Source organism: Paraburkholderia sp. SSBN10T (assembly GCF_056619545.1).
The window spans coordinates 1-57671 of the sequence record NZ_JBWQQI010000021.1 but is presented as its reverse complement, the minus strand read 5'-3'; the positions used below and the strand labels follow the sequence as shown (position 1 = coordinate 57671).

General features: G+C 63.5%; 50 protein-coding genes and 1 pseudogene. 23 read left to right on the top strand and 28 right to left on the bottom strand.

The genetic code is table 11. The features are described from left to right. Window positions 1–172 precede the first annotated feature (172 nt). The 7 genes from purD to rng all read left to right on the top strand — a co-directional run bounded on the left by purD (window position 173) and on the right by rng (window position 6427). Window positions 173–1450 carry a phosphoribosylamine--glycine ligase gene (gene purD, locus AC1ECK_RS27600; RefSeq protein WP_480324847.1) on the top strand — a complete coding sequence of 426 codons (1278 nt, stop codon included), beginning with the start codon at window positions 173–175 and terminating at the stop codon, window positions 1448–1450. A gap of 60 nt (window positions 1451–1510) precedes the next feature. Then, the gene (hemF, locus tag AC1ECK_RS27595) at window positions 1511–2434 is read left to right on the top strand and encodes an oxygen-dependent coproporphyrinogen oxidase (protein ID WP_480324845.1); all 924 of its coding nucleotides are present in this window, start codon (window positions 1511–1513) and stop codon (window positions 2432–2434) included. Between the two features lie 78 nt (window positions 2435–2512). Beyond that, complete coding sequence (locus tag AC1ECK_RS27590) at window positions 2513–3220, top strand: nicotinate-nucleotide adenylyltransferase (RefSeq protein WP_480324982.1); 708 nt, start codon at window positions 2513–2515, stop codon at window positions 3218–3220. A gap of 4 nt (window positions 3221–3224) precedes the next feature. Continuing rightward, window positions 3225–3677: a ribosome silencing factor gene (gene rsfS, locus AC1ECK_RS27585; protein ID WP_480324843.1), complete on the top strand. Its 453-nt coding sequence runs from the start codon at window positions 3225–3227 to the stop codon at window positions 3675–3677. A 57-nt stretch (window positions 3678–3734) separates the two neighbouring features. Continuing rightward, window positions 3735–4205, top strand: coding sequence for a 23S rRNA (pseudouridine(1915)-N(3))-methyltransferase RlmH (rlmH, locus tag AC1ECK_RS27580; RefSeq protein ID WP_480324841.1), 471 nt, complete (start codon window positions 3735–3737; stop codon window positions 4203–4205). A 113-nt stretch (window positions 4206–4318) separates the two neighbouring features. Further along, a complete protein-coding gene (locus AC1ECK_RS27575; protein WP_480324839.1) occupies window positions 4319–4948 on the top strand; it encodes a Maf family protein in 630 nt (209 codons plus the stop codon). A 9-nt stretch (window positions 4949–4957) separates the two neighbouring features. Further along, a complete protein-coding gene (rng, locus tag AC1ECK_RS27570; protein ID WP_480324837.1) occupies window positions 4958–6427 on the top strand; it encodes a ribonuclease G in 1470 nt (489 codons plus the stop codon). A 63-nt stretch (window positions 6428–6490) separates the two neighbouring features. On the opposite strand, the gene AC1ECK_RS27565 is transcribed toward rng, so the two are convergent. From AC1ECK_RS27565 to AC1ECK_RS27550, 4 genes are all read right to left on the bottom strand, one after another. Next, the gene (locus tag AC1ECK_RS27565) at window positions 6491–8284 is read right to left on the bottom strand and encodes a chloride channel protein (protein WP_480324835.1); all 1794 of its coding nucleotides are present in this window, start codon (window positions 8282–8284) and stop codon (window positions 6491–6493) included. Beyond that, window positions 8281–8703, bottom strand: coding sequence for a MarR family winged helix-turn-helix transcriptional regulator (locus AC1ECK_RS27560; protein ID WP_480324833.1), 423 nt, complete (start codon window positions 8701–8703; stop codon window positions 8281–8283). Before AC1ECK_RS27560 ends, AC1ECK_RS27565 begins: the two co-directional genes overlap by 4 nt. 86 nt (window positions 8704–8789) lie before the next feature. Next, window positions 8790–9956: an HPP family protein gene (locus AC1ECK_RS27555; protein WP_480324831.1), complete on the bottom strand. Its 1167-nt coding sequence runs from the start codon at window positions 9954–9956 to the stop codon at window positions 8790–8792. A 234-nt stretch (window positions 9957–10190) separates the two neighbouring features. Then, window positions 10191–11213, bottom strand: a complete 1023-nt coding sequence (locus tag AC1ECK_RS27550; RefSeq protein ID WP_480324829.1) for an aldo/keto reductase — start codon at window positions 11211–11213, stop codon at window positions 10191–10193. Window positions 11214–11325: 112 nt separating this feature from the next. Here AC1ECK_RS27550 and AC1ECK_RS27545 point away from each other — a divergent pair, with 112 nt between their 5' ends. From AC1ECK_RS27545 to AC1ECK_RS27525, 5 genes are all read left to right on the top strand, one after another. Next, window positions 11326–12243 (top strand): LysR substrate-binding domain-containing protein, encoded by a 918-nt coding sequence (locus tag AC1ECK_RS27545; protein WP_480324827.1) that lies wholly within the window; start codon window positions 11326–11328, stop codon window positions 12241–12243. A gap of 335 nt (window positions 12244–12578) precedes the next feature. Continuing rightward, window positions 12579–13319 (top strand): response regulator, encoded by a 741-nt coding sequence (locus AC1ECK_RS27540; RefSeq protein ID WP_480324825.1) that lies wholly within the window; start codon window positions 12579–12581, stop codon window positions 13317–13319. A 179-nt stretch (window positions 13320–13498) separates the two neighbouring features. Continuing rightward, a complete protein-coding gene (locus AC1ECK_RS27535; RefSeq protein WP_480324823.1) occupies window positions 13499–14011 on the top strand; it encodes an arsenate reductase ArsC in 513 nt (170 codons plus the stop codon). Between the two features lie 577 nt (window positions 14012–14588). Then, window positions 14589–15470: an AraC family transcriptional regulator gene (locus AC1ECK_RS27530; RefSeq protein ID WP_480324821.1), complete on the top strand. Its 882-nt coding sequence runs from the start codon at window positions 14589–14591 to the stop codon at window positions 15468–15470. A gap of 2 nt (window positions 15471–15472) precedes the next feature. Further along, window positions 15473–16591 carry an alpha/beta hydrolase family protein gene (locus AC1ECK_RS27525; protein ID WP_480324819.1) on the top strand — a complete coding sequence of 373 codons (1119 nt, stop codon included), beginning with the start codon at window positions 15473–15475 and terminating at the stop codon, window positions 16589–16591. A gap of 12 nt (window positions 16592–16603) precedes the next feature. Here the strand turns inward: AC1ECK_RS27525 and aspS are convergent, their stop codons facing one another. The 7 genes from aspS to AC1ECK_RS27490 form a co-directional block, all read right to left on the bottom strand. Next, a complete protein-coding gene (aspS, locus tag AC1ECK_RS27520; protein ID WP_480324817.1) occupies window positions 16604–17875 on the bottom strand; it encodes an aspartate--tRNA(Asn) ligase in 1272 nt (423 codons plus the stop codon). 318 nt (window positions 17876–18193) lie between these two features. Then, window positions 18194–18964, bottom strand: a complete 771-nt coding sequence (locus AC1ECK_RS27515; RefSeq protein ID WP_480324815.1) for an ATP-binding cassette domain-containing protein — start codon at window positions 18962–18964, stop codon at window positions 18194–18196. Beyond that, window positions 18964–19962 (bottom strand): ABC transporter permease, encoded by a 999-nt coding sequence (locus tag AC1ECK_RS27510; RefSeq protein WP_480324813.1) that lies wholly within the window; start codon window positions 19960–19962, stop codon window positions 18964–18966. The genes AC1ECK_RS27515 and AC1ECK_RS27510 overlap by 1 nt, the downstream gene beginning before the upstream one ends. After that, the gene (locus AC1ECK_RS27505; protein ID WP_480324811.1) at window positions 19962–21056 is read right to left on the bottom strand and encodes a substrate-binding domain-containing protein; all 1095 of its coding nucleotides are present in this window, start codon (window positions 21054–21056) and stop codon (window positions 19962–19964) included. Before AC1ECK_RS27505 ends, AC1ECK_RS27510 begins: the two co-directional genes overlap by 1 nt. 520 nt (window positions 21057–21576) lie before the next feature. Next, complete coding sequence (locus AC1ECK_RS27500) at window positions 21577–22305, bottom strand: FadR/GntR family transcriptional regulator (RefSeq protein WP_480324809.1); 729 nt, start codon at window positions 22303–22305, stop codon at window positions 21577–21579. A gap of 108 nt (window positions 22306–22413) precedes the next feature. Further along, window positions 22414–22800 carry a DUF488 domain-containing protein gene (locus AC1ECK_RS27495; RefSeq protein ID WP_480324807.1) on the bottom strand — a complete coding sequence of 129 codons (387 nt, stop codon included), beginning with the start codon at window positions 22798–22800 and terminating at the stop codon, window positions 22414–22416. A gap of 96 nt (window positions 22801–22896) precedes the next feature. Then, a complete protein-coding gene (locus tag AC1ECK_RS27490; protein WP_480324805.1) occupies window positions 22897–23439 on the bottom strand; it encodes a GNAT family N-acetyltransferase in 543 nt (180 codons plus the stop codon). Window positions 23440–23547: 108 nt separating this feature from the next. Here AC1ECK_RS27490 and AC1ECK_RS27485 point away from each other — a divergent pair, with 108 nt between their 5' ends. After that, window positions 23548–24090 carry a dihydrofolate reductase gene (locus tag AC1ECK_RS27485; protein WP_480324803.1) on the top strand — a complete coding sequence of 181 codons (543 nt, stop codon included), beginning with the start codon at window positions 23548–23550 and terminating at the stop codon, window positions 24088–24090. Window positions 24091–24101: 11 nt separating this feature from the next. On the opposite strand, the gene AC1ECK_RS27480 is transcribed toward AC1ECK_RS27485, so the two are convergent. Then, entirely contained in the window at window positions 24102–25469 is a 1368-nt protein-coding gene (locus tag AC1ECK_RS27480; RefSeq protein WP_480324801.1) for an MFS transporter, read from the bottom strand. A gap of 384 nt (window positions 25470–25853) precedes the next feature. On the opposite strand from AC1ECK_RS27480, the gene AC1ECK_RS27475 reads away from it, so the two are divergent. Then, a complete protein-coding gene (locus AC1ECK_RS27475) occupies window positions 25854–27515 on the top strand; it encodes a tannase/feruloyl esterase family alpha/beta hydrolase (protein ID WP_480324799.1) in 1662 nt (553 codons plus the stop codon). A 149-nt stretch (window positions 27516–27664) separates the two neighbouring features. Then, window positions 27665–28009 (top strand): hypothetical protein, encoded by a 345-nt coding sequence (locus AC1ECK_RS27470; RefSeq protein WP_480324797.1) that lies wholly within the window; start codon window positions 27665–27667, stop codon window positions 28007–28009. A gap of 128 nt (window positions 28010–28137) precedes the next feature. Here AC1ECK_RS27470 and bamA read toward each other — a convergent pair whose 3' ends face one another. The 3 genes and pseudogenes from bamA to AC1ECK_RS27455 all read right to left on the bottom strand — a co-directional run. Continuing rightward, a complete protein-coding gene (gene bamA, locus AC1ECK_RS27465; RefSeq protein ID WP_480324795.1) occupies window positions 28138–30453 on the bottom strand; it encodes an outer membrane protein assembly factor BamA in 2316 nt (771 codons plus the stop codon). A 707-nt stretch (window positions 30454–31160) separates the two neighbouring features. Then, complete coding sequence (locus tag AC1ECK_RS27460; protein WP_480324794.1) at window positions 31161–31316, bottom strand: hypothetical protein; 156 nt, start codon at window positions 31314–31316, stop codon at window positions 31161–31163. 137 nt (window positions 31317–31453) lie between these two features. Further along, a pseudogene (locus AC1ECK_RS27455) lies at window positions 31454–31672 on the bottom strand (LysR family transcriptional regulator); the annotation flags it as partial. 159 nt (window positions 31673–31831) lie between these two features. Here AC1ECK_RS27455 and AC1ECK_RS27450 point away from each other — a divergent pair. From AC1ECK_RS27450 to AC1ECK_RS27440, 3 genes are all read left to right on the top strand, one after another. Then, window positions 31832–32767 carry a hydroxymethylglutaryl-CoA lyase gene (locus tag AC1ECK_RS27450; protein ID WP_480324792.1) on the top strand — a complete coding sequence of 312 codons (936 nt, stop codon included), beginning with the start codon at window positions 31832–31834 and terminating at the stop codon, window positions 32765–32767. 20 nt (window positions 32768–32787) lie between these two features. Further along, on the top strand, window positions 32788–33939 hold the full coding sequence (locus AC1ECK_RS27445) for a CaiB/BaiF CoA transferase family protein (RefSeq protein ID WP_480324790.1): 1152 nt from the start codon (window positions 32788–32790) through the stop codon (window positions 33937–33939). Window positions 33940–34100: 161 nt separating this feature from the next. Continuing rightward, window positions 34101–34568 (top strand): VOC family protein, encoded by a 468-nt coding sequence (locus tag AC1ECK_RS27440; RefSeq protein ID WP_480324788.1) that lies wholly within the window; start codon window positions 34101–34103, stop codon window positions 34566–34568. Window positions 34569–34767: 199 nt separating this feature from the next. Here AC1ECK_RS27440 and trpS read toward each other — a convergent pair whose 3' ends face one another. From trpS to AC1ECK_RS27405, 7 genes are all read right to left on the bottom strand, one after another. After that, window positions 34768–35802 (bottom strand): tryptophan--tRNA ligase, encoded by a 1035-nt coding sequence (gene trpS / locus AC1ECK_RS27435; RefSeq protein WP_480324786.1) that lies wholly within the window; start codon window positions 35800–35802, stop codon window positions 34768–34770. A gap of 277 nt (window positions 35803–36079) precedes the next feature. Continuing rightward, window positions 36080–36481: a type II toxin-antitoxin system MqsA family antitoxin gene (locus tag AC1ECK_RS27430; protein ID WP_480324980.1), complete on the bottom strand. Its 402-nt coding sequence runs from the start codon at window positions 36479–36481 to the stop codon at window positions 36080–36082. 2 nt (window positions 36482–36483) lie between these two features. Continuing rightward, a complete protein-coding gene (locus tag AC1ECK_RS27425) occupies window positions 36484–36780 on the bottom strand; it encodes a type II toxin-antitoxin system MqsR family toxin (RefSeq protein ID WP_480324784.1) in 297 nt (98 codons plus the stop codon). A 354-nt stretch (window positions 36781–37134) separates the two neighbouring features. Then, entirely contained in the window at window positions 37135–37359 is a 225-nt protein-coding gene (locus tag AC1ECK_RS27420; RefSeq protein ID WP_480324782.1) for a hypothetical protein, read from the bottom strand. Window positions 37360–37791: 432 nt separating this feature from the next. Then, entirely contained in the window at window positions 37792–39204 is a 1413-nt protein-coding gene (locus tag AC1ECK_RS27415) for an HdeD family acid-resistance protein (protein ID WP_480324978.1), read from the bottom strand. A 175-nt stretch (window positions 39205–39379) separates the two neighbouring features. Next, on the bottom strand, window positions 39380–40507 hold the full coding sequence (locus AC1ECK_RS27410; protein ID WP_480324780.1) for an OpgC domain-containing protein: 1128 nt from the start codon (window positions 40505–40507) through the stop codon (window positions 39380–39382). A gap of 622 nt (window positions 40508–41129) precedes the next feature. Continuing rightward, entirely contained in the window at window positions 41130–42053 is a 924-nt protein-coding gene (locus AC1ECK_RS27405) for a recombination-associated protein RdgC (RefSeq protein WP_480324778.1), read from the bottom strand. 493 nt (window positions 42054–42546) lie between these two features. Between AC1ECK_RS27405 and AC1ECK_RS27400 the strand changes: the two genes are divergently transcribed. Together AC1ECK_RS27400 and AC1ECK_RS27395 are read left to right on the top strand one after the other, a co-directional pair. Next, entirely contained in the window at window positions 42547–42729 is a 183-nt protein-coding gene (locus tag AC1ECK_RS27400; protein WP_480324776.1) for a hypothetical protein, read from the top strand. A gap of 100 nt (window positions 42730–42829) precedes the next feature. Further along, window positions 42830–43135 (top strand): hypothetical protein, encoded by a 306-nt coding sequence (locus AC1ECK_RS27395; protein ID WP_480324774.1) that lies wholly within the window; start codon window positions 42830–42832, stop codon window positions 43133–43135. 50 nt (window positions 43136–43185) lie between these two features. On the opposite strand, the gene AC1ECK_RS27390 is transcribed toward AC1ECK_RS27395, so the two are convergent. The 5 genes from AC1ECK_RS27390 to msbA form a co-directional block, all read right to left on the bottom strand. Beyond that, window positions 43186–44469, bottom strand: a complete 1284-nt coding sequence (locus AC1ECK_RS27390) for a glycosyltransferase (protein ID WP_480324772.1) — start codon at window positions 44467–44469, stop codon at window positions 43186–43188. A gap of 66 nt (window positions 44470–44535) precedes the next feature. Next, window positions 44536–45825 carry an O-antigen ligase family protein gene (locus tag AC1ECK_RS27385; protein ID WP_480324770.1) on the bottom strand — a complete coding sequence of 430 codons (1290 nt, stop codon included), beginning with the start codon at window positions 45823–45825 and terminating at the stop codon, window positions 44536–44538. Beyond that, entirely contained in the window at window positions 45825–46952 is a 1128-nt protein-coding gene (locus tag AC1ECK_RS27380) for a glycosyltransferase family 9 protein (protein WP_480324768.1), read from the bottom strand. Before AC1ECK_RS27380 ends, AC1ECK_RS27385 begins: the two co-directional genes overlap by 1 nt. A 359-nt stretch (window positions 46953–47311) precedes the next feature. Beyond that, window positions 47312–48394 (bottom strand): glycosyltransferase family 4 protein, encoded by a 1083-nt coding sequence (locus tag AC1ECK_RS27375; RefSeq protein WP_480324766.1) that lies wholly within the window; start codon window positions 48392–48394, stop codon window positions 47312–47314. A 147-nt stretch (window positions 48395–48541) separates the two neighbouring features. After that, window positions 48542–50338: a lipid A export permease/ATP-binding protein MsbA gene (gene msbA / locus AC1ECK_RS27370; RefSeq protein ID WP_480324764.1), complete on the bottom strand. Its 1797-nt coding sequence runs from the start codon at window positions 50336–50338 to the stop codon at window positions 48542–48544. 220 nt (window positions 50339–50558) lie between these two features. On the opposite strand from msbA, the gene AC1ECK_RS27365 reads away from it, so the two are divergent. Beyond that, the gene (locus tag AC1ECK_RS27365) at window positions 50559–51317 is read left to right on the top strand and encodes a glycosyltransferase family 2 protein (protein ID WP_480324762.1); all 759 of its coding nucleotides are present in this window, start codon (window positions 50559–50561) and stop codon (window positions 51315–51317) included. Between the two features lie 46 nt (window positions 51318–51363). On the opposite strand, the gene dnaE is transcribed toward AC1ECK_RS27365, so the two are convergent. Further along, entirely contained in the window at window positions 51364–54933 is a 3570-nt protein-coding gene (dnaE, locus tag AC1ECK_RS27360) for a DNA polymerase III subunit alpha (protein ID WP_480324976.1), read from the bottom strand. 277 nt (window positions 54934–55210) lie between these two features. On the opposite strand from dnaE, the gene AC1ECK_RS27355 reads away from it, so the two are divergent. Both AC1ECK_RS27355 and gluQRS read left to right on the top strand, forming a co-directional pair. Further along, window positions 55211–56074 (top strand): sulfurtransferase, encoded by an 864-nt coding sequence (locus AC1ECK_RS27355; RefSeq protein WP_480324760.1) that lies wholly within the window; start codon window positions 55211–55213, stop codon window positions 56072–56074. Between the two features lie 136 nt (window positions 56075–56210). After that, window positions 56211–57242 carry a tRNA glutamyl-Q(34) synthetase GluQRS gene (gluQRS, locus tag AC1ECK_RS27350; protein ID WP_480324758.1) on the top strand — a complete coding sequence of 344 codons (1032 nt, stop codon included), beginning with the start codon at window positions 56211–56213 and terminating at the stop codon, window positions 57240–57242. The last annotated feature ends 429 nt before the right edge of the window (window positions 57243–57671 follow it).

The following is a 57671-nucleotide window of genomic DNA, read 5'->3' as shown; positions in this document are numbered from 1 at the left end:
AAATGGCTGTCGTCACTGCTTTGCCACTGCTTTTTGCAAACCTGAGGCCCGTCGGCCGTTTTCTGGTGCCGGCGTCGCAGGTTAGCCGTTCGCCTTGTGCGAACCTTGCGGATATTCACGGCTCGCGCTCACGCGCCGGCCGTTCATGGTTTTTAAGTCTTCGGGGAATCACATGAAGTTACTCGTCGTCGGTTCCGGCGGTCGCGAACACGCGCTCGCATGGAAGCTCGCGCAATCGCCGCGGGTCCAGCTCGTCTACGTGGCTCCAGGCAACGGCGGCACCGCCCAGGACGAGCGTCTGCGCAATGTCGACATCACCGAGCCGGCTGCGCTCGCCGATTTCGTCGAGAAAGAACAGATCGCCTTCACGCTGGTCGGGCCGGAAGCGCCGCTCGCCGCCGGCATCGTCAACCTGTTCCGCTCGCGCGGCCTGAAAATTTTCGGGCCCACGAAGGAAGCTGCGCAGCTCGAAAGCTCGAAAGACTTCGCCAAGGCGTTCATGAAGCGTCATGCGATTCCGACCGCCGAATACGAAACCTTCGCCGACGTCGCCGCGGCGCACGCTTATCTCGACGCCAAGGGCGCGCCGATCGTCATCAAGGCCGACGGCCTCGCCGCCGGCAAGGGCGTGGTGGTCGCGCAGACGCTCGCGGAAGCGCATGCCGCCGTGGACATGATGCTGTCGGACAACAAGCTCGGCGACGCCGGCGCGCGCGTCGTGATCGAGGAATTCCTCGCCGGCGAAGAAGCGAGCTTCATCGTGATGGTGGACGGCAAGCACGTGCTGCCGCTCGCCTCGAGCCAGGATCACAAGCGTCTCCTGGACGACGATCAGGGCCCGAACACAGGCGGCATGGGCGCCTATTCGCCCGCGCCGATCGTCACGCCGCAACTGCACGCCCGCGTGATGCGCGAGATCATCCTGCCGACCGTGCAAGGCATGGAGAAGGAAGGCATCCGCTACACCGGTTTCCTGTATGCGGGCCTGATGATCGACGCGCATGGCAACCCCAAAACGCTCGAGTTCAACTGCCGTATGGGCGACCCCGAGACGCAGCCGATCATGGCGCGCCTGAAAGGCGACTACTCGAAGGTGGTGGAACAGGCGATTGCCGGCACGCTCGATACGATCGAACTGGAGTGGGACCGCCGCACCGCGCTCGGCGTCGTGCTGGCCGCGCACAACTATCCGGACAGCCCGCGCAAAGGCGACCGGATCAGCGATATTCCGGCCGAGACTGACGATTCGGTGACGTTCCATGCCGGCACCACGCTGGCCGACGGCAAGCTGACCACGTCGGGCGGCCGTGTGCTGTGCGTGGTCGGGCTGGCGGATTCGGTGCGCAGCGCGCAATCTGTGGCGTACGAGACCATCAACCAGATCTCGTTCGACGGCATGCAGTATCGCCACGACATCGGCTACCGGGCACTGAACCGCAAACATAGCTGAAACCGAGCAACCCCGATGAACCCGCGGCGCGCCCGGCGCGCCGCCCTTGGCACACCATTCATGACCGCTTCGAACTACGACGTACAGGCTGTACGTAGCTGGCTGCAAGGCCTGCAAACGCGCATCGCCGACACGCTCGGCGCGTTCGACGGCACCCCGTTCGCCACCGACGCCTGGCAACGCGCCCCCGGCGAGAAGCTGCGCGGCGGCGGCACCACGCGGATGCTGGAGGGCGGCCAGTTCTTCGAGCGCGCCGGCATCGGCTTTTCCGATGTTGCCGGCGACGCGCTGCCGGGCTCGGCGAGCGCCGCTCGCCCGCAGCTCGCCGGACGCGGCTTCGAGGCGATGGGCGTGTCGCTCGTGCTGCACCCGCACAATCCGTATTGTCCGACGGTGCATATGAACGTGCGCCTCCTGATCGCCACCAAGGCGGGCGAAGCGCCGGTGTTCTGGTTCGGCGGCGGCATGGATCTGACGCCGTACTACGGCTTCGAGGAAGACGCGCAGCATTTCCACCGGGTCTGCCGCGACGCGCTACAACCATATGGCGCCGAACTGTATCCGCGCTTCAAGCGCTGGTGCGACGAGTATTTCTTTCTCAAGCACCGCAACGAGCCGCGCGGCATCGGCGGGATTTTCTTCGACGACTTCTCGGAGCCGGGCTTCGAGCAATCGTTCGCGATGCTGAAAAGCGTCGGCGACGCGTTCCTCACAGCCTACCTGCCGATCATCGAAAAACGCCGCGCCATCCCGTACGGCGAGGCCGAACGCGATTTTCAGGCGTACCGGCGCGGCCGCTACGTCGAGTTCAACCTGGTCTTCGACCGTGGCACACTGTTTGGGCTGCAGAGCGGCGGACGCACGGAGTCGATCCTGATGTCGATGCCGCCTGTGGTGAACTGGCGCTACAACTGGCAGCCGCAGCCGGGCACGCCCGAAGCACGCCTTTACAGCGATTTTCTCGTGCCGCGCGAGTGGGTCTGAAGGCACGCAAGGCTCCGCCGGCCTCGCCGGCAAGCTAACCGAGCCGCCCGCTGGCGCCGTCACACAAAGGATTCTCACCTGAACGCGAACGCTCACCCCGTTGCCCTGCCTCGCCGGATCGGCTTGCTGGGCGGCACTTTCGACCCGATCCACGACGGCCATCTGGCGCTTGCGCGCCGTTTCGCCGAGGTGCTAAACCTGACCGAGCTGGTGCTGCTGCCGGCCGGCCAGCCCTGGCAAAAGCCGGACGTCTCAGCGGCCGCCGACCGCCTCGCGATGACCCGCGCCGCGGCCGGCTCGCTGGAACTGCCGGGCGTGAAGGTGAGCGTCGCCACCGACGAGATCGAACACGACGGCCCCACCTACACGGTCGAGACGCTGCAACGCTGGCGCGAACGCGAGGGTGCGCAGGTCTCGCTCTCGATGCTGATCGGCGCCGACCAGCTCGTGCATCTGGACACGTGGCGCGAATGGCGCCGTTTGTTCGAGTTCGCGCATATCTGCGCGGCAACCCGACCCGGCTTCGAGCTCGCCACGATCGCGCCGGCCGTCGCCGCCGAGATTGCCGTACGCGAGGCCGATGCCGACGTGCTGCAAGCAACACCCTGTGGTCATCTGCTGATCGATACCACGCTGGCCTTCGACGTTTCGGCCACCGATATCCGCGCGCATCTGCGCGAACGTCTGGTCCAGCATGCCGGCGGCCAGCAACAGAACGAGGCCGCGAGCCATGTCCCCGCTGCGGTGTGGGACTATATTCTTCAACATCATCTGTACCACCGGTAACCTTATGGATATTCGTAAACTGCAACGCGCGATCGTCGACGCCCTCGAAGACGTGAAAGCGCAAGACATCAAGGTGTTCAACACCAGCCACCTGACCGGACTGTTCGATCGCGTGATCGTCGCCTCCGGCACCTCGAATCGCCAGACCAAGGCGCTCGCCTCCAGCGTGCGCGAAAAGGTCAAGGAATCGGGCGGCGAAATCATCAGCACGGAAGGTGAAGACGTGGGCGAATGGGTGCTGGTCGATTGCGGCGACGCGGTCGTGCACATCCTGCAACCGGCGCTGCGCCAGTACTACAACCTCGAAGAAATCTGGGGCGACAAGCCGGTGCGGATCAAGCTGACGAGCCCAAGCCCGTTTGGCGGCGCCCGTGCCAGCGAGCCGCTCGACGAGGATGAGGAAGACGAAGAACCGGCCGCCAAGCCCGCCCGCAAGACGCCCGCGCGCCGTCGTTAAGCGCGTGAGCGGTTTACCGTACGCAACGTTGATCGATCGTCCGCGACTGCATCCGTGATGAAGCTGCATATCCTCGCCGTCGGCCACAAGATGCCGGACTGGATCGCCACCGGCTTCGACGAGTACGCCAGGCGCATGCCGCCCGAGCTGCGCATCGAACTGCGCGAGATCAAGCCCGAGCAGCGTTCGTCGGGGCGGCCGGCCGAGAGCGTGATGGCGGCCGAGCGCCTGAAGATCGAAGCCGCATTGCCGAAGAACGCGCGCATCGTCGCGCTCGACGAACGCGGCAAGGACTGGACCACCATGCAGCTTGCCGCCGCCCTGCCCGGCTGGCAGCAGGACGGGCGCGACGTGGCATTCCTGATCGGCGGGGCCGACGGGCTCGACCCCGACCTCAAGGCGCGCGCCGACATGCTGCTGCGCGTCTCCAGCCTGACTCTGCCGCACGCCATGGTGCGCGTGCTGCTTGCCGAACAGCTTTACCGCGCGTGGACCATCACGCAAAATCACCCCTATCACCGCGTGTGAACGCGCGACGACGCTGAAATCCCGAACGCCTGCGGCCGCCCGGCGCCGCAGCGCGCCTTTTGCGCGCGTCATGCGCACGCATCCTTCACGCAACACGCCTTACGAGATCCTTTATGGCTACGCCCGCTGCTGCACTGCATCCGTTCGTCTACCTCGCCTCCCAAAGTCCGCGCCGCCGGGAACTGTTGCAACAGCTCGGCGTACGCTATGAACTGCTGCTGCCGCGCGCCGACGAAGACGCCGAAGCGCTCGAAGCCGAATTGCCCGGCGAGCTCGCGCACGACTATGTGGTACGGGTGTGCGAAGCCAAGGCGCAGGCGGCGCGTGCACGGCTCGTCGCCGGCGGCCATATGGAGGCGCCCATCCTCGTTGCGGACACAACCGTCACGATCGATGACGCGATCCTCGGCAAGCCCACCGACGCCGACGACGCCCTCGCGATGCTCACGCGCCTCGCCGGACGCGAACACGAAGTGCTGACGGCGCTCACGGTGGTCAAGGCCGATGGCGAGTTGCTGCCCACCGCCCTGTCGGTGTCGCGAGTGCGTTTTGCTGCAGTGCAAGCGAGCGCCCTGCAACGCTATGTCGCAAGCGGCGAGCCGCTCGGCAAGGCAGGCGCCTATGGCGTGCAAGGGCGCGCCGCGGAGTTTATCGAGCGTATCGAGGGGTCCTATTCAGGTATCATGGGTTTGCCTCTTTTTGAAACCGCTGCACTCCTGCGTGCAGCGCGCCTCGACTTCTAGAACAACACCATGAATGAAGAAATCCTGATCAATGTCACGCCGCAGGAAACGCGCGTCGCGCTGGTCCAGCAGGGCGCCGTCCAGGAACTTCACGTCGAACGCACCCTGTCGCGTGGGCGCGTCGGCAACGTCTATCTCGGCAAGGTGGTTCGCGTGTTGCCGGGCATGCAGTCGGCCTTTATCGATATCGGCCTCGAGCGCGCCGCGTTCCTGCACGTCGCCGATATCTGGCACCCGCGTCTTGCGGGAGAGCCGCAACACCAGGCAACCCATCAGCCGATCGAAAAGACTGTCTTCGAAGGTCAGACCTTGATGGTCCAGGTCGTCAAAGACCCGATCGGCACCAAGGGCGCGCGGCTGTCCACCCAGGTGAGCATCGCGGGACGCACGCTGGTTTATCTGCCGCAGGAACCGCACATCGGCATTTCGCAGAAGATCGAAAGCGAAGCCGAGCGCGAAGCGATCCGCGCACGCCTGACTGCCGTGCTGCCCGCGGACGAGAAAGGCGGCTACATCGTGCGCACGATCGCCGAGGATGCCACGAGCGAAGAGCTGGCCGGCGACGTGGCCTATCTGCGCAAGACGTGGGCGACCATCGTCTCGCAGGGCCAGCGCATGCCGCCCACCAGCCTGCTCTACCAGGACCTGAATCTGGCGCAACGCGTGCTGCGCGATTTCGTCAATGACGAGACCACGCGCATCCAGGTCGACTCGCGCGAGACCTTCCAGATGCTGTCCGATTTCGCGACGGAGTTTACGCCCGCGGTGTCGTCGAAGCTGCATCACTACACCGGCGAGCGGCCGCTGTTCGATCTGTACAACATCGAGACCGAGATTCAGCGGGCCTTGTCGCGGCGCGTCGATCTGAAGTCGGGCGGATACCTCGTCATCGACCAGACCGAAGCGATGACGACCATCGACGTCAACACCGGCGGCTATGTCGGTGCGCGCAATTTCGACGATACGATCTTCAAGACCAACCTCGAAGCGGCGCACACGATTGCCCGGCAGTTGCGGCTGCGCAATCTGGGCGGCGTGATCATCATCGACTTCATCGATATGGAAAACACCGAGCATCGCGACCAGGTGCTCGGCGAGTTGAAGAAGGCCTTGTCACGCGATCGCACGCGGGTGACCGTGAATGGTTTCTCGCAGCTTGGGCTAGTGGAGATGACGCGCAAGCGCACCCGTGAATCGCTCGCGCACGTGCTGTGCGAACCTTGCCCCGTGTGTCAGGGCAAGGGGCAGGTGAAGACGGCGCGCACCGTGTGCTACGACGTGCTGCGCGAGATTCTGCGCGAGTCGCGCCAGTTCAATCCGCGCGAGTTCCGCGTGGTGGCTTCGCAGCAGGTGATCGATCTGTTCCTCGAAGAGGAGTCGCAGCATCTGGCGATGCTGATCGATTTCATCGGCAAGCCGGTGTCGTTGCAGGTGGAGTCGAATTTGAGCCAGGAGCAGTACGATATCGTGTTGATGTAGGTCTTGTCGCACCACATGGCCTGGACGCGCAGAGGGTCTGCCTGGAGTAGCAGACCACTGCGATCAAGATCGAGAGATAACCGACCGTCTAACGCTCCGGTTTAACGCCACGCGTCGAAACCGCTCTTTCTTGTGCTCTTCTTCGAAGTGCGCAAGAGACGGCTTGACCAGATCGCTTCGCGAGACGATCCCCACCAGCCGCAAAGTCTTTCTGTCAGCCACCACAGGCAAACGTTCAAGACCATGCACCGCGAGCCGCGTGGCAACCAGCCTGCAGGTTTCATCAGGCAAGGCGACAACCAGCGCACTGCCGCTCAACACGTCAGCCAGGCGCGAGCCGGATGCCAGAGCGTTCCCTTCGTCACGAAAGCGTTCGAGCGCGGCGCGATCGACCATGCCGGTCACCACGCCATCCTTGACCGCCGGATAGCCCCGATGCGTTTGCGTGGCGCCAAAGAAGGTCGTCAGCGCCTCACCAACTGACAGGTCGGCGTCGATGGTCTCGACCGAACGGGACATCACTTCTTCGACGTAATGGCGTTCGAGCGGATCGACACCATACTCGCGGTAAATGTGATACCCACGACGGGCGATCTTTTCCGTCATGATGGAGCGACGCATGACCACCGTCGCAAAGCCGTGCGCCACCAGCGTAGCGGCAAGGAGCGGCAACAAAGCGTTGCTATCGTGCGTGAGACCAAATGCAAAGACGATTGCCGTGAGCGGCGCGCCGAGCGTTGCACCCAGCGTTGCCGCCATGCAAACGAGGGGCCACAGCGCCGGCTCGCCGCCTGGCAGCACGTGGCTGAGCACGGTGCCAAGCCCTGCTCCCAACATAAGCAGCGGAGCGAGCACCCCGCCCGACGTACCGGAGCCCAGCGCGACCACCCAGATAACTGCCTTCACAATCAGGATCGCGGCAGCGGCTTGCAACAGGATATGCTGGTGCAGCAAGTCGCCGATCACGTCATAACCTACGCCGAGCGCGCGCGGTTCAATCAATCCGCCAATCCCCACAACCAGGCCGCCAAGCGCGGGCCACCACATCCAGTGAATCGGCAGCTTGCCGAACAGATCTTCCGTCTTGTACAACGCAGCGGACAGGCCGGAAGCCAATGCGCCGCTCAGCAGGCCGGCAATCACGCACGACACGAGCGACAGCGCGTCAGGCGGCGCGGTTTCGAGCGGAAACAGCGGCCCTGTGCCGAAGAAGGCCGCGCGCGCAAAGCCCGCAACCGCACAGGCCAATGCGACCGGCAAGAAGCTGCGCGGCCGCCATTCGAACAGCAGCAACTCAACCGCCAGCAGCACCGCCGCCACGGGCGTACCGAAGACGGCCGTCATGCCCGCAGCCGCGCCGGCTACCAGCAGCGTCTTGCGTTCCGCCGAGGTGAGCTTCACGCACTGCGCGATCAGCGAACCGAGCGCACCGCCGGTCATGATGATCGGGCCTTCGGCGCCAAACGGTCCCCCGCTTCCGATCACAATGCCGGACGACAGCGGCTTGAGAATCGCGACTTTCGGTGACATGCGGCTCTTGCCGAACAGGATGGCTTCGATCGCTTCGGGGATACCGTGGCCGCGAATTTTCTCCGAACCGTAGCGCGCCATGAGACCCACGATCAGGCCACCCGCAACCGGTATCAGGATCACCCAGGCACCGAGTGTGTTCAGTGCCGGCGATCGATCCGCGAAAGAAAACGCACCGAAGAAAAACAGGTTCGTGAACAGATGGATCAGGCTGAGCAGCACGAATGCCGCGAGCGTGCTGAGCGCACCGATTCCTGCCGCAAGCAGGGAGATGCCGGGAAGCCGTGCGTTAGACGAAAAGTCGCGCTTATGCGTGTTGTGATTCATGGTTGGTCAACATCGATCTGGGGAACGTTAAAGGCGCCTTCGAGAGACTTCAGTTCGGCACGGTGCATCTCGGCAAGACGGGAGAGCACCTGCTCGCCCGTTTTCAGCAGATGAACCTCGACCTGGCGGCGGTCGGTGTCACTGATCTTGCGCCGGACGAGATCAAGCGCCTCGCAACGGGACACCAGCGCGACCACACCGTGATGCTGCGACTGGAGCCGTTCGGCGAGTTCGCCGATGGTCGCCCACTCGCGGTCCGGATATCCCTTGATGTGCAGCAGCAACAGATACTGCAAAGGTGTAATGCCTTCACCCTGCGCGGCCTGCTCGGAAAAGCGTTCGAAACGTCGCATCTGATAGCGAAACTCGGACAGTTGCTCGAAGTCCGCCTTGGTCAAGCCGCGCGTGAGTGTTTTCATCAGGATTCCGTCACGATGGGGAAATTCCAACTATATCACTTTGTGATATTTATGCCCGCATTCAGCCGTAGCAACAGAGACAGCGACTACGCTGCGCGCCGCGGCTCCGTATAGGCCTGACGGTACAGGCCCGCAATCAGATCCGCCTCCGTGATCATGCCGGCGAGCCGTTGCTCGGCATCCAGCACTGGAATATGGTGGTGCCCGTCATTTGCGAAGAGAGGCAACAGTTCCACGAAAGATGTCGTCATCGCGACAGTGCGCACGTCGGGGTTCATCAATGCGCCGACGACTGGCGCCGAATCCTTCGCCGGCTTGAACCAGCGATGCAGCAGATGCGGCAGACCGGACGCGTTCCCGAGGCCCTGTTTGTCGACGAGGTCGGCACGCGTCACGATGCCGATCACGCGCCGGCTCGCATCTATGACCGGAAGCGCCTTGATACCGCGCTGTTTCAGCAAACTCCACGCCTGCGAAGCTCGCGTCGTCGCTGACACGGCAACCACAGGGCTCGACATGATGTCTGCGCAGCTCAGTTGGCCGACCGTCCGGGCATAGGCCTGCAACTGGACATCGTGCAGCAGCGATTCGAGATCGTCGAGATCGATGTCCAGCAACTCACTGCGCCGGTTCAATACCGCCTCGAGGTCTGCGCGCGTGAAGCTCTCCTTGGCCGTCACGGAAGATCCTGCCGCACGTTTGCCTGGACTCTGGTGTGCGACGTGCGGATAACGATGCCCGGTGACCGCGTGGTACACGATCGCGGCGGCCAGAAGCGCTGCGGACTGCATAGCAATCGGCTCGACGACAAAACGGTAACCCAGGGCGTGAACGGCCGGACCACCAAGGACTGCGGTCAACGCGACCGCGCCTGACGGAGGGTGAACACAGCGCAGCGCAAACATCAGGCAAATCGCCAGTGCGACGGCCAGCGCGGCGGCGCCGACCGGATCGGCGATCAAGCTGGCACACGCAACGCCAACCGTCGCGGAGACGAGATTGCCGCCAATGATGGACCACGGTTGGGCGAGCGGACTTGCGGGAACCGCGAACAGCAACACCGCCGATGCGCCCATTGGCGCAACGAGCAGCGGAATGCTGGCGGCCGGTCCGAGCAGGAGGTGCATGGTCCCGCCGGTAAACGCGATCCCGAGCAACGCACCGAGACACGACCTCAGGCGTTCCGGCCAGCGGACCGCGATAGGACTGGGGATGAAGCTGGAAAGCCAGCGAACGACCGCGTAGGAGGACAAGATTGGACTGGGAGCGAGGGTGAATGGCAAGACGCGGGACGGGACCACACCTTGCGGTCAACCCCTCCCGAAACGAACTGACAGATCGCCGCGATTATATATCACGTTGTGATGCATGCCATTCTGTTGAAGCGTAACGAGACAAAGCATCAAAAACGATAAGGGCCGCCCGGCAGAACAGACTTCGCTCTGCCGGACGGCCCACGTCCTGCCGGAAATACGGGTTAGCGAAGCTTATCCCGCGTGACCATGACTGCCCTTTTCGCTATCCAGATGCGCCATCTGCGCAGCCGCATAGCGCTCGCCTGCCGCAGCGCCATTCGGCACCGCCTCGGCAATCGCGGCGAGATCTTCGCGACTCAACTGTACATCCGCAGCACCGAGTGCCTCCGCCAACCGCTCACGCTTGCGGGCGCCGACCAGCGGCACGATATCGCTGCCTTGCGCAGCGACCCACGCAATCGCGATCTGCGCGACCGTCACGCCTTTCGCCTGCGCGACCTTGCGCAGCGCCTCGACCAGCGCGAGATTGTGGTCGACATTCGCGCCCTGGAAACGCGGGCTCATTGCGCGGAAATCGCCCTTACCGGCGGACTCCCTGGTCCAGTGCCCGCTGATCAGACCGCGCGAGAGCACCCCGTACGCCGTCACACCAATTCCAAGCTCGCGGCAGACCGGCAGAATCTCATCTTCGATGCCACGCGAAATCAGCGAATATTCGATCTGCAGATCGCTCACCGGATGCACCGCCGCCGCACGCCGGATGGTCGTTGCGCCCATTTCGGACAGCCCGACGTGCCGCACATAGCCGGCCTTGATCATGTCGGCAATCGCGCCCACGGTATCTTCGATCGGCACGTTGGGATCGAGCCGCGCCGGACGGTAGATGTCGATATGATCGACGCCCAGCCGCTGCAGCGAATACGCAAGAAAGTTTTTCACCGCCGCCGGCCGTGCATCGTAGAGCGACCAGCCGCCCGCGGGATCACGCATCGCGCCGAATTTCACGCTGACGATGGCGGCGTCGCGGCGTGACGGCGGCGCGCTTTTCAGGGCCTCGCCAATCAACAGTTCGTTGTGCCCCGAGCCATAGAAATCGCCGGTATCGAGCAGCGTGATACCCGCTTCCAGCGCGGCGTGGATCGTGGCGATGCTCTCGGCCCGGTCGGCCGGACCGTACATTCCCGACATACCCATACAGCCCAGGCCCAGCGCTGAGCTTTGCGGACCGGTCTTACCCAGTTGAAGTTGCTTCATGATCGTCCTCGGTAGGTGCGCCGCATGTGAGGCGCTTGATGCGAAGTATCGGCCCATTTGCTGCGTGCGATAATCCATCTCAATTCGAATAGCCTGTGCGGAATTGCGAACAATGCCGGAACCCGACCTTTCCGATCTGAAAGCCTTCGTCGCTGTCACCCAGGCCCGCGGCTTCCGGCATGCGGCGTCGACGCGCGGGGTTTCAGCGTCCTCGCTCAGCGAGGCGATCCGGCGGCTGGAGCAACAATTGGGCGTGCGTTTGCTCAATCGCACGACCCGCAGCGTCACGCCCACCGAGGCGGGGCAGCGGCTGTTCGAGCGGCTGGCGCCGGCCTTCGGCGAAATCGCCAGCGCGCTCGATGCCGTCAACCTGTTTCGCGAGAGTCCCACGGGCACGCTGCGCCTGAATGTGCCGTCGATCGCGGCACGGGAAATCCTGCCTGCCCTGCTCTCGCGCTTCCTCGCCGCTCATCCGGGCATCACCGTGGACGTCGGCACCAACGACACCTTTATCGATATCCTCGCGGCGGGTTTCGACGCCGGCATCCGCTACGACGAGCGGCTCGAGCGCGACATGATCGCGGTGCCGATCGGCCCGCGCGTGCAACACTTCGTCGCTGCCGCCGCGCCGTCGTACCTGGCGGCGCGCGGCACGCCGCAGCATCCGCGCGAACTGGTTGACCACGCGTGTATCGGCCACCGCTTCGATAGCGGCGTGCTGGCCACCTGGGAGTTCAGACGCGGCGACGAAACGGTGCGGATCGAGCCGAATGGGCCGATGATTGCCTCGGTGATCGAACTCCAACGCGGCGCCGCCATTGATGGACTCGGGATCCTGTATACGTTCGACGAATTTCTAAGGCCGGCTATCGAGAACGGCAAACTGCTGCCGATACTCGACGACTGGTGGCAGTCTTTCAGCGGACCGTTTCTCTACTATCCCAGCCGGTCTCACATGCCGGGGCCACTGCGGGCCCTGGTGGATTTCATTCTGGAGAAGGATGGTTTGGAGTCCCAAGGTACAGCCTGAAAGCGTTTGACACATCGTCGGCACCTGGCTCCTCACATCAGCGTCCCCCGCGTCTTCCACCACGTTTACGAGCCACCATGGCGGCAAATGAAATCCACCTGTACAAAGGGCAAGAGAAAGCCTTTTGTTAGAAAACCAGATCATTTCCGCCCGTCACCGCCACTTCCCGGCACGCGTAAAAAATTTTCGCCCATAGCAACGGATTTCGCTGCGCCAGACCGTTAAAGCATTCAACGGCGGATGCGCCGGTTCCTGCCGGCCTCCCCTCAGCATCGGGATACCGCGCGGCCGGCCATCTGCACGAGCCATCTGCCCTTCGCCCGTATCGGGATGCCATGACCACTCGAATCCTTCTCGTCGACGACGACCTGGAGCTGCGCAGCCTCCTGTGTGAATACCTGGGACGCCAAGGTATCGAGGTCACCGCCTTGCATGACGCAGGCGCGCTAATGCAGCAGCTCGAACGCGAGCGGCCGGATGCGATCGTGCTCGACGTGTTGATGCCCGGCGTCGACGGACTCACTGCCCTTGGGCGGCTACGCGCGTCCGGCGACGATACTCCCGTCATCATGCTGACCGGCCGCAACGATGACGTGGACCGCATCGTCGGCCTGGAAATGGGCGCTGACGACTACATCAGCAAGCCGTTCAACCCGCGCGAGCTGGTTGCGCGCGTCCAGGCCATCTTGCGGCGCCGCCGCGCCTTGCCGGCGCCCGCCGCACCCGAGCAACGCCTGCCGTTCCACTTCGGTCGCTTCACGCTGGACTTCCAGTCCCGCACCCTGAGCGCCGAAAGCCGCTCGATAATCCTGTCCGCCACCGAATTCGCCCTGCTCAAGGTATTCGTCAATCATGCGATGCGCACCCTGACCCGGGAACGTCTGATCGGTCTGCTGTACGGTCCGGAAGGCGAGCATACCGACCGCGGGGTCGACGTGCAGGTCTGGCGTCTGCGGCAAATTCTCGAAGCCAATCCGTCGGCCCCGCGCCTGATCCAGACGGTCCGCGGCCGTGGCTATGTTTTCGTTCCCGACGGCGAACAACATGCGCAGGTGCAGCCATCGGCGTTGGTCTAGAATGTCCGCGCTCGCGGCTGTGGCTCGGAGCGACGGCGCAAACGCCGGGGTGCAACGCGCTGCGCTGCAGTAGAGGTGAAAGCTTGTCGGCCATCCCGGTCATGGGACTGTCACGCAAGTGCAAGACAGAGTCGGCAAAATCCCGCTCACAATGAAAAACGATGCAACGGGGCGAGAGCGTGACCACAAAATATAAAGTGCTGTTTCTCTGTCGTGAGAATTCAGCGCGCAGCATCATTGCCGAAGCGCTGCTGCGCGAGCTGGCAGGCCACCGCTTCGAGGTATTCAGCGCGGGAGCGGAACCGGCCGCGCGGGTTCACGCGCTGGCAATTGCGCAACTGCGCCCCGGCATCTCCGAACTCGGCCTGCTCAACCCCAAGAGCTGGCTCGAGTTTACCGGCGAGTGGGCGCCACGCATGGACCTGATCGTCGCGCTCGACGAGCGCGTCTCCGAGTATCACGCGCCGGCGTTTCCGGGTGCCCCGTTGTTCGTCAACTGGGAGTTTGCCGACCCGCTCGCGCAAGGCATGACCGCGGAGGAACGCACCCGCTCGTTCGAAAAGGTCTTCTGGCAGATCGTGCGCCGCGTGACGCTGTTCATGGAGTTGCCCCGTTATGCGCTGCCTGCGGCCTCGAGCGCGCAGAGCGTGGAGCGCGTGGCCGACGACAGCGGCATCGTGTGTCAGGGTTGAGCGCACCGCTCGCGGCCCGGCGTTTCCTTGAGGGCCCCCAGACCTGCCGCTTACGCGTCAGGCCCCCCGAGGGGGTCAAGCAAACTTGGGGCGGCCCGGCGTTTGCTTGAGGGCCCCCAGACCTGCCGCTTACGCGTCAGGCCCCCCGAGGGGGTCAAGCAAACTTGGGGCGGCCCGGCGTTTGCTTGAGGGCCCCCAGACCTGCCGCTTACGCGTCAGGCCCCCCGAGGGGGTCAAGCAAACTTGGGGCGGCCCGGCGTTTCCTTGAGAGCCAGTCGTTACATAATCCGTAGCCGCTTGCAGAGGGTCCGCAACCGGGCCAATGCACACTCCCGTCGCGCAGCGCACAAACTCCATCGTTTCAACCACTTGCGCGGTTTTCCCGGGAATTGTCCACAGCCTTGCGAACAGATTATGTGGACAACTCGGCACACCGTTCGATGAGATGGCACCGCCCATGCAGTCGCGCTTCGGTTAAACGGCGCACCGGCACCGCTCGCGGCAGCGGCCGGCGCAGTGGAAAATCAGCAAGCTCTGCACCGCCATCCCTGCGCTAACGGACTATGCTACGGCCATCATGAAGCCCAGCACAGAACGTGACTACCATCGCCGGATCGCCCGCGTCATCGAGGCGATCCTCGCCGATCCAGGTGCGCCCCACACGGTGGAAAGCCTCGCCTCGCTCGCGCACCTCTCGCCTTTTCACTTCCACCGTATCTACCGTGCGCTGACCGGCGAGAGCATCGCTGAAACGGTCCAGCGCGTGCGGCTCGCTCAGGCGGCCCATCGTCTGACCGTCGCGGGTGATTCGGTGACCACCGTGGCGGGCAAAGTGGGCTACGAGAGTCCGCAAGCGTTCTCAAGGGCGTTTCGCGGCTTTGCCGGCATCAGTCCGAGCACCTTCCAGATGCGGCAACGACGCCTGAGCGCTCCCGATGCAAGTGGGCCACGCATCGCAGACGCCAACGTAGGCCGCGCGGCTACCGGCGCTGATTTGCCGTGCGTCGAACTGGTCGAGCTTGCTCCGATCGATGTGCTGTGTCTTCGCCACGACGGTCCCACCGCCACCATCAGCCAGACCTTCAAGGCGTTGTGGCAGAGATTGGGCTGCAGCCCGAAGGAGGCGCTGGCTCAAGGCACGATCGGCCTGTGCTCCGGGGATCCGGAAGAGCCCGGCAGCTTTCGTTATCTGGCTGCCGTCGTACGGAGCATCACGATGCCAGCACCCAGTCCGCTTGAAACCGTGCGGATCGAGGGGGGACTGTATGCGTCCCACCGGCTGGTCGGTCCCTACGCGCTGATTGCACCGACGTTCCAGGCGCTGTTCGGCGGCTGGCTGCCGCAAAGCGGCTACGAACCCGACGCCCGGCTGGCGCTCGAGTTCTATCGCAGCCGGCCTGCGCCGGACCGGCAGCACGAATACGTCACCGACCTGATGATTCCCGTTCGCAAGGACTAGACATGCTTCGTCGTTACTTCGCCGCCGTCGCACTGATCGCGGCATGCTGCGCCACCTCAGCTACTGCCGCCGGCAACGACAGCCCCGCGCCGTATCACGTCGGCGCAGCCATGCGGGTCTTTCATCCCACCGTCGCGCGCAACTGGCGCGGCGCGCAGACCGAGGCGCTCATCACGAACCTCTGGTATCCAGTGGATGCCGACATCCCCGAATCGGCCCACACGATCGACGAAGGTGGCCGACCGCTCTTCCAGGGGCATGCACTCGCAAACAACGCCCCCGTTTCCGCCGCTCACGCAAGGTATCCGCTAGTGCTGTTGTCGCACGGCACCGGCGGGACCGCCGCCAGTCTCGACTGGTTAGCCTCCGCGCTCGCCGCGAACGGCTATATCGTGGCCGGCGTCAATCATCCGGGCAACAATGCACTGGAGCCACTGACCCGTGAAGGCTTCATGCTCTGGTGGGAGCGCGCCACCGACCAAAGCGAGGTGCTCGACGGCCTGCTCGCCGATCCGGTGCTGGGCAAGCGCATCGATACCACGCGCATCGGCGCGGCGGGTTTTTCGCTCGGCGGCTACACGGTCCTCGAACTGGCGGGCGCGCGAACCGATCTGCAAGGATTCCTGAGCTTCTGCGCTTCGCCCGCCGCGGATGCGATCTGCCATCCGCCCGAGATGCAACGTCTTCAAGGCGGTGCACCCGTACCGACCAATTTCTCGCCGCAAATGTCCGCATCGATGGCACGCTCGGGCGCCTCGTACCGGGACCCGCGTATCAAGGCCGTCTTCGCCATCGCGCCGGCATTGGGCGAGGCCTTCAACGAGACATCTTTTGCGGGGATCGAGATTCCGGTATCGCTACTGGCCGGCACCAACGACGTCACCGTGCCGGTTGCAACCAACCTTCAACGGATGGCAGGCTTCATGCCCAACGCCAAGGTCACCTTGTTGCCTGGCGCCACGCATTACACGTTTATGGACACCTGTGTGCCGGCCGTGGTCGAGCGCCTCGCAAGAATTTGCCAGGACCCGCCGGGGGTCGAGCGCGACACCATCCATGCACAAGCGATCGAAGCGGTGCTCGACTTCTTCAGCCATACGCTGCCGGCAACCACACAGTAGCCGGAGCAGACCTCAGGGCACGAGGCGCTCCGGGTCGCGCGGCACGAACGCGGCCTCCTTGACATTGGCGAGACCCAGCAGCCGCATGATCACCCGTTCGATGCCGAGACCGAAGCCACCGTGCGGCGGACAACCGTAGCGAAAGTTGTCGAGGTAGTGCGTGATGCTGGCCAGCTCGATGCCCTTCTCGGTCGCCTGCTGACACAGCACGTCGTAACGATGCTCGCGCAGCGCGCCGGTGGTGATTTCAATGCCCCTGAAGATCAGATCGAAGCTCTTCGTCGTGCCCTGCTCCCGGTCCCATGCGTGATAGAACGGACGCCTGGCGATCGGATAGTCGCTCACGAAGATCAGGTCGGAGCTAAGCACTTTATACAGCATGCTTTCACCTTCGTCGGGCAGGTCTTGCGCCGGACCGAGAGGCATGCCGTGAGCAGAGAGAATCGTCTTCGCCTCGGCCAGGCTGAGATGTTCGACGCTCGGCTCAAGCAGCAGATCGACACCGAATAGCGCTTTGACGTCCGCGGCAAACGGCGCGAGCCTGGCGAAGGCATAGCGCAGCATCTGCTCCTCAAAGGACGTGACCTGTGCGGTTTCGAAGGCCCAGGCGAATTCGATGTCCAGACCCGTAAACTCGGTCATATGCCGGCTGCTGCGGCTTTCCTCCGCGCGAAACACCGGTCCGATTTCGAACACGCCTTCGAGCCCCGACGCAATGCCCATCTGCTTATAGAACTGCGGCGACTGCGCGAGAAAAGCCTCGGTTTCGAAATAACTGACGCGAAACACCTGGGCGCCGCTTTCACTGGCGTTACCCATCAGCTTGGGTGTGTGCAGCTCGGTGAAACCTCGCCCTAGCGCGAACTCGCGGCAAGCGAATTCGAGCGCGCTGCGCAAACGCAACATGAGCTGCCACTTGGGCGTCTTCAGGTCCACGACGCGATGGTTAAAGCGCAGGTCGACGCTGCTCGTCCCGGTAACCGGATAAGGCTGCGCCCGCGAAAACACCTCCACCGAGCGGACCTGAAGCTCTACGCCAAAGGTCTTGCTCTGCGCGGCGCTCACGACAACACCGGTGACCGCGAAGGTCGAACCGGTGAGCAATTGTCCCGCCTGAGCATGCTGTGCCACCGACGCCTTGTCGACGACCAGTTGCAGCGTGCCGGTGGCGTCGTGGGCGAGCAGGAACTGCAGGTTCTTCTGGTCCCTCAGTACATCGAGCGTCAGATAAAGCGTCACCACTTCACCGATACGGTGCTTCACGTCTTCGACTAACGTCCTCATGGTTCTCTGCCTTGATGAAAAGCGTGCGGAAATAAAAAAAGGCACTCAGTTCGTGAGTGCCTTTGGCTTGACGGTGCTTATTTTTCAACAGACAAATAATCTCCTGTCACCCAAAGGCGACAAATTATTATTCCGGTCGAGACGGCTAAAACGGCACATGGTCTGGAGAAAAATAGTCAACGGAGCGGATCGAATATCGGTTTGCCGGAATACGGACGCGGCTAAGGCCGACAAGCTGACGCGATCTAAGGTAACAAACTTTGAGGGAAAGCGCAAAACGTGCTGCAGGACGGCTTGTGCGTACAACTGTACAACCGCTCAATCCGCCATCGTGCGCATGGCCCGGTATTCGCGCCGCACGATATCCATCAATTCCGCGACCGACGTGCTAGCCGCCTCCTTCTCGTAGGTCACGCGCCCGCGCTGCATCAGCATGACGCGATCGGCGATATCGAGCGTCTGCGCATAGTTGTGCATGATCATCACGATCGACAAGCCGCCCTTCTCCTTCAGGCGCAGCACCAGATCGATAATCAGTCCGGCTTCGCGCGCACCCATCGCGGCGAGCGGCTCGTCGAGCAGCAGGATCTTCGCATTGGAATTCACCGCCCGTGCAACGGCAATGGCCTGCCGCTGCCCGCCCGAAAGCTGCTCGACCGGTAGGTCCACCGAAGGCACGCGCACACCGATCTCTTCGAGACATTCCGCCGCGCGTTGACGCATCGCCCGGTTGTTCAGCAAGCGAAACGGCCCCGACCGGACGATCTCGCGATTGAGGAACATGTTGTGATAGATGCTCAGCGAATTCGCCAGCGCGAGGTCCTGATAGACGCATTCGATGCCGAGCGAGCGCGCGTGATCCACCGAGCGCAGCAGCGTCTCTTCACCGCCGACGAATAGCGTGCCGCTCGTCTGCTGCTGAAAACCGGTGAGAATCTTGATCAGCGTCGACTTGCCCGCACCGTTATCGCCGAGCACGCCAAGAATCTCGCCGTGCTTGAGCGTGAGCGTCACGCCGTCGAGCGCCGTGACGGCGCCAAAACGTTTGACGATGTTTTCGCCACGCAGCGCTTCCGGCGTCCCGGCCATCACAACTCTCCCTTGCGTGCGAGACGGACCACGTGGATGTTGAAGATCATCGCCGCCAGAATCGCCGCGCCGAGAATCATGTTGAAGGTGAACGCATTGATGCCGATCAGCGTGAAGCCGTCGTTCAGAATGCCGAGCACCGCTGCGCCGATCAACCCGCCGATGATCGTGCCCGAACCACCGGCCAACGGTGTGCCGCCGATCACCGCCGCCGCCACGGCGAGAAACATGATCTGGTTGCCGCCCGCCTGCGGGTCGATCGAGGTAATGCGAAAGCCTTCGAGAATGCCCGTAAAACCGGCCAGCACCGCGGCCAGAACAAAGTTGCCGAGCTTCAGCCGCTTCACGTGGATACCTGCCTCGCTTGCCCCGAGCTGATTCGCTCCCGAGGCGATCGTATGCAGGCCCCAGCGGGTATGCCGCAACAGCACGTGCATCACCGCGACGATCGCAACCGTCCAGATGATCTCGCTATAGCCCCAACCACCCATGAGCGCCGAGAAATCGGCATCGCCGGGTGGGGACACAGGCGTGCCGCGCGAGATCGTCAAGGTGAAACCGTTGACGAAAAACAGCGTGCCGAGCGTCGTCACAAACGACGGGATGCGCAGGTAGACGGTGACCGCGCCATTGACGAGCCCCACCACTGAGGCCGCCGCCACGCCGGCCAGCAGAGCGATCCAGGTGGGTGCGCCGGCCTCGTGCGCGAAATGCATGATGAACGGGGCAAACGCAAACACCATCCCCGCCGAGAGGTCGATCTCTCCGCCGATCATCAGCATGATTTCCCCGCAGGCGATGATCGCCACCGGCGCGATGAACTGCGACAGGTTTTCGAGGCTCGCGCTCGTCAGCAGGAAATCGTGATTGACGGTTTCGAAGTAGGCACACAGAATCAGCGCCACCGCCAGAATCCGGATCTCGCTCGAGCGGCCGAGCACGCGAGGCCAGTGCCTCGCGCGCCCGGTGGACTTGGTGGTCTCGCTCACGGACGACATTACGACGTGATCCCGCCACTACGCGGTACGATCTGCGGCTTGGTGCTCTTGCCTTCGTAGCGCGTTTCGGTATTCAGATACGGATCCACCGTGCCCTTGGTGACGAACTTCAGTCCCGTGTTGATATTGGCCGGCCCCACCAGCCCGCCGGAGGCAAGGAAAACGAACGCTTCGACCACGGTATAGAAACCTTGCACGTAAGGTTGCTGATCGATCGTGAAGTCGAGAAAGCCGTCGTGGATCAACTGCACCGTACGCGGCAACAGATCGAAGCCACCGCCATGCACGCCCTTGGCCGGCAGATTGGACTCCTTCATCACCTCGGCGACGCCCTGGGTGCTGCCCGCGTCGACAGCGAACATGCCTTTCAGGTCCTGATGGCCCAGGTAGAACGACTTGATCTTGGAGAGTTCTTCGTTGACCGTCGCGCCGGTGGCGATCATCTGCGCATCGATCTTCTTGCCGGATTTCTTGATCGCATCCATCGCACCGTCGAGGCGAGGCTGGATGTTGAGCTGGCCCGGTGTGGCAATAAAGAGTGCGACGAGACCGCTATCGACGAGGCTCGCAATCCGCTCGCCCATCTGGTAGCCCGACAGGTACAGATCCTGGCCGATATACGCAAGACGTGGATTGGAACTGCCGCGCGGCGCGTCGGCGTTATACGCAAAGACCGGAATACCGGCATCGAGCGCTTTCTGGATCGGCTTGTCGAAAGCCTTCGGATCGACGATCGGCACGGCAATCGCGTCAGCCTTGGCGGCAATCGCCGCATTTACCGCGTTGACCATTTCGCCGACGTCAGCGTTCGCCGAACCGGTCCACTGGTAGTCGAAGCCCAATAGTGCTGAGGCATCCTCAATACCATATTGCGTCGGCACGAAGAACGGATTGGTCGTCACGTGATTGACGAACACAATCTTCCAGCGCTTGTGCGAGGGAAAGGGCGCGGCATCGGCTGCCTGCGCCGGGGTGGTTACACCGCCTAGCAAGGCCATCGCCGCAGCAAGGCCCGCACCTTGCAGCAGGCCGCGACGCATGCCCTGAACTTCACCTTGTGATTCCTGCTTGTTCTCTTCCCGCTCCTCGGCCATGTCAATCTCCCGTCTCTCAGTTGTTCAACCCTGACTGTTCATGACGGCGCAGGCCGGGAAAGCGCCGTTGCCGGCCATCACCATGCTCAACGGAACCCGCTTGCACAAGCGCATGCGTTCCCGCATGACGATCCACAGAAAATGCTATATCACGGGTCTACACCTCATAATCGATGTATACCCTTAACTAGTCGGACTATTTATTAGTAAGCCAAATGGCAGTCCATGGCGCGTACGACGGCCGTATTGCAGCGCAAGCGTGGCTCGGCCAATCTTGCAGAATGACAGTGTTGCAGTGCAGAAATGCCTATAAACGGCAAGCCCTCGGCACGCATGGAAGATCCGGCCCACGACGTATCGAGCGTACCGGAAATCCCACATTGCGGGTGGCGGCGAGTACACCATGCAAGATAAATAGTATGACTATCTATTGAGCCTAGAGAGCGCCCCATGGAGAACGTCCAACGCCCGCCACTCCGCACACAGGTACACGCACGTCAGCTTCAGGAAAAAGAACGGCCTAAGCCGGATGGCCGCCGCCGATTTCGAGAATACTCTCGGCGTCGGCACTCGCGTTTTCCAGTTGAACGAGGCTCGCCTGGCGCGCGCCGAGCGGATCACGGCTCTGGATGGCGGTGAGAATCGCCTTGTGACGCGGCAATGACAATGCATGCGTGTCCGGATGGCGGCTCGTCAGCTTGATCGATTCCGACAAGGCAAGCGACAGCATATTGCCGATATGCGCGAGCAGATCGTTGTGGGTGGCAGCCATGATGGCGCGGTGAAATTCGAGGTCCGGTTCGAGCAGCGCGCCGGCGGTCGGGGCACGCTCCATGCGCTCGTAAGCCGCGGCGATGCGGGCGAGATCGTCGCTGGTCGCCGCCGTTGCAGCGAGCGCAGCAGCAGCCGGTTCGATGACGCGGCGCACCGTCAGCAGCGAGCGAAAGAACTCACCCTCCGGCACGCTGCTTAACGTCCAGTACAACACATCGGGGTCGAGCATGTGCCAGTCTTCGCGCGGCCTCACCACGCTGCCCACACGCGGCTTCGATACCACCAGCCCCTTCGCCACCAGCACACGCGTCACCTCGCGCAGCACCGGACGGCTCACGCCATAGCGCTCGCACAGGTCGGCCTCGACAGGCAGACGCTGGCCAGGCCGCAGCTTGCCGCTGACGATATCCATGCCGAGCTCCTGCACGATCCGTCCGTGCAGGCTCTTGCGTTGTTGCAGATGACGATAATCCATTTGAATAGATCGCGAGCCGGGCACACGGATGACGCATAGATGCGCGATCAAGCATAACACGCACGATCGGCCCGCATCGCAGGTCCGCAAGCGCCCGGACGCACCGCATCATTTGATCGACGCGCCGCGTTCGCTGAGGAGCTGGCGAAGAATGCTGCGATGGCAACGGCTCTCGTCGTCGCAATAGCAACCGACCGAAAAGTTCGTGGTCTTCGACATTGCCGCGAGCAGGTCCAATACCTTGCTAGTGTCGCTATCGTTCATCTCGGCGCGGTAGCTGCGCGCGAACTTGTCCCAGTCTGCCTGGCTGACAGCCTCCTTGGCTTGCGCAATCAAGGGCGCGCTCGGCGCAAGGTTGGGCAGCCAGACATCGTAATAGTCGCGTGTGCCGAATTCCGCCTTCGGCACGCCGCGCGGCGGCCGCCGCACCGTGCCGATGCGCAGCCCTTCGTCTGCCGCCCTTGGTGTGCCAAGCTGCACGATGCGAATCGCCATGTTGCCGATCTCCCATGTTGTGAATGTGAAGCGCTTGTCCAGATCGCCGGGATGCGCTCAAAGGAAAACAGTCGAATCAAGCGCGCGTCGGTCACGCTATTGCGGCTCGCCTTGCGGGCAGGCGGTCGTCGAAAACACCAGGCAATCTCTCGCCTGCGTGCCGAACGCGGGCAGCACGAGCCATTTCTTCAAGATACCTTCGCACTGCATACCGAGTTTTTCAAGCACGCGCCGCGAGCCGGTATTCTCCGGATCGCACACCGTCCAGATTCGTTGCGTAGCCGGATTGCGCCATAGCGCCTCGAGCGCTGCACGCCCTGCCTCGGTCACCAGACCCTGCCCCCAGAAGCGCTCGGAAATGCCGAAGTGAATCTCGGTTCTGTGTCCGTGAGGGACGACGAGAAAAAGGCCGATCGCCTCATCCGCGGCGCGTGTGCTGATGACCCAGGCGAACGGTGCATCGTCGTGCAGACTCCAGGCTTCATCGCACCATTTCTTCAGCATGACCTCGGTGCGCGCAGCATCCGGGTCGGCGCGGCGTTGCAGAAAGCGCGAGCAACGTTGACTACCGGTGTAATTGGCGAACAGCACCTGGGCGTCGCCTTTTCTCGCGCGGCGCAAGTGCAAGCGTTCGGTCATGAGTTCACGCCGATGTTCCATCTGGGCTCCCGTAGGCATGGCGCCTTTGTGCCCGCAAGGCGGCGCGATCGTTAGAATGATCCCCTACCCAGGCAGCGAGACAACACCATGCTAAACGGCAAGCGTATTGCAATAGTGGCGGCGATGGCAAGAAACCGGATAATCGGCGCGGCCAACGACATCCCGTGGAAAGCCCCAGGCGAGCAGCGGCGCTTTCGCGACCTGACGCGGGGACAACTGGTGGTGATGGGCCGGCGCACGTACGAGTCGATCGGCCGGCCCCTGCCCGAGCGCGATGTGCTGGTCATCGGCTCGCGTGATGTCGACGCCGAACGGGTGGCCACATGCCGCTCGCTGGATGAAGCCATCCAGATTCTTGGCGACGATGCGCGCGACGAGATTTTTATCGCGGGCGGCGAGCAGATCTACCGTCTGTTCCTGCCGTACGCCGACACCTTCTACCTGACGGAAGTCGATCTGGAACCCGCCGGCGACACCGTGTTTCCGGAGTTGCCACCTGGCTTCAAGTGCGTCGAGCGGGTTCACGTCGGCGGAGAACCCGCTTACACCTTCCTGACTTTTCGACGCGCCGCCAACGAGAACGAAAACGCAAACGCCAGCGAGCCTGCACGGCCCAACTCGTCCCGTTAGCGGCCCCCTTGCTACACGTGGCCAGGCTGCTCCTCGCCGGCCGTACCCGTCGCTGCTGCCGGCCCCGTGATCGAGCCCGACGCGTCCTCCAGCGCCGTGTCGTGATGCAGCAGCAACACGGCCCCAACCCCTACGAGCCCGGCTCCCGCAAGACACAGCAGTCCCACGCCAAAGCCGCCGGTACTATCCTTGATCCAGCCCATCGCATAAGGACCAAAAAAGCCCGCCAGGTTGCCGAGCGAATTCACAGCGGCAATGCCGCATGCCGCCGCCGCGCCGGACAGGAATGCCGCCGGCAAGGTCCAGATCACCGGCAGGCAGCCGAAGATACCGAAGCCCGCCAGCGAAAGCGCGGCCATCTTCAACACCGGGTTATCCAGTCCCGCCGCCGCGCCGATCCCACCCGCGGCCACCAGCAGCGCAATCGCCACGTGCCGCTTGCGTTCGAGCTTGCGGTCCGAGTGCCGCCCCCACAGCACCATGCTGATCACACCGACCACGTAAGGCAAGGAAGTGACGAAGCCGGTCTGCAGGTTGCTCAGACCAAACGCCTTGACGATCTGCGGCAAGAAAAAGCTCAGACCGTAATTGGTTGCGTTCGCACCGAAATAGATCAGCGCAATCGCCAGCACGCGCGGATTGACCAATGCCTCGCGCACACTGAACTTGCGCACCGATTCGCGCCTCGCGCGCTCCTCGGCAAGCCGGCTGATCAGCCACTCGCGCTCGTCGACTTTCAGCCAGTTCGCATCGGCGGGCTTGTCGGTCAGATAGAACAGCACCACGATCGACAGCACCACCGCAGGCGCCGCCTCGAGCAGATAGACCCATTGCCAGCCCGCCATGCCGCCGAGGCCATTCAAGCCGAGCAAGGCGCCTGAGACGGGCGCGCCGATCACCGTGGAAAGTGGAATTGCCGCCATGAAGTACCCGACCACGCGCGCACGATACATGGCGGGGAACCAGAGCGTCAGCAGAAAGATGATGCCAGGGAAAAACCCGGCCTCGGCGATGCCCAGCAGCACCCGCAGCGTATAGAACACGTGGGCGGCCGACATGCCGGTGTAGCGCGCAATGCCGGGGATGAACGCCATCGCGCCGGCAAGCACGCCCCACGTGAACATGATGCGGGCAATCCAGCGCCGCGCGCCGAATTTCTCCAGCAGCAGGTTGGACGGCACCTCGAAGAAAAAGTAAGCAATGAAGAATATCCCTGCGCCGAAGCCGAACGCGCTCGCCGACAAACCCAGGTCCTTGTTCATTTGCAGCGCGGCGAACCCCACGTTGACGCGATCCAGATAAGCCACGAAATAGCAGACGACCAGAAACGGCACAAGCCGCGCCGTGACGCGCGCCAAAGTACGATTCTCAAGCTCCATGAACGCTCCCCTTAACGAGAAACCCTCTATGTGGGTCAGCAACGCCTGGGCGGCGATCCGCCCAGGTAGCCAAAGAGTAGTCGCCAGCAGAGCGTCGGCAAAGTGATTTCTGCGGGTCGTGCGGTCGCTGGCGGAGTGCTTCGGGATCGACTACGCTGGCGACTGAGCTTTCAATCGTCCTGCACGATCGCTGTGCACGGCCCGTGCACAGCTTTTGCATGGCAAACCAGGTTCGCCCTCACGCGAACGCTCTCCCCTTTGACCGAGTCTGTCCACGCATCGCATGAGCAAGCTCCTCGCTATTCCTCGCTCGGCTGACCGGCTGCTGCGAACCGGCAACATCGCGCAGCGGCTATCAGCCGACCTGAATGGCGCCGCGTGCGGATGAACGCGCGGCGTGCAGTTCATGCGCTGCTAGGCGCGACGCTGCTGCTCGCGCCCCTCGCCGCGGCCGCACTATCGAAGCAGGCAGGGTTCGCCGCCCAATGCAGTGCGCTGCAGGGCACCGCCATTCCCGCACAACTGATTGCCTTGCCGACCCGCGGCGCGAGCATCGACAGCGCGGCGATGGTAGCCGCCACCGCCACCGGCAACCAGAGCGGCGATTATTGCCGCGTCACCGGCAGCATCAAGGCGGTGCAGCCGGACACGCCCGATATCCACTTCGACGTGAACCTGCCGGTGCGCTGGAACGGACGCGCACTGCAGATCGGCGGCGGCGGATATGACGGCGTGGTGGTGAGCGGCACCGGCGTGACGCCGTTTTCGCCCGATCATGCGCCGCTCGCCAGCGGGTACGCGACGTTTGGCGACGACTCCGGCCACACCGGCAATTCAGCGCTGGCCGACTTCGGCCTGATCAACGAAGCAGTGGTCAATTTCGGCTTTGCGCATCTGAAGAAAACTCACGATGCCGTGCTCGCAGTGATCGAACGCGTGTACGGCCGGCCTCCCGAGCGGATGTATTTCGGCGGCGGGTCGACCGGCGGCCGCGAAGGCTACACGGTAATGCAGCGCTTCCCGGACGACTACGACGGCGTGATCGCCAATTCGCCCGCACTCAATTTTTCCGGCGTGCGCCTGCTAGGCGTCGCGCTTGGAAGGGCCGAATACGGCGTGACGGGCGGTTATCTGCCTCCGGCGCTGCTGGAGCGGGTTTACCAGCGCACCCTCGAAGTCTGCGACAAACTGGACGGCATCGCCGACGGCATTGTCAGCGACGTGGCCGCATGCCGAAAGCATGAGCAGGAAGTGGTCGATTCGCTACGCTGCGCGAGCGCCGCAGGCAGCACAGATGCCGGCGCTTCCGGCGGCAGCGCCGACTGCCTCACCGAGCCGCAGATTGCGACGCTGCGCGTACTGCGCGACGGCCTCGCGCTGCCCTATCCGCTCGCCTGGAACGCAGACCATTACGCCGGCTACAACGTATTCCAGGGCACACGCCTGACCGGCGTGCTCGGCCTCGGGCACGAGCCGGCACGCCTGGCGCTGCCGACGTTCTTCGCCAACGGCTATCTGTTCACCCAGGGCGACAGCTACGTGCGCTATTTCGTGACTCAAAACGCGAAGTCCGACTCGCTCGCCGTCGACCCGGCGCATCCAGGCCGCTACCGGCAGCGGCTATTTGCCCTGTCGCAGACGATCGGCGCCATGGACACGGATCTGTCACGTTACATCGCGCGCGGCGGCAAACTGATTACGCTGCAGGGACTCGCCGACGAAGTCATCAGCCCGAATCAGACGATTGCGTACTACGACGCGCTGATCGCGCGTTTCGGCAGCGACAAGGTCGATTCGTTCATGCGCCTCTACATGGTGCCCGGCTACCAGCACGGCAATGGCGTGTTTATCCCGTCGGTCGATCTGCTCGGCGCACTCGATAACTGGGTCACGCGCGGCGTCGCGCCAGAGGCGCTGACCGCCACGGATATTGCCGCTCCGACCAACGGCCGTACGCGCCCCTTGTGCAGATATCCGATGTTTCCGCGCTACCTCGGCAAGGGCAATGTCAATCGTGCGAGCAGCTTCGCCTGCGCCGAACCGTAAGCGGATTGGGCCGCAAAAATTACCGGCGAATCAGTAGGTATCCTCACTCGCTTACCCTTACCCGGCACGCCTTGACTTCATTGAATTTGGGCGTACCGTAAACAGCATCACCGCACGTTTGCCGGAACGGCAACTCGCAAGGAAAGACCATGGGCAACAGATATGAACGCTCACGCCTGTCGCGTTCGTTCACCTACAAGGGCATTCAGTACCATCCCGGCATGCTCCTCGTTCTGGCCGCCCAGCTCGTCTGTCTCGCTGCCTTTTCGTTTGCCGCCAATCTGCTCAGCCACGACAAATGGATGTCCCTGACGCTCGGCTTCAGCCTGCTGTTCGGACTGATTCTGTCGCTGGGTTTTTTCGGCACCTGGAGTCAATTCCGTGACGATATCGATCTGTGGACGTTCTTCAACACCAACCCGGTGGAGTCCGCAGTGGCGATAGCGACGGCCGGCGAAGTCATCGCCATCATGATGATGGGGCCGTCCACCTGAGCGTCCAGGCGAGGCACCAATCGCACCGCGCGGCAAAACCCAAAGCGAGGGGAAAAACGGCGGCAGAAAAGACTGAGGGCAGCACCAGGCTGCCCTCATTGCGATGAAACTTACCGCGCCGCCGGGACTTAGAACGCCGTCCCGATCTGGAACTGGAACTTCTGGTACTGGTCGCCGGAGTGCTTGACGAGCGGGAAGCCCAGGCTCAGCTTGAGCGGCCCGATCGGCGAGATCCACGCGAGACCCGCACCATACGCGTAACGCAGACCGTTCGCGCCGATACTGCTGCCTTCCGTACCCCAGACGTTACCGCCGTCGAAGAACGTGAAGACGCGCAGCGTGCGGTCGTAGCCGGTGCCCGGCAGCGGGAACGTCAGTTCGATGTTGCCGACCAGCATTTTCGAGCCGCCGATCGGGTCGCCCGTGGTCGCGTCGCGCGGACCCAGCGAGCTCGGCTCATAGCCGCGCACCGAACCGATACCGCCGGCGTAGTAGTTCTTGAAAATCGGGTACGGCTTGCCCTGGAGGCCGTTGCCGTAACCGCCCTGGAAGTTCAGGCCCAGCACGAAGCCGCGCGCGAACGAATAGTAATACTGTGCCTGCAGGTCCGCCTTATAGTAAGGCGTACTGCCGATCGGCGAACCCCATTCGGCGTTCGCTTGCGTGAAGTAACCGCGGCTCGGTACCAGCGCGCTGTCGCGGTTATCGCGCGACCAGCCTACCGTCAGCGGCACGTTGTTCGACACGCGGCCGAAATTGTTCACGTAGTCGATGTAGCTTTGCGGCGTGGTCGAGTCCACGTCGAGCCGGTTCTGCTCGAAGCCGAGACCGAAGTAGACCATGTCCGATTCGGAGAACGGAATACCGAACTTCATATCGGCGCCCGCGGTGATGATCCGGAAGCTCGTGTCGGTCGTGTTCGAGTAGTACAGCGGCTCGCTGGTGCGGTAGTAGACGTCGGTAATGCGCTTGATGCCGTCCACCGTGAAGTACGGATCCACCTGGGTGACCGTCAGCGTACGGAACGTGGTTGCCGTGTTCACGTTCACGGCGAGGCTCGTGCCCGAACCGAACACGTTGTCCTGCGACACGCCTGCCGAAATGATCGGACCTTCGCCGGAACCGTAACCGAGACCCAGCGTGACCGAGCCGGTCGGCTTTTCCGTGACCTTGACGTTCACGTCCACCTGGTCGGCCGTGCCTTCCACCGGCACCGTCGTCACGTCGACGTCGGTGAAGTAGCCAAGACGGTTGATCCGGTCTTTGGACAGCGCCAGACGGCTGGAGTCGAACCACGAGCTTTCGAGCTGACGCATTTCACGGCGCACCACTTCGTCGCGCGTGCGGGTGTTGCCGATAATGTTGATGCGGCGCACGTAGACACGGCGGCTCGGATCCACTTGCAGCGTCAGGTCGACGGTGTGGTGTTGCTGGTCGATCTGCGGCTGTGCGTTGACGGTGGCGAACGCGTAGCCGTATTCGCCGAGCTTGTCGACCACGGCCTTGGTGGCGGCTTTCAGCTTGGCAGCCGAAAAGCGGTCACCCGGTTTGATCTTGACGAGCTTCGTGAGCTCCGCCTCGCGATCGAGCAGGTTGCCCGACAGATGGATACCGGAAATCGTGTACGGCTCGCCCTCGTGCAGGGTGAGCGTCAGGTACATGTCCTTCTTGTCCGGCGACAGCGAGACCTGGGTCGAATCGATGTTGAACTCGAGGTAGCCGCGGTCGAGATAGTACGAGCGGATGTTCTCGAGGTCGGTGGTCAGCTTGTCTTTCGAGTACAGGTCGTTCTTCGTGTACCACGAGAACCAGTTCGGCGTGGACTGCTGCATTTCGTCACGCAGCGTGCTGTCGCTGAACACCTTGTTGCCGATGAAGTTGACCTGGCGGATCTTCGCGCTCGGACCTTCGATCACCGAGAACAGCAGGCCGACGCGGTCACGGTCGATCGGCGTGACCGTGGTGGTGACTTCGGCCGCGTAATAACCATGCGTCAGGTACTGACGTTTCAGTTCCTGCTGGGCACGGTCGACCAGTGACTTGTCGTAGTAGCGGCCGAGCGACAGTCCGACCGAGTTCAGCGCCTTGGTCAGGTTGTCCTTGTCGAATTCGTGGAGGCCGGCGAAATCGATGGTGCCGATCGCGGGACGCTCCTGCACCTGCACCACGACGACATCGCCGTCAGTCGAGATCTTGACGTCGTTGAAGAAGCCCGTCGCATACAGCGCGCGGATGGCTTCAGAGGCCTTGTCGTCGGAGAAAGTGTCGCCCTGCTTGATGGGCAGATACGCGAAAACGGTGTTCGGTTCGACGCGTTGCAGGCCTTCGAGGCGGATGTCGCGCACCACGAAAGGGGTGGTGGCAAAGGCCGAGACTGCTGTAGCGCTCAGGCCGATAAATGTCAGCGCCCTGGCGCAGCGGGCCGATAGTGTTTGAACCTTCATGCAGGATAAGCGACAAGAATTCAATGCAACATGGAAACCGCCGCCGCTTGATTTCCAATCTCTGGCCCACGGCGCGGATGGGGATGTCTCTTGGGTCTACTGCAGTCTGATGCTGGAGGTGTCGCCGACGGGCGCAAGCCCAGTAGCAACCGCCAGCACTTCCGTCATATGGCGTGCTTGCGAACGAGGCACCTGGATAAAGCTAGTTCGAGAGTATAGAACGGATTAGCCCCTGAGCGACCTACCTGGATTCCAGACGATTCACTTTACTTTTATTACAAAATTCATACGTTTCCTACGGTCATAGTTACCCTCTTCGAGCATGCTCAAAGAATTTTCATACCATAGCACGAAAAATACCCGACGTAACATCGGCGATGCCCAGAGCGACGACAACAAGCTTCTCAACACAAGTATTCGTCCGAATACCAACCGTCAACCGGCAGCGAACGACCGGTTCGACCGACCACGCTCTTCAGCACACGCTGCGGAAGGAGATTCGGACGTATACGAATCGTAACAATACGATAAGGTATATCGTAATGTAGATTACGCGCCATTCTGGCACAAGCCGGGTCGCCTCCCGGATAAATTTATCGGATCGCCGGCTGGAAGGTTGCAAGAAACAGACAAGCGCGGAACGCCCAGCGCCCGAATCGCTGCGGCCTACAGGCGTTCGTTCATCAGGCGCGCGGCGAGGAAGTCGATCAGGAGGCGCGCGCGCCGGCAGCTTGCGTCCGACTACCCGGCTTCGGCCATGGCAGCGCACCGCCTCCCGGTGCGACGTGCCCGCAGCGGAAATTCATCTGCTGGAACGCGGGCACTTCGTGCTCGACAAAGCGTGCGATGAAGTTGTCCGGCATATGACGCGGTTTCTCGCCGGGTTGGAGAAACGAACCGGTGGAACTGCCTGACGGTCGAGCGAACCGCAGCCGTCAGGCCGATTCATACCCCAACGGCGCGAGCAGGTTGCGCAGCGCCGCGAGACTCAGCGGACGCGCGAACCAGAACGTTCAAGCAACACCAGACCGGCCGGCGTGGGCTGCACGCCGCGCCGCGAACGGATCAGAAGCGGCACACCGAGGTCGCTCTCCAACTGCGCGATGCGCTTGCTGACCGCCGACGGTTCGATATGCTCTTCCTCGGCGGCACGCGCCATGTTGCGGTGCTCGCACACCGCCACCAGCAGGCGGAGCGTCTTCAGGTCGATATCGCGCACGGGGTCTCCCGGATCTTTTATGTGTTTCTCAATGGGAAATCTGGTGGTTCCAAAATACCTCTTTATAGAAATTCTGGAATGCCTAAAGTTAGCACAACGCCAGCCGCAACGGACTGGCCAGACACCTGAACCCTATTGCATGGGATCGGAGACACCCTCATGTCCGCACTCCCCTCGAATGTCGTCGTCCGCGAAGTCGGCTTGCGCGACGGCCTGCAGAGCATCCAGACCGTGGTCCCCACCGCGCGCAAGATCGAATGGATCGGCGAGGCCTACGCGGCCGGCCAGCGCGAGATCGAAGTCGGCTCGTTCGTGCCGGCCCGGCTGCTGCCGCAACTGGCCGATACCGCCGAGCTCGTGAGGTTTGCCAAAACCCTCCCGGGGCTGTTCGTCTCGGTGCTGGTGCCCAATCTGAAGGGTGCCGAGCGGGCTCTCGAAAGCGGCGCGGATCTGCTGCTCGTGCCGCTCTCGGCGAGTCGCGCGCACAGTCTCGCCAATCTGCGCAAAACGCCCGATGAAGTGATCGCCGAAGTCGCCCGCATCCGCGCCGCACGCGACGCTTGCGGCTCGAAGACGCTGATCGAAGGTGGCATCGGCACCGCCTTCGGCTGCACGCTGCAGGGCGCCGTCGCGCCCGCCGAAGTTCTGCGCTGCATGCAGGCGCTGCTCGACGCCGGCGCGGACCGCGTCAGTCTCGCCGATACGGTCGGCTACGGCGGTCCGGCTGCCGTGCGCAGCCTGTTCGGCGCGGCCCGCGAACTGGCCGGCGAGCGCTTCTGGTGCGGCCATTTCCACGACACCCGCGGCCTCGCGCTCGCCAATGTCCATGCCGCGCTGGAGACGGGCGTGGCCCGCTTCGACGCAACCCTCGCCGGCCTGGGCGGTTGTCCGCACGCACCGGGCGCCAGCGGCAATGCCGCCAGCGAAGACCTCGTCTTCATGCTGGCCGAGATGGGCATCGCCACCGGCATCGACCTGCCGCGCCTGCTGGCGCTACGCGCCAGGCTCGCCCAGTGGCTGCCGGACGAAACGCTGCACGGCGCCTTGTGGCGAGCGGGTCTGCCGAAGACCTTCACCGCCCGCGCCTTTACCTGAAATTTTCGCCCGAGATTTCCATGAGCACTCCAAACAACCTTCCGCTCGACGGCGTGCGCGTCATCGAATTCACCCACATGGTGATGGGCCCAACCTGCGGCATGATCCTCGCCGACCTGGGCGCCGAGGTCATCAAGGTCGAACCGCCGGGCGGCGACAAGACGCGCAAACTGCCCGGGCTCGGCATTGGCTTTTTCCGCTCGTTCAACCGAAACAAGAAAAGCGTGGTGCTCGATATCGCGACGCCCGACGGACACGCTGCCGCGGTCGAACTGATCGGCCAGTGCGACGTGATGCTGGAGAACTTCCGCCCCGGCCTGATGCAACAGTTGAGCCTCGACTACGCAACGCTGGCGAAGCGCTATCCGCGTCTGATCTACGTGTCGCACAAGGGCTTTCTGCCCGGCCCGTACGAGAAGCGCCTCGCCCTCGACGAAGTCGTGCAGATGATGGGCGGCCTCTCGTACATGACCGGTCCGGCGGGCCGTCCCCTGCGTGCCGGCACGTCGGTCAACGACATCATGGGCGGCATGTTCGGCGCCATCGGCGTGCTGGCCGCGCTGCGCGAGCGCGACACCACCGGCCGCGGTCAGGAGGTGCAAAGCGCGCTGTTCGAAAACTGCGTGTTCCTCAGCGCCCAGCATATGCAGCAGTATTCGATGACCCACGAGCCGCCGCCGCCGATGCCCGCACGCGTCTCGGCATGGAGCGTCTACGACGTGTTCACGCTGGCGGACGGCGAACAGCTCTTCATCGGCGCGGTCAGCGACAAGCAGTTCCTGATGCTGTGCGAGGTGCTGCAATGCCCCGAACTCGCCGCCGAGCCGAGGTTCGCCAACAATGCGCTGCGCGTCGCCGTGCGGCCGGAACTGCTGGCGCGGCTCGGCGCGATCCTGAAGAACCATCGCGCGAATGAGCTCGCGCCGAAGCTGGAGGCGGACGGCATACCGTACGCGCCGATCGTGCGGCCCGATCAGTTGCTCGACGATCCGCATCTGAGGGCGAGCGGCGGCCTCGTGCCGATGGAGACCGAAGACGGCAGCACGACCGACGTCGTCCTGCTGCCGCTGCTGATGGGCGGCCGCCGCCCGGGCGTGCGCCAGGCGCTCGCCAAGGTGGGCGAGCACACCCAGGAAATTCTTGCCCGGCTCAAGGGGCGTGCGGCTTCTTGAGCTGGCGCTTGCTCAGCGGCAGTCGCAACTTCATCCATACCGGCAATTTTTTTCGCGAACCGTGTCGATTCCCCGTCACTTCGCTCGTCGTGGTGATGAAGCCCTGCTGAAAACGGCCGGGCCTCCTGATTCATCAACCTGCCCATCGGAGGAGCGACACCATGTCTGCAGCCGCTGTAAAACCGATTCCGGAAGGAATGCACTCGCTGACCCCGCATCTGATTTGCGCCGGCGCCGCCGAAGCGATCCGGTTCTATACCGAAGCTTTCGGCGCCGCCGAGCAGTTCCGCTTGCCCGGGCCGGACGGCAAATTGATGCATGCGTGCCTGAAAATCGGCGATTCGATGCTCATGCTGGTCGACGAAATGGCCGGCTGCGGGGTGCTCGGGCCGCGCTCGCTGAAAGGCTCGCCGGTCTCGATTCACCTGTACGTGACGAATGTCGATGCCGTGGTCGAACAGGCGGTCAAGGCCGGCGCCCGCGTCACCATGCCCGCCGCCGACATGTTCTGGGGCGACCGCTTTGCCCAGCTCGAAGATCCGTTCGGACACCGCTGGTCCGTGGCGACGCACCAACGCGATGTGTCGATGGAGGAGATGCAGGAAGCCGTCCGTGCGATGCAGCATTGATCGCTGTGCTCATGCGCGACAACACGCGGGCACGGAAGACGTACCCGCGTGTTGCTGTGCGTCAAAGCGGACTATCTTGAGCGGTCGTTTTACGGTGCGGGGTTTAAGGTGGTCGCTCAATGCGAACGCTTGACGCAATCGCTTGCTGAAGCCGCCTGGTGAGGCCTCCCGGCGCAAGCGATTCGATTCGCCCAAAGCTTTAACGGATCACGGCATCGAACGAAAACGTACCGAGCGCCGCGCGTACTTCGTCCAGCGTGGCCTGAGTAACGGCTTTCGCACGCTGTGTGCCTTGCCGCAGCACGTCGAGCACATAGCCCGGTTCGCGTGCGAGCTGTTCGCGCCGCTCGCGGATCGGCCCGATCAAGGCCTGCAACTGCTCCTCGAGGCGGCGCTTGACCACCATATCGCCGAGGCCGCCTGCGCGGTATTCGGCCTTCAGGCGCTCGACGGTGGCGCGATCCTCGTCGAACGCATCGAGGTAGGTGAACACCATGTTGCCCTCCACGGTGCCCGGGTCGGAAGCGCGCAGGTGGTTCGGGTCGGTGTACATGCTCTTGACCGAATCGCGGATCGCGTCGGCGGAAGACGAAAGCGGAATCGAGTTGCCCTGCGACTTGCTCATCTTGGCTTTGCCGTCGACTCCCGGCAGCCGGCCCATGGCCGGAATCAACGCCTCCGCTTCGGGCAGCACGTCCTTGCCGACTTGCCGGTTGATGCGACGCACGATTTCGTTGGTCTGTTCGATCAGCGGCGCCTGGTCTTCGCCGACCGGCACGACGTGAGCCTTGAAGCCGGTGATGTCGGCGGCCTGGGCGACCGGGTAGCACAGAAAGCCGGCCGGGATATCGCGGCCGAACCCGCGTGCCTGAATCTCGTCCTTGATCGTCGGGTTGCGCTCGAGGCGCGCGACGGTCACGAAGTTCAGATACAGCAAGGTCAACTCGGCCAGCGCCGGCAGTGCCGATTGCACCGCAATGGTGGTCTTTTGCGGATCGATGCCGACCGCCAGATAATCGAGCGCGACTTCCAGCACATTGCGGCGCACCTTGTCGGGGTCATGCGCGTTGTCGGTCATAGCTTGCGTATCCGCGACCAGCACGTATTGTTGATGTGTCTCCTGCAGCGCCAGGCGGGTCTTCAGCGAACCGACGTAATGGCCGAGATGGAGCGCACCGGTAGGACGGTCGCCGGTCAGGACGGTACGGCGCGGGGAGAGGGTGTTGTCTTGCATAAACGGGCTCTTTTGAAACGCCGCCGCAGGACAAGCTAACCGGGGATACAGCACCATGTCAGCCGGACTGCGGCGGTCATGGTCGTAGTAAAGACGTGACGATGCCGCTCCTTCAGGAGCGCCACCAAGCGTAGAACAGGGAGAGGTTCATCGGGTACATGGCGTAAGGATGCCATATCCGCGTGAGGGTTGCCAATGAGAGGCCATGGGGACACGCACAAAGGAGGTGACTCCGTGCACGCCAGCGAAAAGCGTCGGTCAAGCAACGGACACGCGGTTATGCCGCCCTCACCTCGGCCAACAGTTCTGGATGACGGTCCAGCACCTTGAGCAGCTTCACCAATGCCAAAGGAGGTTTGGTCTTGCCGTTTTCGTAGCGTGAGAACGCGTTAATGCCGCCGCCGAAAATCTCGGCGGCTTCCCGCTGGTCCAGTGCGAGTTTCTTACGAACACTGGCAATGAAGGCAGGATCGACGATCGACGCATTGACCTGCTTGTTGAACTCGAGCATCGCCGCACTGGTACGTGCCGATTCGGCCATGTCCAGCACGACCTCGCCACAGGCCGGGCAATAGTCGCCGGTTACGGCAGGGACGACAGTCGACTCCCCTTTGTACACATACGGCATGTCCCGGGTATCACGTACCAGTTGGGCCGCCGCGCAAGACGGACACATCACGCTCATAGCTCCTTGAATGAGACGATCAGGACATCGTCAACTACGGTGAGTTTCAGATAAACCTCTCCGGCTGGTGTAGTCGGACGGTACACATCCTGCCAGACCCGATGATCGCCATACGTCGTCATACTCTTATAGAAGTCGGCCGAGGTCAGCGCCATGAGGACGCTGAGGATGCCGTCGAAGTCGAGTCCTAGCGCGGCGGCACCTGCCAGCGCCGACATGGTTGAACGCACCTTCTTTGCCTCGAGCAACGCTTTAACGACGGACAACTTGCAATGTGGCGTGCTCTTTGCCATAAAAATATTAACCTATTTGGTTAAATTTGGCAAGTAGGTTAGTTCCAACGGATACTTTCCCTGGCGGCCAAGATAGGGCGGACCCTTCCCGCTCGCGTGTTGTGAACTCTGCGAGCGTGCCGGTTGCGTGGATGCCATCAGCCACAGCGCCAACAGTCAGTCGCTCAGCATCAGCTACGGGTCCAGTTAGATTACAAAGGAGACCATAACAAATTTTCGGTCAGAAATTGCGTCCCGAAATTCAGTCTGATGAGCGAAATCAACATCCTCGCGGGAGGGCGATATCTACATTGCGACAAGGGAATTCAGTGGCGATCCGATGACAACACATCGGACCCAGGAAGCGCAGAAGAACTACGAGAAAAACGCAAACGGCAGCGTAACCGCCAGATAAATCGCGAGCCCCGTCGCCGGCAGGCCGGCAGAAATCGCAACAATCGCGAGCACACTCGCCGTGACCGTCAGCACGAGCAGACGCATGCGGCGAGCACGCCGCGCCGCCAACGCCTCGCAGCGTTTCAGCGCAGGCAAGTCCTCGGATGCCGGTTCGGCATGCTGACCGATATTCACCCCTGCCATGATCGCGTCTCGTCGATTGATCCTGCCATTCTGGCACCGCCCGTATATCGGACATCTAAATAGCGCGCCGTGAAATGCAAAGGAAACGTATAAGACAGCCCGGTGCCGCTCAGCATCAAAGTGGCTTGCTCACACTCACAAACCGGATCGCAACCAACCCACAATTTCATCGCCCCGCCCTTGTCCTGGTTAAGACCATCAAACATCCTCCAAATCAGCATAACTCGCCAATTTTCCCGAAAGCATTCATTTGAAAGCGGTTTGCATGCCCGCATCGGAACCCGCGAGTTATCAACAGATTCTGTTCGCAAATCTGTTGATAACTCGCTGGAGAATCGCGTAAGCGGTTGATGCTGCTCGACTTTACTGGGAAAGGTCGAATCGGGTCAGGCTGCCTGCGCCGCCAGGGTCGCTGGCGGCGCCTCGTCCTGCCTAGACGCCCCGGCCTGCCGTGTCGGTGCGCTCGGCCTCGTTCGCGTGGGGCGCGATTCTCTCCTCCTCGGCCCATTGCCGGCGCGAGCGGTACATTCTCGCGAGCGCGAGACGCGCCATCTTGACCCAGCCCGAAGGCCGCGGGTCGGCCAGCATGCTGAGCGCGCGTGCATAGTCGAGCGTGAGGCCCGGCGTCCATGCCATGGTGGCGGCACGCTTGCGCACCTGCGCGGCCACCCACAACTCGGGGGTCGCGATCACCCGCAGGAACGGCTTCCAGCCGCTCTGACGGCCCAATACGCGAGCCGATGCGCCTTCGAGCGCCGCTTCGAGCGCCCGCGACACGGTGCTGGAACAATTGCGGTACGTGAGGTTGTAGGTCGTGTCCTGGCGGTACGTCTCCCAGAAGCGCCGCAGCCGCTCGGGATCGTAGTTGCGGATCCGCACCTGAACCGTCGACGGGCACCATGCTTTCGATTCGGTCCCATAGTCGGGCTGGAACAGACCCGGCACGTTGTTCTCCCGGGTGGCGCGCAGAAGCCGCGTGAATTCGTCCGGCGAGCGGTCGATTTCCACGCCCGGATAGAGGCTGATATAGACGCCCTCCGGCGACTCCAGCGCGGCATGTCCGGTCGAGATCACGCCGTTGCGGTCCACGGCGGCAATGTAGCGGTCGATGATCGGCTGGCGGCGCGCTTCGCCCTTCGAGGAGCCGACCGGCGTCCAGACATGCACGGTCAGCGCCGGTTCGTCGGCGGCCGGCGGGCCGTCCCATTGCACCACGGCGGGAGCCGCCTGCTGCACCCCGGCGGTCGCACTGGCGGCCTGCGCGGCCCGGTCCGCGGCCACCGCCGGGTTCGAAGACAAACGCCGCACCCGCGAGGCCAGCAGGATCATGTTCCAGCCGCCGAACATCAGCCCGAGTCCAAGACAGTACGGCACGGTGCCGACGTAATGCGTCGGAAACGGCTGATAGAAGAAAATCGCCAGCGCGATTTCGACCGCCCCACCGACTACCGCGAGACGCCAGGTCCGGTAGCGCACCACTCTGGCCGAGATGATCTGCAACAGACCGTCGGCAAGAAAGAGCGTGCCGAAGATCATCGACAGGATGAAATTACCGTGATGATGGCCGGCGAGGATCAGGGCAGCCGCTACGCAGAATGCCAGTCCCTTGACGTAGCGCAGCGTACGTTGGCCACCCATGCCGGTCCAGGCCACTGCGAGCGTGGCCAACCCTTCGACAAGCAGCAGGCAGGCGAACGGCGTGATCGGAAAGTACAGCGCGCTATCGAGCGCGTCGACGAAGACTGCGACACCGAGCACGAGGCTGATCCAGCCCAGTGTCGTCAGCGCCCGCCAGCGGGTACGAAGGTAGTCGACTCCCAACAGGATCATCACCAGGCGAACCATGGTCAGTCTCCGGATGCAGGCGTCGTGATCGTCGAGCGCCGCCGTGTCGGCGCGGCCGCGGTGGCGTAGCGCCATTCAGCGTTCGTTATATAGCATGCGCCCGGCATGCCGCAATGGAATTGCACGGGAGTTCGGGAGGGTAGCGCGCGAGGCGGGCCGCCTGCACTGGGAGTGTTCAGCCGTCGCGCCGCCCCACCCGCACGGCGACCGCCGCGCCGCGCATCGGCGCAGGACGCGCGCGCAGCGCCTTCCATTTGCCGGCGGCGGCCGCGAGCAGCAACAGCGCGCCGATAGCCACCAGATCGCCGGCCAGCCCGTTCAACCAGGCCGGCCCTCGCGCGAGCCGCACGGCAGTATCGACGCCGATCGACACCACCGTGCCGCCGACGAAGCACACCAGTCCCTGCTTGCCCACCGTGACCATCGCCGGCAGGCGCTCGGCGATCTGGCGCACCACCTGCATGCGGACCGTCTGGGCCACCAGCCACGCAATCGCCAGGAAGCTGACGACGCGCACCGCGGCGAGATTCTGCTTCATATATCCGGGCGTCGCCTGGGTTTCGAGGCACAGCTTGATGAACGCGAAAGTCAGCGCCACTGCGAGCGCCGCGCAGGTCAGCGAGCGCCCTGCTTTCGAGACCTGGAACGCATGCGATACCGGATGCAGACGGCACAGAATGCCCAGCATGAACATCAGTTGCCAGGCAAACGGATTGAACGCCCAACCACCAGGATCGGTGCTGGGCAAGGCATGCGCGAGCCACGCGGCGGCCAGCCACACGACGACGCTCACGCCCAGCGCGACGGCCGGCCGACGATTGGCAAGCGGCACCGAGAACGGTACACACAGCGCGAACAAGGTGTACATCGGCAGGACGGAAGACAGGAACGGCTGATGCCGCAAGGTGACGATACCCAGCAAGGTGCCCAGCGGGTGATGCAGCAGATCGGCCCACCCGGTCTCGCCCAATACCGGCGAATCGACATGCCACAGCATCAGCGATGCGCCCGCCAGCAGCATCAACGCGGCCGTGAACAGATAGGCGCGGTAGATCTCCCATGCGCGGATCGCGAAGCGCCGCCTGGCGGCGTATTCGCTGCGATACGTCGCGACATTGGTATAGGCCGCCGCCGAGGCGTAGCCGCCCAGAAACACGAAGACTTCGGCCGCGTCGCAATACGCATAGTTGTGCAACATGAAACGCGACAGGACGCTGCCTTGAATATGATCGAGCGTGATGACGATCAAGACGACTCCACGCAGGAAGTCGATTTCGAGCGATCGCCGGACGGGCGAATTCATCAACGGTAACTCCGTTTGCTGGGCGACCGGAACCTGCAAAGATTGCCGGGCCGCACGGGTGGATAACCGGATTGCCTGAACGCTGTGTGCCTGGAGCCTATGCCACGCGGCACTGCAATTCAATGACGCGTCCGCGCCGCGATTTTTCAACGTGTTACGTTGTCGCCGGCGAGATCGCGAGTCCTGTTGATTCCGGTCCGACACAAGCCTCAGTACGCGGTTCCCGTCGGGATTGCATTGAGATGTTCCATCGCACCGATATGCGTATTGCTTGATGCGGCGTGCGCCCGACAAGACCTGACGGCGCCTCGCGGGACCAGGCTGCGATCGTCGATTAATGTTAGGCGTGTAGTGATGACGAGAGGCTGGCAACAGTCTGTCAGTCTTGTCACTCTGAAAGCGCGCTAGCCCGGCGAAAGCGAGCTAGCGGCGAAGGAAGGAGCCCGTGGAGCGGCATCTCGCAGCAGAGATTTTCCGCTGCTGCAATCACACCCGCAGCGACTCCTGTATTGACATCCGGTTACAAAAAAGTGGTCAAAAAATCCAGCGACTTTCCGCCGGCTTGCGCAGCGCTTTCATCCGCGAGCAAGCGTGCAGGATTCAGACCCGTGCGGCCAATGCTTCAGGCCGCCGCGACGTGCAACAGCGCGTCGCCCTGCTCGCCGCCCAGCACATCGACGATGTCGGCAAACATGCGCGCCAGTTCGCCGGTCATCAGCGTCATGTCCGAGTCGAACTGCTCGTCGTCGTTGTGCGCGGTCGGATCGCTCGCTTCCTTGATGACGTCAAGCGGCGTGACGCGCTTGATGGTCAGCGACGGGGTCAGGACAAACGACACACGGTCGTTCCATGTCATCGCGAGGCGCATGCACTGCTTGCCGGCTTCGATGTGGCGGCGCATGTCCTCGACATCGAGCGCATGCCCCACATATCGCACGGTTGCATTGCCCTGCGCAGGCGAGCGCAACTCGGTGTCCTGATCCAGCGTGAAGCCGGCCGGCGCGTCGCCTGACAGGAGCCACCCGGTCATCGCCGCCACCGGCGATTGCGCGACGCGCACGCTGGCGAGCGGCAACTGGCCGACCGATTTGACCAGCAGCCCGAGCACTTCGTCAGCGACGGCTTGCGACGACGCGTCGATCACGAGCCAGCCATGCACCGTGTCGATCCACACCCGAGTGTCGCGACGGATGCTGAAAGCGCGCGGCAGCAGTTCGTCGGTGACCTGCTCCTTCAGTTCGCGCATCTGCTTGCGGCCAGGTTTGAAGCCCTGCTGCTCTTCGAGTTCGAGCGCACGCGCCTTGGTCACCTGATTGACGACCGAGGCGGGAAGCAGCTTCTTTTCGGCGCGGAACATCAGCAGCATCTGGCGGTTAATCGAGTAGACGAGCGAGTCGTTATCGCGCGGCGAGGCCCATCCCTGGGACTGCATTTCGACGCTGCCGCCCGGCTGGAACGCGTGCGGCGCCAGCCATTTTTCCATCTGCTCGGGGGTAACGGACCACGGAACGGGAAGACGATGAAGCTGAAGGTTTTTGAACCACATGGGCGTACAGGCAAAGCGCATCATTCTATACGACACTCGCTGGCGCGAGTGATCGCATTGCACGCGGCAGCGAATCGCCGCGTATCGGTGAAGCGGCATGCGGTGCGGTTGTCCGGTTGCGGATCGTCTTCGCTTAATTGATCAGCAGACCTACGATTACTGCAAAACGCCGCAAGCTTGCGATCTCACGAGGAACGCTCGCCAAACCGCGCACGCGCCTGATGCACCCGGGCGCCGCGAAAGTCCACGCCCGCAATGATCAAATCCGCCGAAAGGCGCCTTCAGCCGCCAAACCCATTCTCAGCCGACAGTGTTCGCGCCGAGAATGCAGCCAGCTTCAACCCCGAACCCCCTCTCCAAGGGAGCCTTCGATGTCGCCCCCGTTTTCTTCGGCAATCCGCGTTGCGCTCGCCGACGCCGTCAACCCTTAAAAAGGCGCACACCACCAGGCCGCCGCCCTCCGCTTTTCGCGCAAATCACCTAGACTTTTGGCATGCAGTGGAAATGGATGGAGGCTGCCATGGCGGAATCGATGGTCAGCATCGTAGTGGGATTGGTGGTGATCGTCACCGGGGTGACGATCCTCGGCGCGCACTACCGGCGCAATCACCGGACGTGGCCGCTCACGCGGCTGGACGGCCACCGGCTGTGGGAACGCATGCGGCATCGCCACTGAAGCGCACCGCCAGCCGGAACGCCGCAGGGGCGGCAAGGCCCCTGTGGCGGCTCCCCGCCGCGCCGCGCAGGTTGCGCGCACGGCCCGAACGGAGACAACCATGTCCGATGAAACCGATGCCTGGCAAATGGTCGAATACGAAGGTTTCGAAATCCACGTGTCGCCGCGCCCTAAAGAGCCCGATGCGCCGCCCGGCCAGAACCGCTTCACCTACCTGGGCTACGTTTGCCACCCAGGCGCCGATCCGGCGCTTCCCGGGCACGTGGTGCCGTTTCATGCGGACGGCGAGGAATGGTTTGCGAGTATCGAGGACGCGCGCTACGAGGCGGTGCATGCCGGACGCAGCATCGTGGACGGCACGCATCCGGATTTGTCTGTTCTATCGCTGGTGACGGGCGGCGTGTAAGCCGCCGTCCGGGGCATCCGGCCCAGGCCAGGAATGCCACGGCATCAGATCTAAGGCAGGCGCCCGGCCACCGCCGAATCGCGCCCGTTCCACGCCAGGCCGGAAGGACCGTCGCGGCCGGAAATCTGCTGCGCAAGCAGCAGCATGCGCTGATTTGCGCTGTCCGGCGCGAACGTCGCCACTTTCCTCTGTGCGTTCTGCACCAGAGTTCGCCGCAGCAAGGTGTCCGTATGCAGGCGCCCGATGGCGCGCGCCATTTCGTCGATATCGCCGATCGGCACCAGCATGCCCGCCTCGCCGCCTTCGAGCAGGTCGCGCGGTCCGGTCGGACAATCAGTGGAGATCACCGGCGTGCCGAGCGCCATCGCCTCGCCGAGCACCATGCCGAAGCCCTCGTAGCGGCTGCTCAGCACCAGCATTTCAGCCCGACGAATGTAAGGGAACGGGTTCGAACAGAAGCCGAGAAAGTGAACCGACTTGCGAATGCCGAGTTCGACCGCCAGTTGCTCGAGTGCCGCCTGATCGGGCCCCTCGCCGATCAGTACGAGGTCGGCCGAACTCAGCCGTTGCGCGCGCACCTGAGCGAATGCGCGCAGCAAGGTCTTGTGATCCTTCTGCCCTTCGTCGAGGCGCGCCACCGAGACGATAAAAGTCTCCGCCGGGCACTCGATCGCGTTGCGCGCCTTCAGGCGCAGCGACTCCACGTCGATGACGTTCGGCAATTCCACCAGATTCACGCGATCGGCCGGGAAGAGCTGCTGTGCCTCGCGCAACATGTCGGGCGTCAGCACCGCGATGGCGGCGTAGCGGGAGTATTGTCTGACGCGGCGCGCGAGGTAACGCGCGCTCTTGCTGCCGAGGCGGGTCGCGAGACTGAAGTGACTCACGCCGAACCACGGCACCTTGCCCGCGCCGGCCAGGTGGCGCAGTGAAAAATCGAAGTCGCAGACAATGTCCTGATCGCGGACGAGCCGCCGAAAGCGCGCGCCTGCGAGGGGACGAATCACGCCGTAGGTCAGCACCTTGTGCAGCAGCTTGAGCGGGCCGCTGAGCTTGCCCTGGCGGCGCGTCTCGTGCAGCGAGTTCATCCACTTCGACGCGGCCAGCACGTGGACCGGCACGTCGTCGGGAATCGAATGGGCGCGCCAGAACAGCAGTTCGTCAGTCGGATAGGTCACGCACACGCTGGGCGCAAAGAGGCGCCTGTCGAGCGTCTTCAACCACGCGAGCAGCGACGTTTCCGTGCCGCCCTTGCCGAAATCGTTGATGTGAAACAGGATGCGCCGCGGCGGATCGAGCGGTTCGGTGCGGTCGTGTCGACTATCGTATTTCATACTCTCAATGCATCCAGACCTGACTTCAACGGGAGACAGCGACAACGGACTGCGCGCGCACCTGGTTCAGCCGAGCCCGCGGGACGGACGCCGCGACGCCCCGGCCGGTTCGGCGAGCGGCTGGGCGCTTCCCAGCAGAAGGCCCGCGAACGACCAGAAAGCGAGCATGGTGGTCTGCCACATGAAATCGTCGGTGGTATTTTTCGCGATCATACCCGCAACCAGCGCGATGCCTGCCGCGCACAGCCACGGGTCGCTGCGCCGCACGCGCCAGAAACTCACCACCAGAGCCAGCAACAACGCCGTTTCGAGGACGACGCCGATCATGCCGGTCTGCAGCCAGGTATTGAGGAACAGATTGTGGGCATGGGTCAGCGCCTGGGGTTCGATAGTCAGCAGGCTTTGCGGCATCTCCCGCTGATAGACCATGCCCGGCAGCGGCTTGCCGAAGCCGACGCCGATCCATGTGTGCCGCTCCGCCTCGCTAGTGTAAAACTCCCACAGTTTCGGCCGCGTGTCGGACGACACCGTATCGCCGATACTCGAAAACGCCTGCGGGAAAAACACCAGACGGCCCTCGATCGCAACGTCGTGCGACGCCGCGGCGGGCACGGCGGGGCCCAGCCGTAGCCGTGCGCTGTATTCCAGCGTGCCGACGCCCGCCGCGCCGACCACGGCAAACGTCAGTAGCGCAAGCAGCGCGTGACGCCGATACCAGGGAAACAGCGCGACCAGTAGCGTCGCCACGGCGGCCGGCCAGAAAAACCGGTTGAGCGTGGCGAGACCGATGAACAGGCACAGCACGAGGCCGCTCAGGCCGAAGACACGCCAGCGTGGACGCAGCAGCGCGCCGCTGAACAACGCCATGGCGAACACCGCCATCGTACTGGTATGGCCGACCCGGTTGTAGAAATGCAGCGGAAACGTGTTGGCGGTAGGCGGCTGCAGATGTCCCCAGTAGAGCGCGCTGATCAGGGCCAGCAGCACGCAGGCCACCCAGCTCACCAGCACGAATGGGGCTAGCCGCTGCGTGCGCGTGCCAAGCAGCCAGAAACCCCAGAACGACACCAGCGGGTACAGCACCTCGTCGAACCACGCGTGAATGCTGACCGCGGGATAGGCCGACCATGCCACCGCGCCGAGACTCCAGAGCGCCCAAGCGGCGATCGGCACGACCAGCGGCCAGTTGCGCAAGGAAGGACGCTGCGGCGACAAGGCTGCTGCCAGCGTGCCGAGCGCCAGCAGCGCGAGCGCGTTGAACACGACGGCCGTCATATGCCCGAACATCACCGCGAACAGGATGACTGGACACGCAATCCACAAGACGCGCTCGACGCGCGCGAACGTGTTAGTCATTACACTTCCACCAGAACATTTTTCAATGCGTTATACACAGACTCGACCGAGATACGTCCCATGCAGCCGGCGTGGTCGCCCTCCCAGGCAACGCAGGTGGTCGAATTGCGGTCACAGCGCCGAACCCATGCCACTTCGCGCCGGAAAATAAACGGTTGATCGCGACAAGGCATGTCAACGATCGTCACCGGCACGAACGGTACTTCACTCCAATAGCGGCCCGCGCCATGAATCTGCGCACTGCCGGGGCCGAACAGCGCTACCGTCGGCACACCGACCAGGCGGCCCAGGTGGGCAACCCCCGTATCCGGACACACCACCGCTTTGGCGCCGGCAAACAGATGCCACAACTCGCCCAGCCCGACCCGTCCTGCCAGATTCGGATGATGCGGGTCCGGGTCGATGCCGCGGATCAGTTCGGCCTCGCCGGGGCCGCCACTCCAGACCGGAATATAGCCGAGTGCCTCGACACGCTGCGCAAGTTCGCGCCAGCGCGCATCCGGCCAGCGCTTGACTCCAGTGCTCGCGCCCGGATGCAGCACGACGTAAGGTTGCGTAAGCAGATGCGCATCCGGCAGCACCGCGTGCGCAGGCGCCGGCCAGTCGGTGGGCCGGTAAGCGCGCGGCGGTGCGCCTTCGACCAGTTCGGTGGCCAGATCCGCCCATGCCGCCGGCGCAGCGGGATACGGCACGCTCTGGTTGAGCGGCCAGTTTTTCCACGCCGGCACGTCGCCCGCATGCGCGACGATCCAGCGGCAGCCCGCGCCAAGCGCGAGCCAGCTATGCCGGTTGTCGCCGAGCACCAGACCGAGATCGTACGGGCCGGAATCCAGCACCCCTTTGACGGAGGCGAGGTCCCGCGGGTCGAACGGCAAGGCCGTGACGTCGAAGGGCCGTCCGGCATACAGCGGCACGATCGCCTTCGGACAGGCGAGGACGATCCGCGCCTGCGGATACTGCGCGCGCAGCTTGGCCAGCAGGGGCGTGAGCAGCAACGTGTCGCCCAGCAACAGATGATGCGCGAGGAGGATGTGTTGCACAGACGCCGGCCGGCGACGCAACGGCTTGAGCACGAGGCGCGGGATGGCCCGCGCAAAGATGCGGATACGCCCGGACAGTCGGCTCATTGGGTCATCGGCACGTTGGTCCCGTCCGCGATCTGGCTAGGCGCCGGCAGCCGGCTCGAGGTCGCGTTCCCCATGCAGAGTCTCCAGCGGTATTCTTGTCGATAACCTACGCCCCAGCGCCGGATTGCGCCGCACACGGCAAAGCCGGCGCGGTGACGGCAGGCACCCCGCACCCGCCTTCTGACGGCGCCAGCACTGGAAGCGAAATGAAAAAAACGAACAGGCCGGTCGTTGGTCTGACCAGAGGTGATATGGCGAAAAATTATAGCATGCGCGGCAGGCTGAAAAGCCGCCCGGACGGGCCTGTGCGGGCGGGCGTCGGGGGTGTCTGAGCTGCGTCGGCACAGGCCTTGCATCGGTCAATTCCCGCCGCGGATATGCTTGGCCAACGCAAGCAGGGCGTCGACATGGCCGCTCACGCTCGCGTCGTACAACACGGCGCCAATCGCCACGTCCGACGGCGACGCGTGCAACGGCGACGCGGCAGCAAGCCGCTGCCGGACCGCACGCTCCAGCGTGGCGCGCAGGTCGGCCTCGTCATCTGGTGCGAACACGAACTTGGCGTGCGCCGCAATCGCATCGCAACAGCCGATGCTCGACGGCAAGATCACCGGCGTACCGCACATGACCGACTCGACGCCAACCAGCCCGAACGGTTCGTACTTCGAGGCGAGGATCGTGAAATCGGCCGCACGGTAGCCGTCCTCGATCTCCTTCACGTAGCCGATGTAGCGCAGCCGCTCCGAGGTGCGCGCAGGCGGCCGCCCCGCCACGGCCAGCACGACGGGCAGCGTGGTGCCGCGCAGCGCCGCTTCGATCAGCGGCAAACCCTTGCGCTCATGGCTGCTCGACGGGAACAGCAGCACGATCTCATCATCTGCGAAGCCGAACTTGCGCCGCAGTTCGGCGCGCCGCGCAGGATCGACCGGTGTAAAGCGCGTGCCGTCGACCGGCGGATACAGCACCCGGATCTTGGCTTCATCGATGTTGTAGAGCTCGCGCAGTTCGTCCTGCATCAACTGCGAGTGCGCGACGATCACGCTCGACTTCTCGTACTGACGGCGCTCCAGCGCGATCTGCCAGCGGTCCGAGCGTTTGTGGACCCGCCCAGTGGCGCGCAGAAAGCCAAGGTGAGTGCCGCCGCAGATCGCGATCTCGGACGAGTCGACCCGATTGCAGCCAATCAGCACGTCGACCCGGGCGGCCCGGCGCGCCCGGTGCAGCCGCCACGAAAACCAGAGGTCGCGCAGCTTGCCGGGCAGAAACGAGACATTGATGCGATGCGGCTCGACCATGCGGCTTTCCGGCACCGACATGTCGAAACGGCGCGCGAAGAAGGCCAGATCGATGCCTGCGGCGGCGAAGCCACGCACCAGATCCATCGCGTAGCGCTCGAGGCCGCCACTTTGTTTCAGCGCATTACTGGAGAGTCCGATTTTCATTATTCAGACGAGTGCGTGCAGGGCGTCGGGGAAACCGTAAGGGGGAAATCAGCCGCGCGGCTGCCGGGCAGCCGTGCCACGGCACGGCTGCGGCACGGATTAGAGCACACCCAGGATGCGATTGACTTTCAGCGTGGCGTTAATACATCAAGCCGCATTCTGCTGGAACTGGATGCGATGCAGATGCGCGTACAGGCCATCTTGCTCCAGCAGTTCGCGGTGACTGCCGCGCTCGACGATGCGCCCGGCTTCCAGCACCAGAATCCGGTCCGCGCGCTCGATGGTCGACAGCCGGTGCGCGATGACGAGCGTGGTGCGCCCCTTCATCAGCGTTTCCAGCGCCGCCTGCACGTGACGCTCGGACTCCGAATCGAGCGCCGAGGTGGCTTCGTCGAGGATCAGGATCGGCGCATCCTTGTAGATGGCGCGCGCAATCGCCAGACGCTGGCGTTGACCGCCCGAGAGCATCAGGCCGTTGTCTCCGACCAGCGTCTCGGTACCCTTTGGCATGGATTCCACGGTATCCCACAGGTTCGCCGCCTGCAAAGCGGCCTTGACCTTCTCCGGATCTGCCGTCTGGCCGTAGGCGACGTTGTGCTCAATCGTGTCGTTGAACAGCACGACGTCCTGGCTCACCATCGCGATCTGGCTGCGCAGCGCGTGAATGCCGTATTCCGGCAGCGCCACGCCGTCGACCAGAATCTCACCGCCGGTCGGATCGAAGAAACGCGGCAGCAGATTCACGAGCGTGGTCTTGCCGCTGCCTGACGGGCCGGCCAGCGCCACCATTTCGCCCGGCGCAACCTTGAACGACACACGGTCGAGGGTCTGCCGGTCGTGCGTGCTGGTGGCGCCGTAATTGAACGATACATCGCGGAATTCGACCTCGCCGGAAGCGCGCTCGAGCGGCTTGCCGCCGCCCTGTGGCTCGGCCGGCTCGTCAATCAGGCCGAAGATCAGCTCGGCCGCGGTCATGCCGCGTTGCAGCGGCTGGTTGACGTCCATCAGGTGCTTGAGCGGCGAGACGATCAGCAACATCGACGTAATGAACGCAACAAAGCCGCCAACCGTCGTGCCGCCGTGCGCCGATTGCACGACCGCAATCGTGACCACGACCGCCACCGCGACCGACGCCAGAAACTGGGTCAGCGGCTGGGCCAGTCCGCCGGAAGTCGTCATACGCAGCGAGTAGCCGCGCAGACGGCGGCTCATTTCGGCGAAACGATCAATCTCGTATTTCTCGCCGTTGTGCACCTTGACCACCTTGTAGCCCCCCACCGTCTCCTCGACGATGTAGGACAGCTCGTTGGTGAGCATCTGGTTTTCGCGGTTGAGCCGGCGCAGCTTGCGGTTGATCTTGCCGATCACCCAGCCGATTAGCGGCAGCATCACCGCGACAATCAGCGTGAGCTTCCAGTTCAGATAGAACAGGTAGCCGAGCAGGAACAGGACCGTCAGCGAATCGCGCACCAGCGTGATCATCACGCCCAGCAGCACGTTGAGAATCTGATTGACCTCGAAGACGATTGCGTTGATGACGGTGCTGGCCGTCTCACGCTGGAAGAAGCCGACGCTCGTGTGGACCAGCCGTTCGAACATCTCCAGACGCAAGCGCAGCAGGATCGTATTCGAGACGTACGCAAGCAGGTAACCGGAAGCGTATTGGGAGACTCCCCGTACCAGCGCGAGCCCGATCACACCGAGCGGCACAATCCAGGCCAAACCGGCGGCGGCATGCGCGCCGAAGCCCTTGTCCAGCAGCGGCTTGAGCAGCACGGGAATCAGCGCGTCGGTGCCGGCGCTTACGCCCATGGCGGCAATCGCCCCAATCAGGGTCCACAGGATCGGTTTGATATACGGCCAGAGTCGGCGTAGCAAGACGTAAGGCGACGACGCCTCGCCTGATCCGCCGATGACTTTGCTTAAGGTGGGCTTCGCGCTCAAGGAATCCTCTAGAAAGGCGAACAGCGCGCCCACCCGGCGGGCGGACGCACAAAATACCGCATTGTAAACGCTTGGGCGGCCCCAGCGCCCGACCCGTTGTGCCGGGCTGACAGCCGGCTTTCAGCGGCTTGCCGAAGGGTTCATGGGGCGCGCCGTGCGCTGTGTATATATACTTGCGCGACGCGTTTTGCCCACCCTGCACCTTCTCCGCTATTCAGGCATGAAAAAAACCACCCTCGGCGTCGCCCTGATCACCAGGAATGCGGCGCCGCGCCTGGCCGAGTGTCTCACCGCCGTGGCGTTCGCGGATGCGATCGTCGTGATCGACGGCGGCAGCACCGACGGCACCGTCGAGATTGCCCGCGCCCACGGCGCCCGGGTGCTGCAGGAGCCCGACTGGCCGGGCTTCGGGCCGCAGAAGAATCGCGCGCTCGATGCGCTCGACACCGACTGGATCCTGTCCATCGATGCCGACGAAATCGTCACGCCGGAACTCGCCACGGCGATCCGCGCCGCGCTGGCCGCACCGGCCGCCGAGGTCTATGCGGTAGACCGCCTGTCGAGCTTCTGCGGACACTGGATCCGCCACAGCGGCTGGTATCCGGACTGGATTCCGCGCCTCTTCAAGCGCGGCGCCGCCCGCTTCTCGGACGATCTCGTGCACGAGCGGCTGGTGTTCGACAGCCCGGCGCAGCGGCTGACCGGCAAGCTCATGCATTACTCGTACGAAGACTTCGAAACCGTGCTGCGCAAGCTCGACGCGTATTCGACGGCGGGCGCGCAGCAGCGCCATGCAGCAGGCAAAGGCGGCAGCTTCGGCAAGGCACTGGGGCGTGGACTCTGGGCGTTCGTGCGCACATACGTGCTGCGGCGCGGCTTTCTCGACGGCCGCGCCGGGTTCATGATCGCGGTGTTCAATGCGGAAACGGTGTACTACCGGTTCCTGAAGCTCGCGCGCCTCAACGCGCGAGAGCGCTAAGCGCGGCTTCGCGCTGGGCGCGAGGCAACAGCGCGGGCCGTAGCCGTCAATAGACGATTTCGATCGAACTGCCGGCGAACTCGCCGCGCAGTGCCGCGAGCAGTTCGTCGGTGGGTTTCACGCGCCAGGCATCGCCGAGACGCACTTCACCTTGCGCATTCTCGCTGCGATAGACGATCTGCACCGCCAGTCCGTTCGGAATCTGCACGGCCTGGCGCTGACGCCCGCCGTCGCCGCCGAAGCCGCCGCTACGGCCTCCACCACCGCCGCGCGCCGGCGCTGCGGGCGCCTGCGCGGCCTGCGGCTCATCGGCTCCGGCGCTGTGCGCCTCCAGCACGCGACGCAGCGCGAGCGCATCGGCGTTGCCGTTCATCTGCACCTTGACGGCTTCCGCATAGCGGCAACGCGCGCGGCCGAGATCCATGACGGTGTCGACCGTGAAGCGGATGCCGCCGGTAAACGCGTCGTTACGCGCCTGGCCCTGCACCACCAGCAGTTCGTCTTCCTTGAAGAGCTGCTTGTGGGCTTCGAACGTCTCGTTGAAGACCGTCACTTCGCATTGACCGGTACCGTCGTCGAGCACTGCGATCAGCATCTTGCCGCGCTGGGTCATCTGCGTGCGCAGCGAGGAGATCACGCCGGCGATCAGCTTGTCGCGCCCTTCCTTCAACTCGCCGATCTTTTGACGCGCGAAGCGGCGCACTTCGTCCTTGTAGGCGTCGAACAGATGGCCCGAGAGGTAGAAACCGAGCGCGCCCTTCTCTTCCTGCAGCTTCTTCTTTTCCGGCCATTCGGGCTCGTCGACGAGCTCATGGCCTTGCGACGGCGCGTCGCCCATGTCGAAGAGACCCGCCTGCATCGCGTTGGCGCTCGCCTGCTCGGCCGCTTCCATGGCCAGCGAGACCGACGCGATCAATTGCGCGCGATTCGCATGCAGTGCGTCGAACGCACCCGCGCGAATCAGCGCTTCGACCGTGCGGCGATTGACCACCCGGCGGTCGATGCGGTTGCAGAAATCGAACAGGTCGATGAACGGACCTTCTTCGCGCGCCCGCAGGATTTCTTCGATCGCGTTCTGGCCACTGCCTTTGATCGCGCCAAGACCATAGCGGATCGTCTTCGAACGCTTGCCGTCTGCTTCCGCTACCGGCTCGAAACGGTACGCCGATTGATTGATGTCCGGCGGCAGCACCTTCATTCCGTTCGTGATGCAGTCTTCGAACAGAATCTTGACCTTGTCGGTATCGTCCATGGCGAGCGACATATTCGCTGCCATGAATTCGGCCGGATGGTGCGCCTTCAGCCATGCGGTGTGATATGCGAGCAGCGCATACGCGGCCGCGTGCGACTTGTTAAAGCCGTAGCCGGCGAACTTCTCCATCAAGTCGAAGATTTCGTCGGCCTTCTCGGCGGTCAGCCCGTTCTTCGCGGCGCCCTGACGGAACAGTTCGCGATGCTGGGCCATTTCCTCGGCCTTCTTCTTACCCATCGCGCGGCGCAGCAAGTCGGCGCCGCCGAGCGAGTAGCCGCCGATGATCTGCGCCATCTGCATCACCTGCTCCTGGTAGACCATGATGCCGTAGGTCTCTTTCAGGATGGGCTCGACGCGCGGATCGGGATACTCCACCACCTCGCGGCCGTGCTTACGGGCACAGAAGCTCGGGATCAGGTCCATCGGGCCCGGCCGGTACAAAGCCACCAGCGCGATGATGTCCTCGAAGCGGTCAGGCTGGGCGTCTTTCAGCATGCCCTGCATGCCGCGGCTTTCAAGCTGGAACACGGCGACCGTGTTGGCCTTCTTGAGGATCGTGAACGAGGACGGATCGTCGAGCGGCACCTGCGCGAGCGACCAGTCCTGCTTCGATGCATCGAGCCTACGGATATAGCGCTCGGCCCAGTCGAGAATGGTGAGCGTGGTCAGGCCCAGAAAGTCGAACTTGACGAGGCCGACCGCTTCCACGTCGTCCTTGTCGTACTGGCTGACGACGCCGCTCTCGTCGCCCTGCGTATAGAGCGGACAGAAATCGGTCAGCTTGCCCGGCGCGATCAGCACGCCGCCCGCGTGCATGCCGACGTTACGCGTCAGGCCCTCGACGCGCTGCGCGAGTTCCAGCAACTGATGCACTTCGTCTTCGTTGTCGAAGCGCTCCTGCAGGAGCGGCTCTTCCTTCATCGCGTCGGCGATGGTGACGTGCTTGCCGGGCTTGAACGGAATCAGCTTGGCGATGCCGTCCGTGAACATGTAGCCGAGATCGAGCACGCGGCCGATGTCGCGCACGGCCGCCTTCGCCGCCATCGTGCCAAACGTGGCGATCTGCGATACCGCGTCCGCGCCGTACTTGTCCTTCACGTACTGAATGACGCGGTCGCGCCCGTGCTGGCAGAAGTCGATGTCGAAGTCGGGCATCGACACCCGTTCCGGATTCAGGAAACGTTCGAACAGCAGGTTGTAGCGCAGCGGATCGAGGTCGGTCACGCCGAGCGCATACGCGACCAGCGAGCCCGCACCGGAGCCCCGGCCCGGCCCCACCGGCACGCCGTTGTTCTTGGCCCAGTTGATGAAGTCCGCCACGATCAGGAAGTAGCCTGGGAAGCCCATCTTGATGATCGTGCCGCACTCGAATTCGAGGCGCTTGTAGTAGGTTTCGCGCTGCGCGTCGCGCTCGGCCACGTTGGGATACAACTGCTCGAGGCGCTTTTCCAGCCCCTCCTTGGACAGATGCACAAGGTAGTCGTCGAGCGACATGCCGTCCGGCGTCGGGAACAGCGGCAGCTTTGGCTTGCCGAGTTCGAGCGTCAGATTGCAGCGCCGGGCGATCTCCACGGTATTGGCAAGCGCCGACGGAATATCCGCGAACAGCGTGGCCATTTCGTCTTGCGAGCGGAAATACTGCTCGGTCGTGAAGCGCTTCTGACGGCGCGGATTGGCGAGCATGTCGCCTTCCGAGATACAGACGCGCGCTTCGTGCGCGGTGAAGTCGTCGGGCGTCATGAACTGCAGCGGGTGGGTGGCCACCACCGGCAGTTTCAGCGCGGCCGCGAGCGCCACCGCCTGCTGCACGTAGGCTTCGCCGCCCGGCTGGCCGCAGCGTTGCAGCTCGATGTAAAAACCGTTGGGGAAGACCTTGGCCCAATGTTGCGCGTTGCGTTTGGCCGCTTCCTCGTTACCGGCCGCGAGCGCCATGCCGATATCGCCCTGCTGCGCGCCGGACAGCGCGAGCAGCCCTTCACCGAGACCGGTTTCGAGCCAGCCGGCTTCGATTTCGGCGCGACCGCGATATTGATTGGTGAGCCACGCTTTGGTCAGCAGTTCACACAGGTTCAGATAGCCGCGCCCGTTTTTGACGAGAAGCAGCAGACGCGCGGGCTTGTCGCGGTCATCCGGATTGGTGATCCAGACGTCGCAGCCGGCAATGGGTTTGACCCCTTTGCCGCGGGCTTCCTTGTAGAAACGGACGAGGCCGAAGGCGTTGCCGAGGTCGGTGAGCGCGAGCGCGCCCTGACCGTCTTTGGCTGCGGCCGCGACGATGTCGTCAAGGCGCACGATGCCGTCGGCAATCGAGAATTCGGAGTGAACGCGGAGATGAACGAAGCGAGGATCTGACATGGGCGGTATTGTAACTCCAGCCTCCCGAAGATTTGAGACGAAACGGACACGTTGGCCATCCGGCCAGGAGGCGGCCAGCGGGTGCGGATAAGGCCGGTTGCGCGAGCCCGCATGGTTGGGCGGGCAGAACAAATCAAGGGAGCCTTGCGCCGCCGCAACTGGATAGCCATACGGCCGACTCGGGCAATCGGGCCGCTTGAGGGATAATAACGGTTTCGCCCAATTCGCCGTAGCTGCGGCGCGTGCCGTTTGCCGCGCCGCCGGGCTCCTTTACCGCTGGACCATCATGAGCATCGTCAATCTCGCCGCCTACCAGTTCGCGACCCTCGAAGCCACTGCCGAGTGGCGTCCGCTCGTCACCGAGCGGTGCAACGCACTCGGTCTGCGCGGCACGATCCTGCTCGCGCCGGAGGGCATCAACCTGTTCATCGCGGGCACCCCGGAAGCGGCCCGCGCATTTATGGACTACCTCCGCCACGACCCGCTGTTCGAGGGCAAGTTCGCCAACCTGCAGTTCAAGGAAAGCGTGTCGGAGAAGCAACCATTCCGCCGCATGCTGGTGAAACTGAAGCGCGAGATCATCACCATGAAGAAGCCGGCGATCCGCCCGGAACTGGGCCGCGCGCCGTCCGTGGATGCACCTACGCTCAAGAACTGGCTCGACCGCGGCCACGACGACGCAGGCCGCCCGGTAGTGATGCTGGACACGCGCAATGCGTTCGAAGTGGACGTCGGCACGTTCGACGACGCGCTCGACTACCGGATTAACAAATTCAGCGAATTTCCGGCGGTGATCGAGCAGAACCGCGCGGACCTGGAAGGCAAGACGGTCGTGTCGTTCTGCACGGGCGGGATTCGCTGCGAGAAGGCCGCGATCCACATGAAGGAAGTGGGCATCGAGAACGTCTACCAGCTCGAGGGCGGCATCCTGAAGTACTTCGAGGAAGTGGGCGGCGCGCACTACCACGGCGAGTGCTTCGTGTTCGACTACCGCACGGCGCTCGATCCCGAACTGAAGCCGACGGCAACGGCACAATGCTTCGGCTGCCGCGCGGTGGTGAGCCCCGAGGCGCAGCAGTCCCCGCTTTACGTCCCGGGCAAGACCTGCCCCGCATGCCATCCCGAGCGAAACGCCGCACACGCAGCGTAATGGATGAGGCGGTTCTCGCGAATGAACAACGTGGCCCGTCTGCGTGACGACGCCTCAGCATTGCGAGCCCAGGACCGTTTCACAAGGGCGAATCAAGGATAGCGCCCAAGAACAACGCCGCATCGAGAGCCAAGAAATGACTTACCGAGGCCGCTTCGCCCCCTCGCCTACTGGACCGTTGCATTTCGGCTCGCTGGTGAGCGCACTCGCTAGCTGGCTGGATGCGCGCGCACATGGCGGCGCGTGGCTGGTGCGAATCGAGGACATCGACGGCCCGCGCACAGTAGCCGGCGCAGCCGAAGACATTCTGGAAACGCTCGAACACTTCGGCCTGCGCGCGGACGAACCACCGCTATGGCAAAGCGGGCGCACGGCGCGCTACCAGCGGGCGCTGGAGCAACTACAGGACGCTGGGCTCGTCTACCCATGCGGTTGCACCCGAAAAGAGATCAGCGATTCGCTGCTGCACGCTCACACCCGCAACACGACCCTTGCCTACCCGGGCACCTGCCGCAACGGCCTGCACGGCAAACCCGCGCGCGCGTGGCGCCTACGCGTGCCGGACGGGGAGGCCGAGCCAGGCGTTACAGCAGAGACGGCCGGACACACCGGACGAAGCGACGCGCAAAGAACCGCGACGGACACTGAGCTAGACGCTGCGGGAAAACCAACCGGCGATCTGACGGAAAAAAGCAGGCGCGACGCAGCAACGATCACATTCGAAGACCGCTGGCAGGGCTTGCAAACGCAGAATTTAGCGACTGAGGTCGGCGACTTCGTATTGAGGCGAGCGGACGACCAGTGGGCGTATCAACTGGCGGTGGTGGTGGACGACGCTGATGCGGGAATCACGCACATCGTGCGAGGCGCGGACCTGTTGGACTCGACGGCACGGCAGATCTACTTGCAACGTTGCCTGGGCGTCGCGACGCCGGCCTATCTGCATGTGCCTGTGGTGACGAACAGCCTAGGTGAGAAGCTAAGCAAGCAGACGGGGGCGACGGCGCTGGACACGAGCCGTCCGCTGGATGCGTTGTACGCGGCGGCGGAACACCTGAGACTGGACATGGGCGAGCATCGCCACCAGTCGCTGAAAGCGTTCTACGAGGCGGCGACAACGGCATGGGCGAAACGCATCGAAACACTGCGTCCGGCCGCACCACAGTAACGCGAACGCGATGCCTCCCCTGGTTTCGGCCCATCGACGCAAACGGCCGAGAACATAGCACTTGTCGCAAACAGCATGGTTTGAAGCATGAGCGACGAGCAGGTTGCAGGTTGCGGGTTGCGGGTTGCGGGTTGCGGGTTGCGGGTTGCGGGTTGCGGGTTGCGGGTTGCGGGTTGCGGGTTGCGGGTTGCGGGCAGGCTAAGCCACGAACGTCCAGGAGCGAAGACCGAAGGGAGAACGACCGATCGGCGGCGCGAAGCGCGCGCTGGAGCGGATGAGCGCCTTGTCACTAAGGGGGGAGATGCGAGAGCAGGTCCTCGTGCGGACCACTCCGTGCTGGCTCAAATGGCGGACACCTACGAGCTGGCGGTGTGAGCCCGCTTTCTTTTGCCTACTTTTCTTTGCGGCGGTGTATGGACCGGAGACATA

Bases quoted from the DNA above. Each gene is read 5' to 3' on its own strand.
- purD (WP_480324847.1), top strand. From the start codon at position 173: ATGAAGTTACTCGTCGTCGGTTCCGGCGGTCGCGAACACGCGCTCGCA.
- hemF (WP_480324845.1), top strand. From the start codon at position 1,511: ATGACCGCTTCGAACTACGACGTACAGGCTGTACGTAGCTGGCTGCAA.
- rsfS (WP_480324843.1), top strand. From the start codon at position 3,225: ATGGATATTCGTAAACTGCAACGCGCGATCGTCGACGCCCTCGAAGAC.
- rlmH (WP_480324841.1), top strand. From the start codon at position 3,735: ATGAAGCTGCATATCCTCGCCGTCGGCCACAAGATGCCGGACTGGATC.
- AC1ECK_RS27575 (WP_480324839.1), top strand. From the start codon at position 4,319: ATGGCTACGCCCGCTGCTGCACTGCATCCGTTCGTCTACCTCGCCTCC.
- rng (WP_480324837.1), top strand. From the start codon at position 4,958: ATGAATGAAGAAATCCTGATCAATGTCACGCCGCAGGAAACGCGCGTC.
- AC1ECK_RS27565 (WP_480324835.1), bottom strand. From the start codon at position 8,284: ATGAATCACAACACGCATAAGCGCGACTTTTCGTCTAACGCACGGCTT.
- AC1ECK_RS27560 (WP_480324833.1), bottom strand. From the start codon at position 8,703: ATGAAAACACTCACGCGCGGCTTGACCAAGGCGGACTTCGAGCAACTG.
- AC1ECK_RS27550 (WP_480324829.1), bottom strand. From the start codon at position 11,213: ATGAAGCAACTTCAACTGGGTAAGACCGGTCCGCAAAGCTCAGCGCTG.
- AC1ECK_RS27545 (WP_480324827.1), top strand. From the start codon at position 11,326: ATGCCGGAACCCGACCTTTCCGATCTGAAAGCCTTCGTCGCTGTCACC.
- AC1ECK_RS27540 (WP_480324825.1), top strand. From the start codon at position 12,579: ATGACCACTCGAATCCTTCTCGTCGACGACGACCTGGAGCTGCGCAGC.
- AC1ECK_RS27530 (WP_480324821.1), top strand. From the start codon at position 14,589: ATGAAGCCCAGCACAGAACGTGACTACCATCGCCGGATCGCCCGCGTC.
- AC1ECK_RS27525 (WP_480324819.1), top strand. From the start codon at position 15,473: ATGCTTCGTCGTTACTTCGCCGCCGTCGCACTGATCGCGGCATGCTGC.
- aspS (WP_480324817.1), bottom strand. From the start codon at position 17,875: ATGAGGACGTTAGTCGAAGACGTGAAGCACCGTATCGGTGAAGTGGTG.
- AC1ECK_RS27515 (WP_480324815.1), bottom strand. From the start codon at position 18,964: ATGGCCGGGACGCCGGAAGCGCTGCGTGGCGAAAACATCGTCAAACGT.
- AC1ECK_RS27510 (WP_480324813.1), bottom strand. From the start codon at position 19,962: ATGTCGTCCGTGAGCGAGACCACCAAGTCCACCGGGCGCGCGAGGCAC.
- AC1ECK_RS27505 (WP_480324811.1), bottom strand. From the start codon at position 21,056: ATGGCCGAGGAGCGGGAAGAGAACAAGCAGGAATCACAAGGTGAAGTT.
- AC1ECK_RS27500 (WP_480324809.1), bottom strand. From the start codon at position 22,305: ATGGATTATCGTCATCTGCAACAACGCAAGAGCCTGCACGGACGGATC.
- AC1ECK_RS27495 (WP_480324807.1), bottom strand. From the start codon at position 22,800: ATGGCGATTCGCATCGTGCAGCTTGGCACACCAAGGGCGGCAGACGAA.
- AC1ECK_RS27490 (WP_480324805.1), bottom strand. From the start codon at position 23,439: ATGACCGAACGCTTGCACTTGCGCCGCGCGAGAAAAGGCGACGCCCAG.
- AC1ECK_RS27485 (WP_480324803.1), top strand. From the start codon at position 23,548: ATGCTAAACGGCAAGCGTATTGCAATAGTGGCGGCGATGGCAAGAAAC.
- AC1ECK_RS27480 (WP_480324801.1), bottom strand. From the start codon at position 25,469: ATGGAGCTTGAGAATCGTACTTTGGCGCGCGTCACGGCGCGGCTTGTG.
- AC1ECK_RS27475 (WP_480324799.1), top strand. From the start codon at position 25,854: ATGAACGCGCGGCGTGCAGTTCATGCGCTGCTAGGCGCGACGCTGCTG.
- AC1ECK_RS27470 (WP_480324797.1), top strand. From the start codon at position 27,665: ATGGGCAACAGATATGAACGCTCACGCCTGTCGCGTTCGTTCACCTAC.
- bamA (WP_480324795.1), bottom strand. From the start codon at position 30,453: ATGAAGGTTCAAACACTATCGGCCCGCTGCGCCAGGGCGCTGACATTT.
- AC1ECK_RS27460 (WP_480324794.1), bottom strand. From the start codon at position 31,316: ATGCCGGACAACTTCATCGCACGCTTTGTCGAGCACGAAGTGCCCGCG.
- AC1ECK_RS27450 (WP_480324792.1), top strand. From the start codon at position 31,832: ATGTCCGCACTCCCCTCGAATGTCGTCGTCCGCGAAGTCGGCTTGCGC.
- AC1ECK_RS27445 (WP_480324790.1), top strand. From the start codon at position 32,788: ATGAGCACTCCAAACAACCTTCCGCTCGACGGCGTGCGCGTCATCGAA.
- AC1ECK_RS27440 (WP_480324788.1), top strand. From the start codon at position 34,101: ATGTCTGCAGCCGCTGTAAAACCGATTCCGGAAGGAATGCACTCGCTG.
- trpS (WP_480324786.1), bottom strand. From the start codon at position 35,802: ATGCAAGACAACACCCTCTCCCCGCGCCGTACCGTCCTGACCGGCGAC.
- AC1ECK_RS27425 (WP_480324784.1), bottom strand. From the start codon at position 36,780: ATGGCAAAGAGCACGCCACATTGCAAGTTGTCCGTCGTTAAAGCGTTG.
- AC1ECK_RS27420 (WP_480324782.1), bottom strand. From the start codon at position 37,359: ATGGCAGGGGTGAATATCGGTCAGCATGCCGAACCGGCATCCGAGGAC.
- AC1ECK_RS27415 (WP_480324978.1), bottom strand. From the start codon at position 39,204: ATGGTTCGCCTGGTGATGATCCTGTTGGGAGTCGACTACCTTCGTACC.
- AC1ECK_RS27410 (WP_480324780.1), bottom strand. From the start codon at position 40,507: ATGAATTCGCCCGTCCGGCGATCGCTCGAAATCGACTTCCTGCGTGGA.
- AC1ECK_RS27405 (WP_480324778.1), bottom strand. From the start codon at position 42,053: ATGTGGTTCAAAAACCTTCAGCTTCATCGTCTTCCCGTTCCGTGGTCC.
- AC1ECK_RS27400 (WP_480324776.1), top strand. From the start codon at position 42,547: ATGCAGTGGAAATGGATGGAGGCTGCCATGGCGGAATCGATGGTCAGC.
- AC1ECK_RS27395 (WP_480324774.1), top strand. From the start codon at position 42,830: ATGTCCGATGAAACCGATGCCTGGCAAATGGTCGAATACGAAGGTTTC.
- AC1ECK_RS27390 (WP_480324772.1), bottom strand. From the start codon at position 44,469: ATGAAATACGATAGTCGACACGACCGCACCGAACCGCTCGATCCGCCG.
- AC1ECK_RS27385 (WP_480324770.1), bottom strand. From the start codon at position 45,825: ATGACTAACACGTTCGCGCGCGTCGAGCGCGTCTTGTGGATTGCGTGT.
- AC1ECK_RS27380 (WP_480324768.1), bottom strand. From the start codon at position 46,952: ATGAGCCGACTGTCCGGGCGTATCCGCATCTTTGCGCGGGCCATCCCG.
- AC1ECK_RS27375 (WP_480324766.1), bottom strand. From the start codon at position 48,394: ATGAAAATCGGACTCTCCAGTAATGCGCTGAAACAAAGTGGCGGCCTC.
- AC1ECK_RS27365 (WP_480324762.1), top strand. From the start codon at position 50,559: ATGAAAAAAACCACCCTCGGCGTCGCCCTGATCACCAGGAATGCGGCG.
- AC1ECK_RS27355 (WP_480324760.1), top strand. From the start codon at position 55,211: ATGAGCATCGTCAATCTCGCCGCCTACCAGTTCGCGACCCTCGAAGCC.
- gluQRS (WP_480324758.1), top strand. From the start codon at position 56,211: ATGACTTACCGAGGCCGCTTCGCCCCCTCGCCTACTGGACCGTTGCAT.